The sequence below is a fragment of the Mycobacteriales bacterium genome (assembly GCA_040902655.1).
Classification (GTDB): Bacteria; Actinomycetota; Actinomycetes; order Mycobacteriales; family SCTD01; genus SCTD01.
Map to the genome: position 1 here is coordinate 20585 of JBBDWV010000037.1, position 57287 is coordinate 77871.

The following is a 57287-nucleotide window of genomic DNA, read 5'->3' on the forward strand; positions in this document are numbered from 1 at the left end:
CCCCCCCCCCCCCCCCCCCCCCCCCCCCCCCCCCCCCCCCGCGGGGGGGGGGGGGCCCCGGGCAGGCAGTGCGTCGCTCACCGGGACGGCCGCGTGTCGCTCACCGGGACGGCCGGCCGCCGGCATCTGGCGGCAGCTGGCGGCAGAGCCGAGCCAGGGTTGCCGACGCTCCAAGAGCTGTCGGCCACACCGGACAGTCACCGCGCAACGCACACACAGTGCTGTCGCGCCGCCGCAGCAGCTCTCGTCGCGCATCTTGCGCAGGCTCTTGTCGAGCGTCTTCTCGTTGACGCCGTCGAGCTTGCAGGTGCCCTCGACCGTCCTGCGCACCAGGACGCTGTAGGACAGCCAGCAGGACCGCTGGCAGCTCGCCCGCTGCGTGCCCGTACAGGGAGCGGGTCAGGGGCGGCGTTTCACGGGTACTGGCGGTCAGGACAGCGAGCGGCCCCCGAGCCTGGGTTTTCGCAGGTCAGGGGCCGTGTGCACTGGTTGTGGCGGGTGAAGGGTTCGAACCTTCGTAGGCTGAGCCGGCAGATTTACAGTCTGCTCCCTTTGACCACTCGGGCAACCCGCCCAGCGCGCTCCCCAAGGGGGAGCGCGGGAGACGATAGCAACTCGAGGAGGACATCCCGTGGCGGACCCGTCATTCGACGTCGTGAGCAAGGTCGACCGCCAGGAGGTCGACAACGCGCTGAACCAGGCCGCCAAGGAGGCGGCCACCCGCTACGACTTCAAGGGCACCGGCGCCTCGATCGAGTGGTCCGGCGAGTCCATTCTGATCAAGGCTGGCTCGGAGGAACGCTGCAACGCCCTGCTCGACGTCTTCAAGGAGAAACTGGTCAAGCGGCAGGTGTCGCTCAAGACGCTGGATGCAGGGGAGCCCGAGCAGAGCGGCAAGGAGTACCGACTGACCGCCAAGGTCGACGAGGGCATCTCGCAGGACAACGCGAAGAAGGTCAGCAAGCTGGTCCGCGACGAGGGGCCCAAGGGTGTGCAGGCGCAGATCCAGGGAGACCAGCTACGCATCTCCGCGAAGAAGAAGGACGACCTGCAGGCCGTCATCGCCCTGCTCAAGGGGGCCGACTTCGACTTCGCGCTGCAGTTCACCAACTACCGGTAGCCGGCCATCTGCTCGAGGCGGGCGACCCGCTCGGCCATCGGCGGGTGAGTGCTGAACAGCTTGCCGAGGCCGCCACCGCGGAACGGATTGGCGATCATCAGCGAGCTGGTCGGCGCCAGCGACGGATCCTCCACCAGTGGGCGCGCGGCCGTTCCGCGCTCGAGCTTGCGCAGGGCGCTGGCCAGCGCCAGCGGGTCGCCGGTGACGCCGGCGCCGGTGAGGTCGGCCTGGTACTCCCGGCTGCGGCTGATCGCCATCTGGATCACACCGGCCGCGATCGGGCCGAGGACGATCAGCAGCAGGCTGGAGAAGATGTTGCCGCCGTCACGGTCGCGACCGCCGAAGATCATGGCGAACTGCGCCATGTGGGCGACGAAGGTGATGACCGTGGCCAGGGCCGCGGCAACGGAGGCTATGAGGATGTCGCGGTTGCCGACGTGGGCCAGCTCGTGACCCAGCACGCCCCGCAGCTCACGTTCGTCGAGCAGCTCCAGGATCCCCTCGGTACAACAGACCGCGGCGTTCTGCGGGTTGCGCCCGGTGGCGAAGGCGTTCGGCGCCGCGGTCGGGCTGAGGTAGAGCCGCGGCATCGGCATCTTCATGCTGTGCGCCAGCTCGCCGACGATCGCGTACAGCCGCGGGTGCTGCACCTGGCTGACCGGATAGGCGCGCATGCTCTTGAGCGCGAGCTTGTCACTGTAGAAGTACGAGTAGCCGTTCACGCCGAGCGCGACGACCAGGGCGAGCACCAGGCCGCCCGAGCCGAACTGCGCGCCGACGAACAGGATGATGCTGGACAGCAGGCCCAGCAGCAGAGCGGTCTTGAGCCCGTTGCGGTGCGCGTGCACTGCCCCTCCTCCATGCGATGTGCGTGCGCCGGGTAGAACGCCGCCGCAGGGCTGCGCGTTCCGGGGGCGGTTCGGGCTGCGAGCCCGGCGGCTGCGAGCCCGACGGCTGGGAGCCCGACGGCTGGGAGCCCGACGGCTGGGAGCGAAGACATGCACCTCCGAAGGCTGCCTGCCGCTGCCTGCGGCCGACAGGCTCGACCGGGAGGCAGCGGGGCGAGGTGCACGTCCTGCCTCCCGGCTGCACGCCCGCATGGCGGGCTCGCAGGTCACCCATTCGGCCCGATCGACCTGGCCGGCAGCCGCTCAGCGGGCGGCGCGGGCGGCGGCGATGGCATCCAGCCGCTCGGCGGCGGTGACCTCTTCGGCCGGCTCGGCCGCCGGGTCCAGCGGCGGAGGCGGCGGCACGCCGGCGATCCAGGTGCGCAACTCCTCGCGTTCCTCGACCAGCGCCGGCCGCGATGGCTCGGCCGGGACGAGGTCCGGCGCCCAGAACAGCGCGTCGAACGGGCAGACCTCGACGCAGATGCCGCAGTACATGCACAGCGACCAGTCGACGGCGAAGCGGTCCAGGACGTTGTGCACCCGGGGCCGTCCACCGGGCCGGGCCGGCGGAGCCGACTCGGTGTGGCCCTCGATGAACAGGCACCAGTCGGGGCACTCCCGCGCGCAGAGCATGCAGACGGTGCAGTTCTCCTCGAGCAGGCCGATCGTGCCACGGCTACGCGCGGGCGGCGCGGCACCCGGCTCCACCTCCTGACCCCGCTCCACCTCGTTCACGGCAGCGGCTCGCCCGGCGGGACCGGGGGCGGGGCACCGGGCGGCAGCAGGCGGCGCCGACCGGCGGGGCGGCCCGGTCCGGCATCGGCCGGGTCGACCGCACCCGGCCACGGCTGCATCCGCGCCGCCAGGACCCGCTCCTTGCGCAGCGGATGGCCGTCGAAGCCGTCCGGCAGCAGCAGTGGCAGGTGCGCCGGACGGCCGTCGAAGGTGAGCCCGAACATCTCGGCTGCCTCCCGCTCGTGCCAGGCCGCGCCGGCGAACACCGCGGTCAGCGTGGGCACCCGCGGGTCGCTGCGCGGACAGCGGGTGCGCAGGTGGAAGCCGTGCCGCGCGCGCACCGACCACAGCCGCACGACCACGTCGAAGCCGTCGGGGTGCTCGTCCACCGCGAGCAGCACGTCGAAGAACGTCCCGTCGAGCGCGGCGTCGTCGCGGCACGCCGCCACCGCGTGCGTCCACTGCCCGCGCTCCACGTCGGCGGTGACGACGTCGTACGACGACGTGACACGGGCGTCGGGCAGCACCGCCGACAACCGTGCCACCAGGTCGATCCCGGCGGGACCGGTCGACGGGCTCACGGCAGCGACCGGCCGAGGGCATCGAGCGCGTCGAGCAACGCCTGGGGCCGGGGTGGGCAGCCGGGGACGTAGTGGTCGACCGGCACGAGCAGGTCGACGCCGGCGGTGACGCAGTAGGAGTCCCAGTACGGCCCACCGCTGCTGGCACAGGCGCCGAACGCGATGACCCGCACGGGCTGCGGCAGCTCGGCGTGCAGGCGCTGCACGAGCGGGGCGAGCTTGCTGGTGACGGTCCCCGAGACCACCATGACCTGCACCTCTCGCTCGTCCCCGGCGTAGGGGACGCGGCCCTGTCCCTGCGCGAGCGCGGCGACCATCGCCTCGACGGCGCAGCAGGCGAGTCCCACGTTGAGGACGGTCAAGGTGTAGCGCCTGCCCCGGTCGAGGACCAGGGTGGCGGGTGCGGACGACAGGGCGGGCACCGGTCAGCCGGTGCGGGCCAGGACGAAGTCGGTGAGCGCGTCGAGCGCCTGGCGTACGGGCCCCGACGGCAGGTCCGCCGCCACCGCACGGGCCTGCTCGACGCACGCGGCGAGCCGCTCGCGGGCCAGGTCCATCGCGGGGTGCGCACGCAGTAGCCCCAGCGCCTCGTCCAGCCGGCCGTCGTCGGCGAGGTCGCCCTCGAGCAACTCGCGCAGCCGGGCGCTGTCACCGTCCCGGTCGGCGAGCACCAACAGCACCGGGAGCGTCCGGATGCCCTCGCGCAGATCGGTGCCGGGTGTCTTGCCGGACTGGCCGGTTTCGGAGAGCACGTCGATGAGGTCGTCGGAGAGTTGGAACGCGGCGCCGAAGACCTCGCCGAAGCGGGCGACCGTCTCGACGTCGGCCGGCGGGGCTCCGGCCATCAGCGCGCCGAGCCGGGCGGAGGTGCCCAGCAGCGAGCCGGTCTTGTCGGCCACCACCTGCAGGTGGTGCTCCACCGGATCCTGCCCCGCAGCCGGGCCGGCCGTCTCGGAGATCTGTCCCTCGACCAGCCGGGCGAACGTGCGCGCCTGGATGTGCGTGGCCTCGGTACCCAGGCCGGCGGTGAGATCGGACGCGCGGGCGAACAGGAAGTCGCCGGTGAGGATCGCGACGGTGTTGGTCCAGCGGGCGTTCGCGGAGGCGGCGCCCCGCCGCACCTCGGCCTCGTCCATGACGTCGTCGTGGTAGAGCGTGGCCAGGTGGGTGAGCTCGACGACGACGGCGGCGTCGATCACGCCGGGCGCGGCCGGCTCACCCAGGCGCGCGGCCAACAGGGCGAGCAGCGGGCGCACCCGCTTACCTCCTGCGTGGACGAGGTGCCGGCCGGCCTCGTCGAGCATCGGATGCGCACTCCTCACGACCTCGCGCAGCCGCTCCTCGACGACCTCCAGGTCGTCCTGCACCGCCGCAGCCAGCGCCGGATCGGCGGCCTCGAGGACGGCGCCCCCGCCTACGCCCATCAGTAGACGAACTGTGAGGCGCGGGCCGCCAGGTCCAGGACCGGCTGGGGCAGGATGCCGAGCACGACGGTGACGGCCAGACCGAGCGCGACGGCGCCAGCGGTGTAGGCGCTGGGAACCGACACGGTCGGCCCGTCGAGCGCCGGCTCGCTGAAGAACATCAGCACGACCACCCGGGCGTAGAAGAACGCCGTCACCGCGCTGGTCACGACACCGACGACGACCAGCCCGATGGCGCCGCTGTCGACCGCCGCGGTGAACACCGCGAACTTGGCCATGAAGCCGCTGGTGAGGGGGATGCCGGCCAGCGCGAACAGCAGGAACGCGAAGGTCGCCGCCACCAGCGGGCTCTTGCGTCCCAGGCCGGCCCACTGCGCCAGATGGGTCGCCTCACCGCTGCTGTCCCGCACCAGCGTGACGATGGCGAAGGCGGCCAGCGTGGTGAAGCCGTAGGCCAGCAGGTAGAACAGCGTGCCCGAGAGCCCCTCGGGGCTGAGGGCGACCACGCCGACCAGGATGAAGCCGGTGTGCGCGACCGCGGAGTAGGCCAGCATCCGCTTGACGTCGGTCTGGGTCACGGCCAGGAGTGCGCCGATCACCATGGTCAGGATCGCGATGCCCCACATCATCGGGCGCCAGTCCCACTCGGTGCGCCCGAAGCCGACGTAGAAGACGCGCAGCAGCGCGCCGAAGGCGGCGATCTTGGTGCAGGAGGCCATCAGCGCGGTGACCGGTGTCGGCGCTCCCTGGTAGACGTCGGGCGTCCAGGCCTGGAACGGCACGGCCCCGACCTTGAACAGCAGACCGACCGCGAGCATCGCGAGGCCGACGAACAGCAGCGCCTCGTTGGACTGCGCCAGGCCGGTCGCAGCGAAGATGTCACCGAGGTCGACGCTGCCGGCGTAGCCGTACAGCAGTGCGACGCCGTAGAGGAAGAAGGCGGAGGCGAAGGCGCCGAGCAGGAAGTACTTTACGGCGGCCTCCTGCGAGAGCAGGCGGCGCCGGCGGGCGAGCCCGGCCATGAGGTACAGCGGCAGGGACAGCACCTCGAGTGCGATGAACATCAGGATGAGGTTGTTCGACGCCGGGAACAGCATCATTCCGCCGAGGCTGAACATCGCCAGCGGGTAGATCTCGGTCTGCACGTCGGTCGCCTCGGCCAGCGCGACGTCCTCGCGCGAGCCGGGCAGGACGGAGGCCCGGGCGACGACGGCGCCACCGGAGGCGTCGAGTGACCGCTCGCTCAGCAGCAGGATCGCCGCCAGTCCGACCACGGCCAGCGTCCCCTGCAGGAACAGCGTCGGCCCGTCCACGGCGATCGCGTCGGCGAACACGAGCTGCTCGGTACCGGCGAGGGAGACGATCGCGACGAGCGCGCCGAGCAGGCCGAGAACGGCGGTGACGATCTGCAGGGAGCGCCGCCGGGCCGCGGGGGCGAACGCCTCCACGAGCACGCCGATCAGGGCGGCCGTGAAGACGAGGAGCATCGGGACGATCGGCCCGTAGGCCAGCTCAGGGGACTGGATGTCGGTGGGCATGTCGTCCTCAGCGGCTCGGACCGGCGGCGGAGCCGCGGCCCTGGGTCGGTGGCGGGTCGGCGGCGCCGGCGTCCTGCATGGTGGCGTTCACCGCGGGCGTGATGACGTCCGTCAGCGGCTTCGGATAGAAGCCCAGGAAGATCATCAGTGCCAGCAGCGGGGCCACGGCGAGCACCTCGCGCAGGTGCAGGTCGCGGATGGAACTGATCCCGGCCGGCAGGCGGAGCGGGCCCTGCATCGTGCGCTGGTACATCAGCAGGATGTAGAGGGCAGCCAGGATGACCCCGATCGCCGCCAGCACCGCCGCGACCGGATAGCGCGCGTAGGTGCCGAGCAGGACGAGGAACTCGCTGATGAACGTGGAGAGCCCGGGCAGCGCCAGCGAGGACAGGCCGGCGAGCAGGAAGGTTCCCGCCAGCAGTGGCGCGACGGCGGCCACGCCGGAGTAGTCGCCGGTCAGCCGGCTGCGACCGCGGGCGATGAGGAAGCCGACGACGAGGAACAGCGCGCCGGTCGACAGGCCGTGGTTGACCATGTAGAGCACCGCGCCGGTCTGCGCCTGGCTGGTGAAGGCGAAGATACCCAGGCCGATGAAGCCGAAGTGCGCGATGGAGGTGTAGGACACCAGCCGCTTGAGGTCCTTCTGGCCCATCGCCAGCAGCGCGCCGTAGAGGATTCCGATGACGCACAGGACGACGATGTACGGGCCGAGGATGCGGCTGGCCTCGGGGAACAGCGGCAGGCAGTAGCGCAGGAACCCGAAGGTGCCGACCTTGTCGAGGATGCCGACCAGCAGCACCGCTCCACCGACCGGCGCCTCGGCACCCGCGTCGGGCAGCCAGGTGTGGAACGGGAACAGCGGGGCCTTGATGGCGAAGGCGATGAAGAAGCCGCTGAACAGCGCGATCTCCACCCCGGTGCTCATCTGCAGCCCGACCAGCTGCTCGAAGGCGAAGGTGCCCTGGCCGTCCGGGTCGTTGCCGGCCGAGACGACGTAGAGGCCGATGACGGCTGCCAGCATGAGCAGCCCGCCGGCCAGGCTGAACAGCAGGAACTTCACCGCGGCGTACGACCGGCGCGGACCGCCGTAGCTGCCGATGATGAAGTACATCGGGATGAGCATCGCCTCGAAGAAGACGTAGAACAGGAAGACGTCGGTGGCGGCGAAGACACCGATCATCATCGTCTCGAGCACCAGCAGCAGCGCGAAGAAGGTGGGCACGCTGCGCTTGCGCGGGGGGTCGCCGGCGGGCGGCTCGGTGCCGGCCGGCGGGGCGGCGACCGGCGGGTCGAGAACCGCGGTGCCGCCCCCCGAGTGGGTGGCGGTCTCGGCCGCCCGGCCGGTGTCCGGTGAGACCGAGCGGATCGGCCCGGACGTGGTCGTGCGTGTCGCGGCGCCGGCCACGATCCCAGCCGGCTCGGGCACCGGGTCCGCCTCGTGCCAGCCGGCCAGCACCACGACCGGCACCAGCACCGCGACGAGAGCGATGAGCACCAGCGCGATCCCGTCGACGCCGAGGGCGTACTGCACACCGAAAGCGGGGATCCAGTCGTGCGCCTCGGTGAACTGGAAGCGGTCGCCCGTCGGGGCGAACGCCGCACTGATCGCGATCGTCAGAGCGAGCACGACGAGCGACGTGGCCAGCGCGACCTGCTTGGCCAGCAGGTCCCGGCCGCGTGGCAGCGCCGCGATGACCGACGCGCCGACGAGCGGCACGAGGCCGAGAATCGTCAGCCAGGGCAGGTCGCTCATGTCCCGAGCCTGGTCACGAGCAGGGCGCCGACCACGAGAGCAGCTCCTCCGAACATCGACAGGGCATAGGACCGTACGAAGCCGTTCTGCCAGCGGCGCAGCCGGCCGGAGCCACCGCCGATCCCCGCCGCCATGCCGTGCACGGCACCGTCGATGCCGCGGTTGTCCACGAACACCAGCGCGCGGGTGAGGTACTGGCCGGGGCGCATGAGCAGATTCTCGTTGAGCGCGTCGAAGTAGAGATTCCGGCGGGCCGCGACCGTCAGTGGGCTCACCGCGACGGGGGCGGTGGTCGGGACCGGCCGCCTCGCGTACTGCAGGTAGGCCACGAGCACGCCGAGCGCGCTGACGGCGGTCACGATCGCCGTCACGACAATCGGCTCCAGCACGTGCTGGACCTCCTCGCGGCCGAGGACCGGGGCCAGGAAGTCCGGCAGCGGCGTGACGTGCACCAACAGGTAGCCGCTGACGACCGAGCCGACGGCCAGGATGACCATGGGCACGGTCATCACCGCCGGCGACTCGTGCGGGTGGACGTCCTCGGTCCACCGCTTCGGGCCGAAGAACGTCATCACCATCATCCGGGTCATGTAGAAGGCGGTGACGCCGGCGATGACGATCGCGGTGCCGCCCATCAGCCAGCCGCGGACGCCGCCCTGGTCCAGCGCCGCCTCGACGATGAGGTCCTTGGAGAAGAAGCCGGCGAACAGCGGGAAGCCGATGATGGCCAGATAGCCCGCCGTCATGCAGGCGAAGGTCACCGGCATCTCCTTGCGCAGGCCGCCGAAGCGCCGCATGTCGACCTGGTCGTTCATGCCGTGCATGACCGACCCGGCCGACAGGAACATGCAGGCCTTGAAGAAGCCGTGCGTCAGCAGGTGCAGGATCGCGACGGCAGCCGCGCCGGGGATCGCGACGGCGAGGAACATGTAGCCGATCTGACTGACGGTGGAGTAGGCCAGCACCTTCTTGATGTCGTCGTAGACGCAGCCGATGACGGCTCCGATGACCAGCGTGACCACGCCGATGATGCCCACGACCAGCCGCGCGGTGTCGCTCACCTCGTAGAGCGGCAGCGAGCGGGCGATGAGGTAGACGCCGGCGGTGACCATCGTCGCCGCGTGGATGAGCGCGGAGACCGGCGTCGGGCCGGCCATGGCGTCCGGCAGCCAGGTGTGCAGCGGGAACTGGCCGGACTTGCCGGCCGCGCCGAGCAGCAGCAGCAGCCCGATCGCGGTGGCGGTGCCTGCAGCCAGCAGCTCGGCCGAGCCGAAGACGCCGCTGAACGACGTCGTGCCCAGTGCCGCGAACATCAGGAAGATCGCGATCAGCAGGCCGACGTCGCCGACCCGGTTCATGATGAACGCCTTCTTGGCGGCCGTCGCGTACTCCGGGACGTGGAACCAGAAGGAGATGAGCAGGTAGGACGCCAGGCCCACGCCCTCCCAGCCGAGGAACAGCGCCAGGTAGCTGTTGCCCAGCACCAGCACCAGCATCGCCGCGATGAACAGGTTCAGGTAGCCGAAGAACAGCCGGCGCCGCGGGTCGTGCGCCATGTAGCCGAGCGAGTAGACGTGGATGAGCAGGCCGACGCCGGTGATGAGCAGCACGAACGTCGCCGACAGCGGGTCCAGCAGCAGGCCGACGTCGATCTGCAGCTCGTTGACCGGCACCCAGGAGTACAGGTGCAGGTCGGCGGTGCGCTGCTCGAGCCCGAGCAGCGCAGCAAAGGCCATGAGCCCGTACAGGAAGGAGCCGGCGCATGCGGCGATGGCGAGGTACGGGCCCCAGTCGTTGGTACGCCGGCCGCCGAGCAGCAGGATCGCTGAACCGGCCAGCGGCAGCGCGACGAGCAGCCACAGCAGCTCGAGCGAGCCGGCCGCCGCCAGGTAGTCACCGGTCGGCAGCGGCTCGGCCAGCGCCTCGCTGGCCAGCGTGGTCTCTGCGTGCACGGCAGCGTGCAGGAGCAGGCTCACCGGATCGCTCCTCGTCGGGGCGTGCGCAGCACGGGCCGGACCTCGTCCTCTGTCGGGTGCGGCAGGTTCAGGTGCCGCGGATGGTCAGTACTTGAGCAGGTTGGCGTCGTCGACCGAGGCCGACCGTCGGCTGCGGAAGATGCTCATGATGATGGCCAGACCGACCACGACCTCAGCCGCGGCCACCACCATGACGAAGAAGGCCATCACCTGGCCGTCGAGGGTGCCGGTGGTGCGGCTGAAGGTGACCAGCGTGAGGTTGACCGAGTTGAGCATCAGCTCCACGCTCATGAACACCAGGATGGCGTTGCGGCGCAGCAGCACCCCGAGGCCACCGATGGTGAACAGCAGCGCCGCGAGGATGAGGTAGTAGGACTCGTTCACGACTGCCGAACCGTCTCGTTGGTCTCGCCGCCGGCGGTCGACTCGAGGATCGGGCTCACGCTGTCCTCGGACTGGGAGCCGTCGGGCAGCAGCGCCGGGGTGGCCGTCGAGTTGTGCCCGGCGTAGACACCGGGGCCGGGCAGCGCGAAGGGGTTGCCGCCGGCGAAACGCTGCCGGGCGAGCTCGCGCTGCGTCGTCCTCGGTGTGGCGCGCTCCTTGTGCGCGAGCACCATCGCACCCAGCGCCGCGGTGATGAGCAGCGCGCTGGTCAGCTCGAACGCGAACAGGTAGTCGGTGAACAACAGCCGGGCGATGCCGACGACGTTGCCTTCTTCGTTCGCGGCGTCGAGCCCGACTGCGGCGACGGTGCCGTCGTCGCCCACCATCGCGCTGGCCAGGGTCCCCGTCAGCAGCGCAGCGAAGCCGAGGCCCACGACGAAAGCAGCGATGCGGTGGCCGCGCAGCGTCTCGATCAGCGAGTCGCTCGAGTCGACGCCGACGAGCATGAGGACGAACAGGAACAGCATGAGGATGGCGCCGGTGTAGACGATGATCTGCACGGCCGCGAGGAACGGCGCGTCCTGCACGGCGTAGAGCCCGGCCAGGCTCAGCATCACCCCGGCCAGGAACAGCGCGGCGTGCACGGCGTTGCGCGCCAGCACCATCATCACCGCAGCGACGGTCGCGATCGGTCCGAGGATCCAGAACGTGACGGCCTCGCCGGTGCTGGTCGCGGCGAGCAGCAGCTGCGGGTCGCTCATCGCTCCGCCTGCCCGGCGCCGCCGCTGTCGTCGGGGTCCAGCCGGCCCTCGACCGACGGGTCGCCGCCGACCGGCGAGACCTTCTGGACGGCGCCGACGTAGTAGTCGGCGTCACTGTCGCCCAGCCGCATCGGGTGCGGCGGCTCCTCCATGCCCGGGAGCATCGGGGCCAGCAGCTGGGTCTTGGTGAAGATGAGGTCCTCGCGGCTGTCGTCGGCCAACTCGTACTCGTTGGTCATCGTCAGCGACCGGGTCGGGCAGGCCTCGATGCACAGCCCGCAGAAGATGCAGCGCAGGTAGTTGATCTGATAGATCGACGCGTAGCGCTCACCGGGCGAGTAGCGCGCCTCCTCGGTGTTGTCGGCGCCCTCGACGTAGATGGCGTCGGCCGGGCACGCCCAGGCGCACAGCTCGCAGCCGATGCACTTCTCCAGGCCGTCCGGGTGCCGGTTCAGCACGTGCCGGCCGTGATAGCGCGGCGCCGTCGGAGTGACCTGCTCAGGGTACTGCTCGGTGGTCACCTTCTTGAACATCTGGCTGAAGGTGAGCCCGAATCCGCGTACGGGATCAAGAATGCCGGCCATGTCAGGCCTCGCTCTCGGGGTTCTCGGGGGCGGCGCCGACACCGGACAGCGCGCTGTGCCGCAGCGACCGCGGCGTCGGCGGGACGACCAGGTCCATCGGCGGGGCCGGGTAGCCGCCCTCGGACAGGGGGGTCAGATCGGTGCCGGGACCCTCGCCCACTCCTGAGCCGGCACCGGTCAGCTGTTCGTCCGTGGAAGGAGCGGGGATCAGCCAGAAGACCGCGAGCACGACGACGAAGATCACACCGACACCGAACAGCAGCGTGCGGCGGTCGTCGATCTCGAGCGTCGCGGTGCGGATCGCCGCGACCAGCATGATCCACAACAGGCCGACCGGCACGAGCACCTTCCAGCCGAAGCGCATGAAGGTGTCGTAGCGCATCCGCGGCAGCACCCCGCGCAGCCAGATGAAGCAGAAGATGAACGCCGCGGTCTTGGACAGGAACCACACGATCGGGAAGAAGCCGGTCGAGAGGAACTCCACCTGCGAGAACGGCCAGATCGGCATCCAGCCGCCGAGGAACAGCGTCGTCGCGAGCGCCGAGACAGTGATGATGTTGATGTACTCGGCGAGGAAGAACATCGCGAACTTCAGCGAGCTGTACTCGGTGTGGAAGCCGCCGACCAGCTCGCTCTCGGCCTCGGGGAGGTCGAACGGCGCCCGGTTCGTCTCGCCCGTGATGGCGATGACGTAGATGAAGAAGCTGACCGGCAGGGTGAGCACGAACCAGCGGCTCTCCTGCGCGGCGACGATCTCGCTGGTGGACAGCGAGCCGGCGTAGAGGAAGACGGCGACCAGCGACAGCGCCATCGCGATCTCGTACGAGATCACCTGCGCGGCCGACCGAAGCCCGCCGAGCAGCGGGTAGGTCGAGCCGCTGGACCAGCCGGCGAGCACGATGCCGTAGACGCCGACGCTTGCCGCCGCCAAGACGAACAGCGCCCCGACCGGCAGGTCGGTCAGCTGCAGCGCCGTCTCGTGGCCGGCGATCGTCACCTTCGGGCCGAACGGGATGACGCTGAAGGCGAGGAAGGCGGGAATCGCGGACAGCAGCGGCGCGAGGATGTAGACCGGCTTGTCGGCCATGGCCGGGATGATGTCTTCCTTCAGCGCCAGCTTGATCCCGTCGGCCAGGCCCTGGCCGACGCCGAACGGCCCCACCCGGTTGGGGCCGGAGCGCTGCTGCATGCGGGCGACGACGCGGCGCTCGCCCCAGATGGTCAGCAGGGTCATGGTGACGAGCAGGGCGAAGACGAACAGCACCTTGGCGATCGTCAGCCAGAGGGGCTCGTTGCCGAAGCTGGTCAGGGGCAGGTGGTTGTCCCGGCCACCCTCCTGCGCGAGCCACGTCATGCGGCACCTCCTGTCCGGCCGGCCGTTGCGTCCGCGACCGACAGTCGCACGACGGCGCCCGGGACGACCGCGAGGTCGCGGCGCACGGCGGCGTCCGGCGTGCGCATCGGCACCCAGACGACCCGGTCGGGCAGGTCGGCGACCACCAGCGGGAGGGTCAGGCTGCCACGATCGGAGGAGACGGTCACCAGTTCGCCGTCGGCGGCCCCCAGATCGGCGGCCGTGCCGGCCGACAGGTGCAGCCGCGGCTTCCTGGCGGTGCCGGCCAGGAACGGCTCGCCGTCGCTCAGCGAGCCGTCGTCCAGCAGCCAGTGCCAGGACGCGAGAACCGCCTCGCCGGCCTGCGGCGACGCGACCGGCTCGGGGTCGTACGAGGGGGCCGTGGCGGTGCCGGGCGCGGCGCCGAGGCGGGCGATCTCGGCGCGCGCCGAGGCGACGTCGGGCAGCGCGATCGGCACGTCCATCTCGTCGGCGAGGACGTGCAGGACGCGGCCGTCGGGCAGCCCGCCGCTCTTGTCGAGCACCCGCTCGAACGGGCGGGCCCGGCCCTCCCAGTCGAGGTAGGTGCCGGCCTTCTCCACGGCGGCCGCCACCGGCAGCACCACGTCGGCGCGGTCGGTGACTGCCGAGCGGCGCAGCTCGAGGCTGACCAGGAACGGCACGGCGTCCAGGGCGTCGAGGGCGAGCTCCGGGTCGGGGCAGTCGGCCGGGTCGACGGCACCGACCAGCAGGGCCGAGAGTCCGCCGTCGCGGGCGGCGGTGAGGATGCCGTCGAGGCCGCGGCCGGGCGTCGCGGGCAGCTCCCCCCACACGGCGGCGACGTCGGCCGCGTCGGCACCGCCGTCAGAGGTCACGAGCCGGCCGCCGGGCAGCAGGCCGGGCAGCGTGCCGGTGTCGATCGCGCCACGCTCACCGGCCCGGCGGGGGATCCAGGCCAGCCGCGCCCCGGTGGCCGTTGCCAGCCGCGAGGCGGCGGAGAGCGCGCCGGAAGTCGCGGCCAGCCGCTCGCCGACCAGGATCACGGCGCCGGGCTCGCGCAGCGCGGCCGAGGCCTCGGCTGCAGTCGACTGACCCTCACCGTCGGTCCCACCGACAAGGCCTGTGAGCACTGCGGTTTCACCACCCGGAGCGGTCTGCAGCAGGCGCGCGGCGGTCTTGATCGAGCCGGGCGACCGGAACGGCGCGACCGTGAAGACCCGTGTCCCGGTGCTGCGGACCGCCTTGCGCAGCCGCAGGAACAGGATCGGCGACTCCTCCTCCGGCTCGAAGCCGGCGAGCAGCACCGTACGTGCCTGCTCGAGCTCTGCGTAGGTCAGCACGCCGTCCTGGCCGGCGTAGCGGCCGGCGACGTGCGCGGCGAGGAAGGCCTGCTCCTCGGCCGAGTGCGGGCGCACCCGCGAGTCGATGTCGTTGGTGCCGAGGACGACGCGGGCGAACTTCGCGTACGCGTACGCGTCCTCGACGGTGAGCCGGCCACCCGGCAGCACACCCACGCCGTTCTCGGCGCGCGCGAGACGCAGCCCCTCGGCGGCCCGGTCGAGCGCCTCGGTCCACGACGCCGGGCGGAGCTGGCCGGTCCCGTAGTCGCGCACCAGCGGCGAGGCGAGGCGGTCACCCTGCTGGGCGTAGGTGAACGCCCAGCGGCCCTTGTCGCAGTTCCACTCCTCGTTGACCGCGGGGTCGTCGCCGGCCAGCCGGCGGAGCACCTTGCCGCGCCGGTGGTCGGTGCGCAGCGCGCAGCCCGAGGCGCAGTGCTCGCACACCATCGGCGTGGAGACCAGGTCGAACGGCCGCGCACGGAAGCGGTAGGCCGCGCCGGTCAGCGCACCGACCGGGCAGATCTGCACCGTGTTGCCGGAGAAGTAGCTCTCGAACGGCTGGTCGGAGTAGATCGCGACCTGCTGCAGCGCACCCCGCTCGAACATCTCGATGAACGGGTCGCCGGCCACCTGCTGGGAGAAGCGGGTGCAGCGGGCGCAGAGCACGCAGCGCTCGCGGTCGAGCAGCACCTGGCTGCTGATCGCGATCGGCTTGGGAAAGGTCCGCTTGACGTCGTGGAAGCGCGACTCGGCGTTGCCGTTGCTCATCGTCTGGTTCTGCAGCGGGCACTCGCCGCCCTTGTCGCAGACCGGGCAGTCCAGCGGGTGGTTGATCAGGAGCAGCTCGAGAGTGCCCTCCTGCGCCTTCTTGGCCACCGGGCTGGTGAGCTGGGTCTGCACCACCATGCCCTCGGTCACCGTCGTCGTGCAGGCGGTCAGCGGCTTGCGCTGGCCCTCCACCTCCACGATGCACTGCCGGCAGGCACCGACCGGGTCGAGCAGCGGGTGGTCGCAGAAGCGCGGGATCTGGATGCCCAGCAGCTCGGCAGCGCGGATGACCAGCGTGCCCTTGGGAACCGCGACCTCGAAGCCGTCGATGGTGAGGGTGACCAGGTCGGTGGGCACCACGTCGGTGGTGCCGGGCGAGGTGACGGTCATGCGGGCATCCCTGCGGTGTCCATGGCGAACACGGTGCTGGCGTGCGGGTCGAACGGGCAGCCCGCGTCGGTGATGTGGGCGAGGAACTCCTCGCGGAAGTACTGCACGCCGGACACGATCGGGCTGGTCGCCCCGTCCCCGAGCGCGCAGAACGACCGGCCGAAGATGTTGTCGCAGGTGTCCAGGAGCGTCGCGATGTCGGCCTCGGTGCCGGTTCCGGCCTCGAGCCGCTGCAGGATCTGCACCATCCAGTAGGTGCCCTCCCGGCACGGTGTGCACTTCCCGCACGACTCGTGCGCGTAGAACTCGGTCCACCGAAGGATGGCGCGCACGACGCACGTCGTCTCGTCGAAGCACTGCAGCGCCTTGGTGCCGAGCATCGAGCCGGCGGCGGCGACGCCCTCGTAGTCGAGCGGGACGTCGAGGTGCTCGGCGGTGAGCAGTGGCGTGGAGGACCCGCCGGGGGTCCAGAACTTCAGCGTGTGGCCCTCGCGCATACCCCCCGACAGATCGAGCAGCTGGCGCAGGGTGATGCCCAGCGGGGCTTCGTACTGCCCCGGGCTCTGCACGTGCCCGGACAGAGAGTAGAGCGTGAAGCCCTTGCTCTTCTCGGTGCCCATGCTCGAGAACCACTCCGCGCCGCCGAGCACGATGCTCGGCACCGACGCGATGGACTCGACGTTGTTGACGACCGTCGGGCTGGCGTAGAGACCGTGCGTGGCCGGGAACGGCGGGCGCAGCCGGGGCTGGCCGCGGTAGCCCTCGAGCGAGTCGAGCAGCGCCGTCTCCTCGCCGCAGATGTAGGCGCCGGAGCCGGCGTGCACGACCACGTCGAGGTCGAAGCCGGTACCGCCGATGTCCCTGCCGAGATGGCCGGCGGTGTAGGCGTCGGCGACCGCCTGCTGCAGGCGGCGCAGGACGTGGACCACCTCGCCACGGACGTAGATGACCGCGAAGCCGGCCCGGATGGCGTAGGACGTGATGGCCACGCCCTCGACCAGCGCGTGCGGGTTCGCCATCAGGAACGGGATGTCCTTGCAGGTGCCGGGTTCGCTCTCGTCGGCGTTGACGACGAGGTAATGCGGCTTGGCCGCCTGACCCTCCGTGCCTTGCGGGATGAAGCCCCACTTCATGCCGGTCGGGAAGCCGGCGCCGCCGCGACCCCGCAGGCCGGACTCCTTGACCAGCGCGATGACCGCGTCGGGCTCCATCGCCAGCGCCTTGCGCAGCGCGGTGTAGCCGTCGTGCCGGGTGTAGCCGTCGATCGTGAAGCAGTCCGCTTCGTCCCAGTGGCGGGACAGGACGGGAGTGAAGACCATCAGGCGTCCTTGCTCTGCGACGCCGCGGCGGCGCTGTCGGGGTAGGCCGGTGCCGCGTCACCGCGCGCCCTGGCCAGCTCGAGGCCGACCAGGGTCGCCGGCCCGGCCTGCACGCCCTCGTGGGCGCGGCCGTCCGGGAAGCCGGCCAGCACCCGCGAAGCCTGCTTGAAGGTGCACAGGCTGTCCGGCCCACGGGTCGGCGCCGGCGGACTGCCGTCGCGGCAGGCGTCGACCAGCTCGCGCGCCGAGGACGGTGTCTGGTTGTCGTAGAACTCCCAGTTGACCATCATCACCGGCGCGTAGTCACAGGCCGCGTTGCACTCGATGTGCTCCAGGCTGATCCGGCCGTCCTCGGTGGTCTCGTTGTGGCCGATGCCGAGGTGCTCCTTGAGCCCGTCGAGGATCACGTCGCCGCCGAGCACCGCGCACAGGGTGTTCGTGCAGACACCGACGTGGTAGTCCCCCGCCGGCTTGCGGCGGTACATCGTGTAAAAGGTCGCCACCGCACCGACCTCGGCCTTGGTCAGCCCCAGCTCCTCCGCGCACAGCGCGATGCCCTCGGGGCTGACGTAGCCCTGCTCGGACTGCACCAGGTGCAGCATCGGCAGCAGCGCCGAGCGGGACTGCGGATACCGCGCGATGATCTCGCGCGCCTCGAGCCGGGTCTGCTCGGACAGCACGGACGGGCCGTCTCCTTCTGCGACCGTCATCGGTCGACACCTCCCATGACAGGGTCGATCGAGGCCACCGCGGCGATGGCGTCCGACAGCATGCCGCCCTCACACATCGCTGCGGTCGCCTGCAGGTTCGTGAACGACGGGTCGCGGACGTGGACGCGGTACGGCCGGGTGCCGCCGTCGCTCACCACGTGCATGCCGAGCTCCCCGCGGGGCGACTCGACGGCGGTGTAGACCTGGCCCGGCGGGACCCGGAAGCCCTCGGTCACCAGCTTGAAGTGGTGGATGAGCGCCTCCATCGAGGTACCCATGATCTTCTTCACGTGGTCGAGCGACTGGCCGAGGCCGTCGCTCCCGAGCGCCAGCTGCGCCGGCCAGGCGATCTTGGTGTCCGCCACCATGACCGGGCCCGGCTCGAGCTTGTCGAGTGCCTGTTCGATGATCTTCAACGATTCGTACATCTCCTGCTTGCGGACCAGGAAGCGGCCCCAGCAGTCGGCGTCGGTGTGCGTGGCGACGTCGAACTCGTAGTCCTCGTAGCCGCAGTACGGGTCGGTCTTGCGCAGGTCCCAGGCCAGGCCGGCCGAGCGCAGGATCGGGCCGGTGACGCCGAGCGCCAGGCAGCCCTGCACGTCCAGGTGGGCGATCTTCTGCGTGCGGGCCCGCCAGATGGGATTGCCGGTGAGCATCTTGTCGATGCCCGCGAAGCGCCCGGGCAGGATCGTGAGCAGCTCGCGGATCTTCTCGACGGCGCCGGGCGGCAGGTCCTGGGCCAGCCCGCCGGGCCGCACGTACGCATGGTTCATCCGCAGGCCGGTGATCATCTCGAGTACGTCGAGGACCAGCTCGCGCTCGCGGAAGGCGTTGGTCATGGCGGTCAGCGCGCCCAGCTCGAGCCCCCCGGTCGCGAAGGCGACGAGGTGGCTGGCGATGCGGTTGAGCTCCATGCACAGCACGCGGATCGTGGTCGCGCGCGGCGGCGCCTCGATACCGAGCAGCTTCTCGACGGCCAGGCTGTAGGCCGTCTCGTTGAAGATCGGCGCGAGGTAGTCCATCCGGGTCACGAAGGTGACGCCCTGCACCCAGTTGCGGTACTCGAGGTTCTTCTCGATCCCGGTGTGCAGGTAGCCGATGACGGTGCGGGCGCTGGTGACGGTCTCACCCTCGAGCTCCATCACCAGACGCAGCACGCCGTGCGTGGACGGGTGCTGCGGGCCCATGTTGACGACGATCCGCTCGTCCTCGACGCCGGCGCCGAGCACGCTGTCCCAGTCGCCGCCGGTGACCGTGTAGACGGTGCCCTCGGTGGTCTCCCGGGCGCTGGCGGCGTACGGGTCGGCGCCTGGCGCCTCGGTGGTGGTGTCGTCGTAGGTGGTCACGCGTAGGACCTCCGCTCGTCCGGCGGCGGGATCTGCGCGCCCTTGTACTCCACCGGCACGCCCCCCAGCGGGTAGTCCTTGCGCTGCGGGAAGCCCGACCAGTCATCGGGCATGAGGATCCGGGTCAACGCCGGGTGGCCGTCGAACTGCACACCGAACATGTCCCACGTCTCGCGCTCGTGGAAGTCGGCGGTCGGATAGACCCCGGTGACGCTGGCGACGTGCGGGGCAGCCCCGGACACGGCGGTCTCGAGCCGCAGCCGCCGCCGGTAGGTCATCGACAGCAGGTGGTAGACGACCGCGAAGCGCTCCGGCCGGGTCGGGTAGTCGACGCCGGAGACGCCGAGCAGCAGCTCGTAGCGGTGCTCCTGGTCGTCGCGCAGGTGCTGGCAGAGGTCAGCGACCTTGTCCGGCCGCACGTGCAGCGTCAGCTCACCCCGGTCCGCCACCACCCGGGTGACGGACTCGCCGTAGCCGGGAAAGGCCTCCTCGAGCGCGTCGACGGCCTCGTCGAACCAGCCGCCGAACGGCCGCGGCGAGGAGGCGTCGGTCGAGGTGCGGCGGACCAGGCCGCCGAAGCCGCTGGTGTCGCCGCCGGCGCTCGCGCCGAACATGTCGCTGCCCGCGCGGGCCGCCGTGCCGGTGGGGGCGACGGCCGATCCGGTCCCCTCGACCGCGCCGGGTCGTGGGCCGGAGCCGGTCACCCGCTCCGGACTGGTGCCGCCGCTCATCGCATGAGCTCCGTGTGCAGCGCCGTGCGGTGGTCCTTCTTGCCCTCGGGGGTGTAGCGCTCGCTGCTCGCCACCAGCTCGCGCGGCGCGTAACCCGGCAGCTCGCGGCGGCGCGAGTTGCTGCCGAGCGGCTCGTCCATGATCTTGTCGTGCAGCTTGAGGATCGCGTCGAGCAGCATCTCGGGACGGGGCGGGCACCCCGGGAGGTACATGTCGACCGGCACGATGTGGTCCACGCCCTGGACGATGGCGTAGTTGTTGAACATCCCGCCGCTGCTGGAGCAGACACCCATCGCGATGACCCACTTGGGCTCGGGCATCTGGTCGTAGATCTGCCGCACGACGGGCGCCATCTTCTGACTCACCCGGCCGGCGACGATCATCAGGTCGGCCTGCCGGGGAGAGGCGCGGAAGACCTCCATGCCGAAGCGGGCCAGGTCGTAGCGCCCGGCGCCGGTGGCCATCATCTCGATGGCGCAGCAGGCCAGCCCGAAGGTGGCCGGCCACATCGAACTCTTACGCGACCAGTTGACGACCTTCTCCACGCTGGTCAGCACGATCCCGCTCGGGATCTTCTCCTCGAGCCCCATGAACTAGTCCCACTCCAGACCGCCGCGACGCCACACATAGGCGTACGCGACGAAGACGGTGCCGAGGAAGATCGCCATTTCGACGAGGCCGAACAGGCCGAGCTGGTCGAAGGCGACCGCCCACGGGATGAGGAAGATCATCTCGATGTCGAAAACGATGAAGAGCATCGCGGTCAGATAGAACTTGACCGGGAAGCGACCGCCGCCCATGGGCTGCGGCGTCGGCTCGATGCCGCACTCGTAGGCGTCCAGCTTGGCCCGGTTGTAGCGCTTCGGGCCGAGCACTGCTGCGGCGCCGACCGAGCCGGCCGCGAAGGCCGTGGCGAGGACGAACAGCACCAGGATCGGCACGTAGTTGTCGAGCACGCGCGCTGTCCTCCTCCTCGTGTCGTACGCCGGGACGTGGAGCCGCCGGTCAGCCTAGGGGCTCTCCAGGGATGCTCAGGCCGCGGGGGCCACCCGGGACAGGCCGTTGACGACGCGGTCCAGGGCGTCGCCTCCGCGCGGGTCGGTGAGGTTCGCGAGCAGCTTCAGGGTGAACTTCATCAGCAGCGGCCGCGGCAGCCCGTGCCGGGTCGCCAGCGCCATGACCTGCGGGTGACCGATGAGGTGCACGAAGATCCGCCCGAGCGTGAAGTAGCCGCCGTAGACCGCCTTGAGCTGGTCCGGGTAGGCCTGCAGCGCGCGCTCCCGGCCGGCGCCCTCGGGCCGGGCGAGGGCCTGGACCGCCACCTCGGCGGCGAGCAGCCCGGACTCCATGGCGTAGGCGATGCCCTCGCCGTTGAAGGGGTTGACCGCGCCGCCGGCGTCGCCCACGAGCAGGACGCCGCGGCTGTAGTGGGGGGTGCGGTTGAAGCCCATGGGGAGCGCTCCGCCGCGGACCGGGCCGACCGCGTGCTCCTCGTCGAACTGCCACGTCCCGGGCATGCCGCCGGTCCAGCGGGCCAGCAGCTCCTTGTAGTCGGTCTTCTGCCAGGCGTTGGTGGTGTTGAGAATGCCGAGCCCGACGTTGCTCGTGCCGTCGCCGACGCCGAAGACCCAGCCGTAGCCGGGCAGCAGGCTGCCGTCCTCGCCGCGCAGCTCGAGCCAGGACTCGAGCATGTCGTCGTCGTGCCGCGGGCTGGAGAAGTAGCGGCGCACCGCCACCCCCATCGGCCGGTCGTCACGCTTGGCGATGCCGAGGGAGAGCGCGAGCCGCGCGCTGCTGCCGTCTGCGGCGATCACCAGGGGTGCCCGGACCTCCTGCTCCAGCTTCTCGGGACCGACCTTTGCCCGCACACCCACCACCCGGTCGGCGGCGTCCAGCACGGGGCCGGTGACGGTGGTCTGCTCCTGCAGTCGCGCGCCGACCTTCTGTGCCGTGCGGGCGAGCAGCTCGTCGAAGTCCAGCCGCGGACGCACCAGGCCGTAGTCGGGGAAGCTGGCCAGCTCCGGCCACGGCAGCTCGAGGCGCATGCCGCCACCGATGATGCGCAGGCCGCGGTTGCGCAGGAAGCCGTTGCTCTCCCCGGTGTCGATGCCCAGCTGCACCAGGCTCTTGACGGCACGCGGGGTGAGGCCGTCGCCGCAGACCTTCTCCCGCGGGAAGCTGGTCTTCTCGAGCAGCAGCACGTCCAGCCCGGCCTGCGCGAGCGCGTGAGCGGCGGCGCTGCCACCGGGACCGGCCCCGACGACGATGACGTCGGCGTCCTGCCGGACTCCCGTCTGCGTGCCCACCGCAGCCCCTCCCGGACTCGTGAAAACTTTCACATGAAGTGCGGAGTCTACGGCGTCCGGCACCTCTGCCGCCTGCCAGCGGTTTCAGGCGGGCCGACTGGCCCGGTGCAGCGCGACGATGCCGCCGGTGAGGTCGCGCCAGGCGACACTCGCCCAGCCGGCCCCCTGCAGCCGCCTGGCCAGCGCAGCCTGCGCAGGCCAGGCGCGGATGGATTCGGCGAGGTAGACGTAGGCCTCGGGATCGCTGCTCACCCGGCGCGCCACGGCCGGGAGCGCCCTCATGAGGTACTCGACGTAGACGGTGCGCAGCGGTGGCCACGTCGGGTGGCTGAACTCACAGACCACCAGCCGGCCCCCGGGCCGCGTGACCCGCCGCAGCTCGGCGAGAGCGAGGTCGATGTCACGGGTGTTGCGCAGCCCGAAGGCGATCGTCACGGCGTCGAAGGACGCGTCCGCGAACGGCAGTGCGAGCGCGTCACCGGCCACCAGCTCGACGCCGTCGTGCGCGGCCCGCTTGCCGACCCGGAGCATGCCGAGTGAGAAGTCGCAGCCCACCACGCGAGCGCCGCTCCGGGCCAGCGCCGCGCTGCTGGTGGCCGTCCCGGCGGCCAGGTCGAGCACCCGCTGACCCGGGGTCAGGTCGAGTGCCTGCGCAACCGCCCGGCGCCAACCGCGGTCCTGCCCGAGCGAGAGCACCGAGTTGGTGAGGTCGTAGCGGGCCGCCACCTGGTCGAACATGGCGGCCACCTCGGCCGGGTCCTTCTCGAGCGTCGCACGGGTCACGCCGACCATTCTCGCAGGCGCGGCCGGGGCATGATCCGGCCTTCGCCGGGGAGGGGAGCCGCAGAGGGCGCGGGACCCCGCGTCGAACCCCCGTACTCCTGGAGGTCCGTCTTGACCACGCTTCGTGATGAGGACATCACCACCACCGTCACCAACGCCCTCCCCGGCGGCGACGCCGACCAGAGCGACAGTCCGGGAGCCGACCCGGCGGGTGTCGACCCGGCCGGCACCGACTCGGCCGGTGGGGACGCCGACCAGAGCGACAGGGGCGACGCCGACCAGAGCGACAAGGGCGACGCGGACTCCTCCGACAGCTGAGGTCGGTGTCCGCGCCGGGGTCGGCTCTGGCCCGCTGCACCTGCGTCGGGGCCGACGTCTTCGCGACCGAGCACTGGTCGCGTGCGCCGCTGTTGACGCGCGCGAAGCAGCTACCACGGAACTTCGACGACCTGCTCTCGGCTGACGACGTCGACGAACTGGTCGCGGAGCGCGCGCTGCGCTCGCCGTTCTTCCGTACCGTGCGCGAGGGTGCCGGCCTGCCGGCACCCACCCGCACGGTGACCGCCGGGGCCCGACGCCTCGGCGACCTGGTCGATCCCGAGGCGCTGGCCGCGCAGTACGCCGACGGCGCGACCCTGGTGCTCCAGGCGGTACATCGCCTGCACCCGCCGGTCGCGCGGTTCTGCCGTGACCTGGCCGGCGAGCTCGGCCATCCGACGCAGTGCAACGCCTACCTCACGCCCGGGGGGCAGCACCAGGGCTTCGACTTCCACCACGACACCCACGACGTGTTCGTCCTGCAGGTCAGCGGTCGCAAGCGCTGGGTGGTGCACGAACCGGTCGTCCGGCTGCCGCTGTCCTCACAACCGCAGGCGGGCGCGCACCTCGTCCCCGAGGGCGCCGAGCCGCTGCTGGACGTCGAGCTGGAGGCCGGCGACGCCCTGTACCTGCCCCGCGGCTACGTCCATGCGGCGCTGACGACCGACGTCGACTCGGTGCACCTGACCGTCGGCGTGCTGTCCACGACCTGGTACGACGTCCTGACCGACGCCGTCGCGCTCGCCGGCCGTGAGCAGACCTTCCGCGAGGCGCTGCCGGTGCAGCCGGCCGCGCAGGTCGGCGAGCTGCTGCCGGCCTTCCTGCGCCGGGCCGCGCAGTGGCTGGAGCAGCTGCCGGTCGAGGAGGTCGGGCAGGCGGTCGCCGACCGGCTGGCCCGCTCGGTGCCGGTGGAGCCGGTCAGCCTGCTGGCGACCGCCGCGGCCGAGCGCGCCCTGGAGCCGCCCACCCCGCAGCGGCCCCCGGCGGGGCACGCGCCGGCGCTGCGCGTCGCGGACGGGTCGGCGGTGCTGACGGCGCCCGGGCGGACGCTGACGCTGCCCGCCTTCACCCTGCCGGCGCTGCGCCGGCTGTTGGCGCGGCCGTCGACGCCGGCGGAGCTGCCGGGGCTCGATGCGGACAGCGCGCTGGTCCTCTGTCGCCGGATGCTGCGCGAGGGGATCGTCCGGCCGGGCTGAGTGGGTGGCGGGGGCGCGGAGCCGGAGCTGGCCTCGGAGCCGGAGCTGGCGACCGGTCCGGGCGGCCATAGTCGTTGGGCCCGCCGCGGTGACTGTCCGGCCGTGCCGGCCGTGCCGGCCACCGGGGGCTCCGGGGGCTCCGGGGGCTCCGGGGGCTCCGGGGAAAGTCGTTGGGCCCGCCGCGGTGACTGTCCGGCCGTGCCGGCCACCCGGCGCGTACCGACACGCGGGTGTCTGGCGGCGTGCCTACCCTTGTCCACAGCAGCATCGCAAGCACGGACGGACCAGCCCGATCCGCGGCAGGCTCATGGCCATGCGCATTCCCGACCTTCTCCGCGATGCTCGACGACGTCACGGATTGTCCATCCGGGCGGCGGCTCTGCGGTGCCAGGTGCCGCGCAGTACGTGGGCCGGCTGGGAGAGCGGCCGTTCCGCCCTGGGCGCCGACCGTCTGGACGAGGTGCTGTCCGAGCTGGCGTTCGACCTACGCCTGATCGACCGCGTACCGGAGCCACCGGGAGAGCAAGCAGTGCGTCGTCATCTGCATCAGAGCCTGACGCAACGGGCATGTGCCGCGCTCGGGGAGCAGGTGCCGGTCACGCTCGCGGCGTGCCGAGAGGCACCTCGTCTCCTGACGGGCGCGGCGGCCGTGGGCGTTTGGGTGCCGTACGCCGTGACGCGGGGTCCCCTCCCCCTGCCGCGGGTGCCCGTGGCGCCCGACGTCCGTGGCCAGGTGAAAGCCTCCGGGCTGGTCGCAGTGTGCCTGGCGCTTGCGACGATCCGGTCGCGGGCGGCACAAGCCTTCGTGCCCACGCCGGCCGCCCTCGTGTCCGACGGTCACGCCGAGCGCTGGCCGCAGTTGCTGACCAGCGTCCGGCTGCTGGCCCACGAGGGGCCGCGCGACGCGGGCGGACGCCGGCTGCCTGCACACCGCGACCCGGACGAGGACCGGGAGGTGCGAGATCTGGCGATGACCCTGACCTGGGGCGGTCGTGGTGCGGCACTGGTCGCGTCGGAGGACAGTCGAGGCTGGCGTCTGGGAGCCCCCGCCACCCTGGACGAGGCGCTGCTCCGGCAGGGTCTTCCCGCGCGCAATGCCTCCCGACGCCCCGGGCGGCCGCGCTACTGAGCCGCCCGGCCGGACGCTCGGGCCCAGCCGTTCGGCTCGGCCCCTACGGCCGGCCGCGTCCGACTCGCGGGCAGGCACAGGTCCAAGCAGGCGATGCCAGACCAGGTTGTCGACCAGGCCGGACAGTCACCGCGACGCGCACATCGAATATGTGCCGCCCGCGCCGGGACATCCCATGCTGCCGCACATTCCCCCTCAGTGCCTCAGTGCCTCAGTGCCTCAGTGCCTCAGCGTCCGACGGTGGGCGCGAGGGCAAGTCCGATCGCCAGGAGCGCGGCGTAGGCCAGTTGGAGCCGCCCCGTGCCGGCGAGGACCGGGACGAGGTCGCGGCCGGTGACGCCGTCGCGTACCCGCCGGACTGGGCTGACCGCCAGCGGCAGCGCCAGCAACGCGAGCAGCGCCCAGGGCGTCACCAGCGCCAGTGCCGGCAGTACGGCGAAGGCGAGGACCACCAGCGCGAGGTAGAGCAGGCGGGTCCGGCGGTCGCCGAGCCGTACCGCGAGGGTGCGCTTGCCGGCGGCCGCGTCGGTCGGGATGTCACGCAGGTTGTTGGTCACGAGGATCGCGCAGGCCAGCGCCCCACAGGCGACGCCACCCAGCAGCGACGCGAGGATGAACCGTTCCGCCTGCACGAAGGTCGTGCCGAGCACGGCCACCAGCCCGAAGAAGACAAAGACCGACACCTCGCCGAAGCCGTGGTAGCCGTACGGCGAGGCCGTGCCGGTGTAGCCCCAGGCCGCGGCGATCATCAACAGGCCGAGCGGCAACAGCCACAGCGTCGTGAGGAACGCCAAGACCAGCCCGGCGGTGGCCGCGACCGCGAAGCAGGCGACCGCCACTGCCTTGACCGCCTGCGGTGGCGCGACGCCGGAGCCCACCAGCCGGAGCGGCCCCACCCGGTCGTCGTCGGTGCCGCGGACCCCGTCGCTGTAGTCGTTCGCGTAGTTCACCGCCACCTGCAACGCGAGCGCGACGACGAGAGCGAGTAGCGCCCGCACCGGACGGAAGGACCCGGCCAGATCGGCGGCCCCGGAGCCGACGAGCACCGGCGCGAGGGCGGCCGGGAGAGTACGGGGCCGCGCGCCCTGCAGCCAGTGCGCAGCGGATGTCACCGAGCCAGCCTCCCCGCCACCAGCACGGGCGACGTCACCGGGCCAACCTGCTCCGGTCGATCTTGCCGGAGGGCAGCAGCGGCAGCACGTCCACCACCCGCAACCGGCGCGGAGCGGCCACCCGCGACAGTCGCGTCGCGACGTGATCGCGGGCCTGCTCGAGCGTCAGCGAGGCCCCCGGACGAAGCACGACGGCCGCGAGTATGTGCGCGCCCCACTCGGGGTCCGGACAGCCGATCACAGCAACCTCGGCCACCGCCGGGTGCTCGGCCAGCGCCGCCTCGACAGTGGCCGGGGCCACCTTCTCCCCGCCGGTGACGATGACGTCGTCGGCCCGGCCGAGCACGAACAGCCGCCCGTCGGAGGCCAGCTCGCCGACGTCGGCCGTCGTGAACGTGTCGCCGGTGAAGGCCGCTGCCGTCAGGTCGGGACGCAGCCGGTAGCCGCGGGCGACGACCGGTCCGGACAGTCGGATCCGGTCGGCGACCGGTCCGGACGGTCGGATCCCGCCGATCTCGACCGTCACCCCCGGCAGCGGCACTCCGTCGTAGACACAGCCGCCGCTGGTCTCGGACATGCCGTACGTCGTCACGACCCGCACGCCGGCCGCCCTCGCCCGGTCCAGCAGTGCGGGCGGGACCGCGGCACCGCCGAGCAGCACCGCGTCGTAGTCCCGCAGTGCCGGGCTGTCGACGAGCCGGGACAGCTGGGTCGGGACCAGGGAGACGTAACGCCGGTGACCGGTCAGGCGGGCGGTCGCTGTCTCGAACGACGGGACCGTGGTCGGTCCGTCCAGGATCACGGGCGTGGTGCCGGCGAGCAGCGAGCGGACCAGTACCTGCAGTCCGCCGACATGCGTCGTCGGGAGGGCGAGCAGCCAGCAGCCAGGTCCGCCGAGGTGCTCGGCCGTCGCCGCGGCCGAGGCGGCCAGGTTGTCCGTGGTGAGCAGGACGCCCTTCGGCTCGCCCGTCGAGCCCGAGGTCGGCACCACCAGCGCGACGTCGTCGTGCTCGAGCGGCTCGTCCGGCCGGAGCGTGGCGAGCACCCGCGGGTCGGTCGACGGCAGCAGCGCGGGGCCGGTGCCGTCGAGGGCGGCCGCCAGCCGCTGGAGGGTGGCCGGCGCAGCAAGCAGCCGGCGCACTAGGCGCCCTCCGCCAGGAGCATCCGCGGGAGGCCCCGCAGGAGGACCCACGGGAGCAACCACGGGAGCAACCACGGGAGCAGCCGCATCAGAAGTAGTACGGGTAGGGGGCCCAGTCGGGGTCGCGCTTGTCGAGGAAGGCGTCGCGCCCCTCCACGGCCTCGTCGGTCATGTAGGCCAGTCGGGTGGCTTCGCCGGCGAAGACCTGCTGGCCGGCCATGCCGTCGTCCACCGCGTTGAAGGCGAACTTCAACATCCGCTGCGACGTCGGGCTCTTGCGGCAGATCTGCTGGGCCCACTCGACCGCCGTGCGCTCGAGCTCGGCGTGCGGCACGACCTGGTTGACCATGCCCATCCGGTGGGCGTCCTGCGCGCTGTGCTCTCCACCGAGGAAGAAGATCTCCCGGGCGAACTTCTGGCCGACCTGCCGGGCGAGGTAGGCCGAGCCGTAGCCGGCGTCGAAGCTGCCCACGTCGGCATCCGTCTGCTTGAAGCAGGCGTGCTCGGCGCTGGCCAGAGTCAGGTCGCAGACGACGTGCAGGCTGTGCCCGCCACCGGCCGCCCAACCGGGGACGACGCAGAGAACGACCTTCGGCATGGTGCGGATCAGCCGCTGCACTTCGAGGATGTGCAACCGCCCGGCCCGGGCCGCGTCCACGGTGTCGGCCGTGTCGCCGCTGGCGTACTGGTAGCCCGAGCGCCCACGGATCCGCTGGTCCCCGCCGGAGCAGAACGACCAGACGCCGTCCTTCGGTGACGGCCCGTTCCCCGTCAGCAGGATGCAGCCGACGTCGGCCGACATCCGGGCGTGGTCGAGAGTGCGGTAGAGCTCGTCGACGGTGCGGGGCCGGAACGCGTTGCGCACCTCGGGCCGGTCGAAGGCGATCCGGACGATCATGCCGTCGCGGCCGGGCGCGGTGTGCCGGTGGTAGGTGACGTCCTCCAGGTCGAACCCGGGCACCTCCCGCCATGCACCGGGATCGAACAGCTCTGAAACAGTGGCGGTCACGCGCCGAGACTAGGACGTCGACGAGGGGAGGCCGGTTGCTCGCCCCGACGGAGGTCCACGTCGTCTCGATCCCCCTGCGCGTCCCCTTCCGCGGCGTCCTGCACCGCGAGGCGCTGCTGCTGCGCGGCGCGGCCGGGTGGGGCGAGTTCTCGCCCTTCCTCGAGTACGACGACGCGGAGGCGGCCCGGTGGCTGGCCGCGGCCGTGGAGGCGGCGGAGCGGGGCTGGCCTGCGCCCCTGCGGTCGGCCGTGGCGGTCAATGCGACGGTGCCGGCCGTCCCGGCCGCCGAGGTGGGCGCGGTGCTGGCCCGCTTCCCCGGCTGCACGACCGCCAAGGTGAAGGTTGCGCAGCCGGGTCAGTCGCTGCGCGACGACGTCGACCGGGTGGCTGCGGTGCGGGAGGCCCTGGGGCCTGCGGGCCGGCTCCGCGTCGATGCCAACGGCGCCTGGTCGCTGACGGACGCACGCTGGGCCGTGGCCGCGCTCGCACCGTACGACCTCGAGTACGTCGAGCAGCCCTGCGCAACGGTCGAGGACCTCGCCCTGCTGCGGGTCGCCCTCGCCCGGGCGGGCGTCGACGTGCTGGTCGCCGCCGACGAGAGCGTGCGCAAGGCGCAGGACCCCCTCCGCGTCGCCCGCCTCGAAGCCGCCGACGTGATCGTCCTGAAGGTCGCCCCGCTCGGGGGCGTGCGGCCCGCGCTGCGTATCGCCCAGGAGTGCGGCCTGCCGGTGGTGGTCTCCAGCGCCCTCGACACCTCGATCGGCATCGCCGCCGGCGTGGCGCTGGCCGCCGCGCTGCCGGACCTGCCGTACGCCTGCGGCCTCGCCACGACCAGCCTGCTGGCCGGCGACGTCGTCCGCGACTCCCTCGACGGGCGCGCCGGCGCGATCACCGTCGGGACCGTGGCGCCGGATCCCGCGCTGCTGCAGCGGCACGCCGCGCCTCCCGAGCGGCAGCAGCTGTGGCAGGGCCGGCTCACGCGCTGCGCGCGACTGCTGGCGACGGGCACCGCGCGGGGAGCAGCGGACGAGGCTCGGGGACAGTGGGCGGGATGAATCCCTCGACCGCCCTCGCGAGGGTGCTCGTCGACGAGCTGGTGCGGGGCGGAGTGCGGGAGGCGGTGCTGTCGCCCGGCTCGCGCAGCGCCCCGCTGGCCTTCGCCCTGCACGACGCCGACCGCGCCGGCCGGCTGCGGCTGCACGTACGGATCGACGAACGCTCCGCGGGCTTCCTCGCGCTGGGGCTGGCCAAGGCCTCGGGGCGCCCGGTGCCGGTGGCGACCACCAGCGGAACGGCCACGGCGAACCTGCACCCGGCCGTGCTGGAGGCCGCGCACGCCGAGGTGCCGCTGCTGGTGCTGACCGCCGATCGACCGCCGGAGCTGCGCGGGACCGGAGCGAACCAGACGGTCGACCAGATCGGGCTGTACGGCGGGGCGGTGCGGCTGTTCGCGGACGTCGGCACGCCGGAGTCGCGCGCCGGTCAGAACGCCTACTGGCGGGCGCTGGCCTGCCGTGCGCTGGCCGCCGCGTGCGGCGACCTGGGCACCGCAGCCGGCCCGGTGCACCTGAACCTCGGGCTGCGCGAGCCGCTCGTCCCCGAGAACGGTGACTGGGTGGAGCCGCTGGACGGCCGGCCGGACGGCGCCGCGTGGACCGCGCGGGTGCCGGCGCAGGTGCTCCCACCCGCCGACGACCTCCCGCCCCGGACCGTCGTGGTGCTCGGCGACTGCAGCCGCGAACTCACGGCGGCGGCCCTGCGGCTGGCCGCCGCCCGCGGCTTCCCGGTCGTGGCCGAGCCGTCCAGCGGTGCCGTGTCCGACGAGGTGGTGCCGGCCGCCGAGCTGGTGCTGGCCGCCGACGGGTGGCTGGCCGCGCACCCGCCCGACCGGGTGCTCGTCGTCGGCCGGCCGACGCTGAGCCGGGTGGTCGCCCGGCTGACCGGCGCCGCACCGGCCGACGTCGTCGGCGCGCACGGCCAGTGGTCCGACCCGGCCCGTCGCGCCGCTCGCGTGTTGCCTGCGGTCCCGGCGCCGGACGGGGCCGTCGAGGACGGCTGGCTGCAGCAGTGGCGGGCGGCGGGGCGGGCGGCCCGCCGAGCCGTCGATGAGGTCCTCGCGGGCCTGGAGCTCTCGGAGCCGGGCGTGGCGGCCGAGGTCGTCGCCGCAGCGGGCGGGCTCCTGGTCGTCGGGTCCTCCAAGCCGGTGCGCGACCTGTTCCTGGCCGGCGGGCGCGAGGGGCTGCGGGTGCTGGCCAACCGCGGCGCCGCGGGAATCGACGGCACCGTCTCGACCGCCGTCGGCGCAGCACTCGCACACGGCGGCCGGACGCTGGCACTGTTCGGCGACCTGACCTTCCTGCACGACGCGAACGGCCTGGTGCTCGGGCCGGCCGAGCCGCGGCCGGACCTGACGATCGTGGTGGTGAACAACGACGGCGGCGCCATCTTCGGCCTGCTCGAGCAGGGCACCCCCGAGCACGCGGCCGCGTTCGAACGCGTCTTCGGCACCCCGCACGGGGTCGACCTGCAGGCGCTGTGTGCCGCGACCCGTACGCCGTACTCCCTCGCCTCGACCCGGACGCAGCTGCGCGCGGCGCTGACCGCCGGTGGGCTCAGGGTCGTCGAGGTACGGACCGACCGCACCGCAGCCGTCGCGCTGGACCGGGCCCTGCGGGCCGCGGTGGCGGCCGCCCTCTAATCCTGCAGCGCGTCGCGCATGGGGACCAGCTTGGCGTTGCTCTCGGCCAGCTCGTGCAGCGGCTGCGACCCGGCGACGATCCCGCAGCCGGCGAACAGCCGCAGCCGTCGCGGGTCCTGCCGGTCGACCTCGGCGCAGCGCAGGGCCAGGCCCCACTCCCCGTCGCCGCCGGCGTCCAGCCAGCCCACCGGCCCGGCGTAACGGCCGCGATCCAGCTCCTCGGCGGCACGGATGAGCTCGAGCGCGACCTCCGTGGGGCTGCCGCAGACGGCCGCACTGGGGTGCAGCGACGCGACCAGTTGGAGCGCGGTGGCGCCGTCGGACACCACCCCCCGCACGTCGGTGGCCAGGTGCATGACATTGCGCAGCTCGAGCACGAACGGTGCCGGCGGCACCTGCACGCTCGCGCAGTGCAGCGCGAGCGCGTCGACCACCGAGCGCACGCCGTAGCCGTGCTCCTCGACGTCCTTGATCGAGCGGCCCAGCGCGGCGCCGCGCCGGCTGTCCTCGTTGGCGTCGCCGGTGCGGCGCAGCGTCCCGGCCAGGACCCGCGAGGTCGCGACGCCGTCGCGGAGCCGGACCAGCATCTCCGGGGTGGCCCCGAGCAGCCCGTCGACGGCGAACGCCCAGCAGCTGGGGTAGTCCCGGGCGAGCTGCCGCAGCGGCCAGCGCAGGTCCACCGGCTCGTCCGCGCGAGCCTCGAGGTCGCGGGCCAGCACCACCTTGTCCAGCTCGCCGGCCACGATCCGGCCGACGGCCTGCTCGACCGTCGCCATCCACTGAGTCCCGGTGACCGTGCCGTCGGCAAAGACCACCGACGACGGCGGGCGGGCGGCGCTGCGGGCCGGCAGCTCGGGTCGGGCGCCGCCGATCGTGGTGAGCCACCAGGTGCCGTCCCGGTGGCCGACCACGACCTCCGGCACCACGAGGACGGAGGAGCCCGCAGCAGGGTCGAAGGCGAACGATCCGAAGGCGACCAGGCCGGTGCCGGGCAGGCCCACCTCATCGGTGACCGCCGTTCGCGCGACCAGGGCGTCCCACCAGGCCTGCGCCCGGCCGAACCGGTCGGCGCCGGCCAGCTCGTGACGCGCGGTCTCGCCCCAGCCCACCAGCCCCTCGCCCTCCTGGACCCAGGCCAGCGCGCCGTGTTCGGGCAGCAGGTCGAGCAGCCCGCCGTCACCCTCCGACGGCGCGTCGATGCGCACGGTGCAGACCGTGAGCAGGGACAGCGTCGACGCGGTGAGCACACTCCAGGGTAGGCACCCCCCGTACCGCTCGCATCTGCACCGGACAGGTGGGATCCCGGCAGCGGTCGCGGAAGCCGTACGGTGCAGCGGATGACGCAGTGGTGCTCGGCCGACTCGCGGGCGCGCGAGGAGCCACTGACGGCGACCGCCAGCCGGGTCGAGCGCTGGCTGCTCGTGGAGCACCGCGGGGCGTGGGGGCCGCAGCCGGTTCCGAGCAGCCGGCTGCCCGCCGCCGTGGCCCGCTCCCTGGCACGAGCCGCCGCGGCTGCCGACGCCCGGCTGCTGATGCTCCGCCGGCCGTCCGGGATCGCCGCCGGTCCCGGCCGCCGGGCCTTCGCCGTCGACAGCCGGCCCGGCCACGAGCAGGTGCTCGCGCGCACCGTCCACGATGACGACGAGCTGCTGCGCCTGGGGTGGGACGGGGACCCGCAGTGGCGTCCGTACGACGGGCCGCTCTACCTGGTGTGCACGCACGGGCGGCATGACCGCTGCTGCGCCCTGCGCGGCCGGCCGGTCGCGCAGGCGCTCTCGCGGCGGCACCCCGACCGCACCTGGGAGTGCTCCCACGTCGGCGGTGACCGCTTCGCGGCCAACCTCCTGGTGCTGCCCGAAGGGCTCTACCTCGGCCGGCTGGCCGCAGCCGACGTCGTACGCGTGGTCGAGGACCTGGCGGCCGGCCTGCTGCCCCCGGGACAGGTGCGGGGACGCGCCAGCCTGCCGCTGCCGGTGCAGGCGGCGCAGGCCTTTGCCCGGGAGGCGCTGGGACGGTGGGGAACCGCAGACCTGAGGCCGGTCGAGCAGGTCGCGGTGGGCGCGGAGGTGTGGCGGGTGCGACTGGCCCCGCCCGGCGTCGAGGTGCCCGGCGTCGAGGTGGTGGTCCGCTATGACCGACGCGGCGACGGGGCGCGGCACCTGCTCACCTGCGACGCGGAGCAGGCCAAGATCGTGCCGCTGTTCCGCCTGGTGTCGCTGTCATAGTGGGCAGCATGTCGCGCCGGGCCCGTGCCGTCCTCACCGCCGCTCTGCTGACCGCCGTTCTGCTGACCGCCGGCTGCGGGACGGCACCGGACACGGTGTCGGTCGAGCGGGCGGCCGCGGCCACCCTGGAGAGCAGCCGGCCGGTGCTGCCGCAGCGCGGCCCGTTCCGGCACACCGGGCGGGGCGAGTTCCGCTGGAGCGTCGCGCCGGTGACCGCAGCGCGGCTCGGCAGCTCGCATCGCGCCGGCTGCCCGGTCGCCGTCACCGACCTGCGGCTGGTCGAGGTGACCCACCTGGGCTTCGACGGCCGGCCGCACCTCGGGGAGCTGGTGGTGCACCGCACGCAGGCGACGGCCGTCGTCGAGATCTTCCGGCAGATGTACGACGCGCACTTCCCGGTGCAGCAGATGGTGACGGTCGAGCAGTACGACGGGGACGACGCCCGGTCGATGGACGCCAACAACACCTCGGCCTACAACTGCCGGACCACCACCGGCGGGGGCGGCTTCTCCGAGCACGCCTACGGCACGGCGCTGGACGTCAACCCGGTCCAGAACCCCTACGTGCGCGGCACCACCGTCGAGCCCGAGGCGGGCCGCGCCTACCTCGACCGCAGCCGGGTGCGGCCGGGGATGGTCGTGGCCGACGACGTCGTGGTGCGCGCCTTCGCCGCAGCCGGCTGGGCGTGGGGTGGGGACTTCCGGACACTGAAGGACTACCAGCACTTCTCGCTGTCCGGCCGGTAGATCGCTGTCCCCGCGCATCGACATGTGCTGCGCAGCAGAGGTACAGCACAGGTCATGATCTCCAGATTCTTGACCTGTGGTGCACACCCCCCGACAGCACACACGTCTCCGGAGCGGGAGAGGCGCGGGTCCCCCGCTACGTGACGTCGGGCTACCCGGGCGGCCCGGGCTACTCGGGCGACCCGGCCCCGGGTTCCTCGAGCCGCGCCCGGCGGGCCGCCTTGACCTCCCGGCGCTGCTCCGCGCGGGCCAGCGATGCCATGGTGAACGCCTGGCGCTGCGGGCGCAGCAGCACCAGGCTGAGCAGCGCCGAGAGCAGGACGGCCGCCCCTGCCACGAGCAGGTCGTTGCCGTCCCCGACGATCAGCCGCAGCACGACGAACACGACGACGAGCAGCGCCAGCCGCAGCACGGAGTAGACGGCGAAGGCGCGGCCGGGGCGGGGGGCGGACGGCGTCTCGGACATGGGCTCCAGGCTACGGCCGATGGGGTTGTACTCGAGGCGACGACCCGGGTGCACCCGCGCACGGCGACGGCGCCGCCGCAACCGGCCGAGGGGCAGGTGCGACGGCGCCGTGGCCGGGTGGGGCGGGTCAGTCGACGAGCTCGCCGGCACGCCGGCGGCGAACGGCGTACGCCGCGCCGAGCAGGACGGTGCCGAGGACCGCGAGCGCCTGGCTGACGCCGGTACGCGGCAGCTGGGGGCCGGCCACCGGGGTGCCGGCCACCGGGGTGCCGGCGGCCGGGGTGCCGGCGGCCGTGACGGCCGGGGCGAAGCGGGCGTTGCTGGTCAGGGTTGCCAGGTCGATCTGCACCGGGGCGCTCGTCAGCAGCCCGGCAACCTGCGCGATCCCCTGCAGAGCAGGCAGCTCGGCCGCGTCGGGCAGGGCGAGGGCGGTCGGGATCCGCACCGACGGGAGCGCGATCGACAGACCCCGGACGGTGGTCGCGGCGGTGCCGAAGCCGTCGCTGACGCCGGTGCCGGTGGAGCTGGTGAGCAGGGCGACCTGTGGAGCCGGGATCGACAGGGTCGGGAACTGCGGCACCGTCGACAGGACGCCGGACAGCGTGCCGGTCAGGTCACCGATCAGGTCGTTGATCGCCTCCAGCTGGGTGCCGGTCAGGTCGAGCAGGTCGACCGAGCCGGTGTTCAGGACGTCGTCCAGGACATCGGTGCCCAGCACCCGCAGGCCGGCCAGCTCGCCACCGATCACCTGGGCGGACTGGCCGCCCTCCTTGTTGGAGGTGGCGGTCGCCTGGGTGAGGACCGAGAGGCTGTCGAAGCTGACGAGCGGCGTGCCGTCGAGCACCGCCAGGACGGCGGCGAGCAGCGCGTCGATCTCGGACTGAACATCCTTGAGCAGCTCCCGCAGGGCGGCGATGGCGTCGTCGAGGACCTTCTGCAGCCGGTCGATCGTGGCCTGGAGGGTGGCGATGGCTGCCTCGAGCAGATCGACCGCGGCCTGAGCCGCGTCGACGAGCGACTGAGCCGCAGCCAGGTCGCTGGTGGCCTTGGCAACAGCGGCATCGGCCGAGGTGACGGCGGCGTCGGCGGCGTCGAGCGAGCTGGACGCGGCGGCGAGCGCCTGCACGATGTCGAGGGTGCTGTTGGCGGCGACGAAGTCGCTGACGCTCAGACCCAGCAGGTCCGCGGCAGCCTTCACCGTTGCGTAGGCGCTGTCGTAGTCGGCCTTCGCCTCCGCCTGCACGGCCTGCGCCTCGGCGAGCCGCCCCTGCTCGGCAGTCAGTGTGTCCTCGAGCGGCTGCAGGTCAGCCGTCCGGGTCGCCAGCTCCTGCTCCGCTGCCGCGAGTTCGCTGTTCTTGCCCGCCAGCTTGTCGGTCTCGGCGGCCAACGCGGCGGCCGCCTTGTCGACCTCGGCCTGCGCGGCGTCGATCTGCGCCTGGATCTCGGCGGTCGCCTCACGCAGCGCCTTGTCCGCGGCCTCGACGGCGGGGGTCACCAGGTCGAGCTCGGTGAGCAGCTCGGTCAGCACGCCGATCGGCAGCGCCTTCAGGTCCAGGCCGAGGGCGGCGAGCAGGTCGGCGATGCTGGGCAGCGCAAGGTCTTTCACCACGACCGTCTTCTCGCCGGCCGCGCCGCCGAGCTTGGTGACGGCGGAGCCGACCTGCAGCTCGCCGTCGAGGGCGACGGGCAGGCCGAGGATCTCCAGGCCGCCGAGCGAGGAGGCACCGGCCGAGGTACTGGGCTCGCCGTCGGCGTCCGCGGCGGAGGCCTGCAGGACCGGGCTGCTCAGGCCGATCACGCCGGACAGGGCAGGCGCGACGGTGCTGGTGCCGACCGACGGGCTGCTCTGCGGCGACTCGGCCGGCGTGACGGTCTGCTGACCGTACGTCGTGCCGTCCACGCTCAGCGGGGTGAGCAGGATCTTCGCGGCGCTCCGGCTGCCGAGCATGTCGCTCAGCAGCTCGAGCCCGCCGGCGCTGACGGTGTGCCCGCCGGCGGCGACCGAGAGCAGCGTGACCGATGAGCTGGCGATGCCTCTGGCAGGCGAGGGGGACGTGGCTGCGGTCGCCGGTCCGGCGACGGCGGCGAACAGAGCCGCGACAGCGGCGGCGGACAGTAGCGGTGACGGACGCACGGGGATCTCCAGGAGCCGACGGGGGTGGACCGGCGGGGCCACCGGTGACTAGTTCGAGCATCGGGCAGGCACGGCGGCGTGACCATGGCCTATAAGAACCATCTGTGCACTACCCGTCACGATGCGTGACGGGTAGTGCAGTGCTGCCCGATTCCTGACGGTGCGTCACCGGTGCCTGCTTCCGTCGTTGGAGGACTCGAGCGCCGTGGGACCACCCACGGTGGAGGGGAGCGCAATGGACGAGAGCACGCAGGCCGGGCGGGGACGGCTCCTGACCCCGGGCGAGGTGGCGACGCTGTTCCGGGTCGACCCCAAGACGGTGACGCGCTGGGCCGCCGCCGGCCGGATCAGCAGCATCCGCACGCCCGGTGGCCACCGCCGCTTCCGTGAGGCCGAGGTCCGCGCTCTCCTGGAAGGCGGTCGGGGGCTGGCCGAGGAGATCCCGGCCCAGTCCCCGACGGACCGCACCGCCGCGTCGCTGTAGCGGTAACCTCCCCGCTCGACCCGGAGGGGGCGACGACATGCTGTACGGCGGCGGGCTGGCATCCCTGATCGCGTTGTGCCTGGTGGTCTACTGCGCGATCAACGTCATCACGAGCCCCGACGACCAGGTCCGCAACCTGCCCAAGCTGCTGTGGCTGCTGCTCGTCCTGCTGTTCCCGGTCGTCGGCGGCGTCGCCTGGCTGGTCGCCGGGCGACCGCAGGGCCCGCCCCGGACGCTGCCGTACCAGAGCAACACCGGCATCCCGCCGGAGTACGACCGGCCGGGCCGCGCCACCGCGCGCTCCCCGGACGACGACGAGGCGTTCCTACGCAGGCTGCGTGAGCGGGCGGAGGAGCAGCGGCGCAAGGCCGAGCAGGAGCGTCGGGAGCGGGAGAACGGCGCCGAGACCTGAGCCCGGGATCGTCCGGGCCGGCTGAGGCGTTGTCCAGATGTGCTCTTCGTGTACGCATTGGTCACCCTGGCGCTGCTCGTCTACTGCGCCGTCGACGTCGTGAGCACGCCGGCTGAAGCGGTGCGCACACTGCCGAAGCCGCTGTGGCTGCTGGTGGTGGTGCTCCTGCCGCTCGTCGGTTCGGCGGCGTGGCTGCTCGCCGGCCGGCCGCCGCGGGGGACGCCGGCCACCCCTGCGGAGCCCGCCCGGCGTGCGCCGGACGACGATGAGAACTTCCTGCGCGAGCTGCGGCGACGCGCCGAGGACCAACGTCGCCGGGCCCGGGACCCGCGGGACGACTAGGCACCGGCGCCGGGGCGACGACCGGCGGCGCCGGCCGGCTCGCTGTAGGTGACCGTCACGATCCGGTCGTCCTCCCAGGTGATGCTGGTCAGCGAGGCGAGCCCGCACTGCCGGCGGTCCGGGCGGTGCCAGAGCCGGCGCCCCTCGACGTACCGGCGGAGGGTCCAGATCGGCAGCTGGTGGCTGACGCAGACAGCCTCGGAGCCCAGCGCCGCGTCGCGCGCGGCCTCGGCGGCGGCCAGCATCCGCCTGGCGATGACGTTGTACGCCTCGCCCCAGCTGGGGGTGAACGGGTTGCGCAGGTGCGGCCAGTGCTCGGGCCGCCGCAAGGCGCCGTCCCCGACACCGAAGGGCTTGCCCTCGAAGACGTTCTCGCTCTCGATCAGCCGTCCGTCGGTGCCGATCGGCAGCCCGTGCGCGGCAGCGATGGGGCCCGCCGTCTCCTGCGCGCGCTGCAGCGGCGAGGCGAGCACGACGGTGATGTCGCGGTCCTGCAGCGCCTCGGCCGCGTCCCGTGCCATCTGCAGGCCGTCCTCGGACAGCCGGAATCCGGGGAGCCGGCCGTACAGCACCGCATCTGGGTTGTACACCTCGCCGTGCCGGAGCAGGTGGACGGTGGTGCGGAGAGCTGTGGTCATGCGCGGTCCTCCGCCTGGGGGGGTGCGAGGAGGTCGGGAGTGGAGAGCGCCGCGGCGGCCCGAGCGGCGTGCGGCAACGCCGCGGCGACCCGTGAGAGCGCGGCGTCGTCGTGGGCCGCGCTGACGAACCACGCCTCGTACGCGCTGGGTGGCAGGTAGACGCCGCGGCTCAGCATCTCGTGGAAGAAGGCCTTGTACCGCAGCACGTTCTGCCGCGTGGCGGTCGCGTAGTCCACCACCGCGTGATCACAGAAGAAGATGCTGAACAGGCTACCGGCGCGGTTGAGGCGGTGCGCGACGCCGGCGGAGGTCAGCGCCTCGGAGGCGAGCCGGCCGACGGTCTCGGCGGTGGCGTCCAGGTGCGCGTAGACCTGCTCGGTGCAGTGCTCCAGCGTGGTGCGGCCCGCCGCGACCGCGAGCGGGTTCCCCGACAGGGTGCCGGCCTGGTAGACCGGGCCCGCGGGTGCGAGCCGGCCCATGACGTCGGCGCGGCCGCCGAAGGCCGCTGCCGGCAGGCCACCGCCCATCACCTTGCCGAAGGTGAACAGGTCCGGCGCGACGCCCTCGAGCCCGAAGTGACCGGCCCTCGAGACCCGGAAGCCGGTCATCACCTCGTCGAGGACGAGCAGGGCGCCGTACTGCGCGCACAGCGCCTTCAGTCCCGCGTTGAAGCCGGGCAGCGGCGGAACGACGCCCATGTTGGCGGCCGCGGCCTCGGTGATGACGACCGCGATCTGCTCGCCGTGCTGCTCGAACGCCGTCTGCGCGGCCGACAGGTCGTTGTAGGGCAGCACGATGGTCTCGGCGGTCATGGCTCCGGTGACGCCGGGGGTGTCCGGCAGGCCGAAGGTGGCCAGGCCACTGCCCGCGCTCGCGAGCAGCGCGTCGACGTGCCCGTGGTAGCAGCCGGCGAACTTCACGACCTTGCTGCGGCCGGTGAACCCACGGGCCAGCCGGATCGCGCTCATGGTCGCCTCGGTGCCGGAGCTGACCAGTCGCACCTGCTCGACCGGCCCGACCCGCTCGACGATCAGCTCGGCCAGCCGGACCTCGCCCTCGGTGGGGGTGCCGAAGCTGGTGCCGCCCGCCGCGGCGAGCTGGAGCGCCTCGACGACCGCGGGGTGCGCGTGGCCGAGAATCATCGGCCCCCAACTACCGACGAGGTCGACGTAGTCACGGCCGTCCGCATCGGTGAGGTAGGCACCGTGGCCGCTGGTCATGAAGCGCGGCGTGCCGCCGACGGCCTGGAAGGCGCGAACCGGGCTGTTGACGCCGCCCGGGATGACGGCGGAGGCCCGCTGGAACAGGGTCTCGCTCAGCGGCGCGTCGTACGGATAGGTCATGCTCGGCATCCTGCCCTGCGCCGCCCGCCGCCCGCCGTACAGGGTGCCGGTGCCGCGGTGACAGTCCGGGTCGCCCCGCCCCGCGGCTCAGCCGAGCTCGAGGCAGGCGGTCAGGGCGCGGACCATGAGTGGGACGTCCTGCGCCGAGCCCAGCTCGCGGCAGGAGTGCATGCCCAGCAGCGGAGCGCCGACGTCCAGCGTCGACAGGCCCAGTCGGGTCGCCGTGAGCGGGCCGATCGTCGAGCCGCAGGGCAGGTCGTTGCGGCTGACGAAGTGCTGCAGTGGCACCCCGGCGTCGGCGCAGCGGGCGGCGAACCAGCCGCCGCTACGGGCATCGGTCGCGTAGGACTGGTTGGCGTTGAGCTTGAGCACCGGGCCGCCGCCGAGCACCGGTGTGTGCGCAGGCTCGTGCCGCTCGGCGTGGTTCGGGTGCTGCGCGTGCGCCATGTCCGCGCTGACCAGGCGCGAGCGGGCGAGGGTGACCTGCAGGTCCTGCGGGTCGTACGGCCGGCGTCCCTCAGGGACGCGGTCGCTGGTGGCGGCGACGACCCGGGCCACGACGTCCTCGAGGAACGGGCCGCGGGCGCCTTCGGCGGACCCGCTGCCGACCTCCTCGTGGTCGTTCGCGACGACCAGCTGGGTGTGGGCGGCCGGCGCCGCGGCCAGCAGCGCGAGCACGGCGCTGTGGCAGGAGCCCAGGTTGTCCAGTCGCGGCGCCGCGATCCAGGAGCCGTCGGCGCCGGTGCTCGCCGACGGCTGCGTGTCGGCCAGCACCAGGTCGTGGCCGAGCACGTCCGCGGCGTCGATCCCCGCGCTGTCCGCCAGCGCCTCGACAAGCCCCGGTTCGCCGCCGCGGTCGGCTCCCCAGATCGGCACGAGCTGGTTCTGCGGGTCCAGCTGGAGCCCCTCGCGGACCGCCCGGTCCAGATGGATGGCCAGGCTCGGCAGCCGCACCGGCCCGTTCGGCAGCACCACCCGGTGCATCTCGACGCCCCCCTCGACACCGCGTACCGCGATCCGGCCGGCGACAGTCAGCTCGCGGTCCAGCCAGGTGTGCGCGAGCAGCCCGCCGTAGGTCTCCACGCCGAGAAGGCGGAAGCCGGCCCGGCGTACCTCGTACCGCGGGCGGAGCTTGAAGGTGGGCGAGTCGGTGTGCGTGCCGACCAGTCGGATGCCCGCCTCCGCGGTGGGGGCCGAGCCGACGCGGAAGGCGATCAGGCTGCCGCCGTCGCGCACGACGTAGCGGGCGTCGCCGGAGGCGAGGGTCCAGCGGTCGCGCTCGGACAGTTCGGTGAAGCCGGCCTGCTCCAGGCGCCGGGTCATCTCGGCCACGGCGTGGAACGGCGAGGGCGAGGCATCGACGAAGGCGCGCAGATCCGCGCCGGCCTGCTCTGCGGTGAGGCTCATCCTGCGACCGTACGTGCGGCGGGAACCGACGACGGCGCGGGCCGCTCTGCCGGCGCCGCGCGGGTGGCCGACCGGTGCTGTTGTGGATCATCTCCCGTTGTGGATCATCTGGGGACTGGATCGGCAGCAGACACGCCGGCGTGTCTGCTGCCGATCCAGTCCAGAGAAGATCACCGATGGGCGGGCGGTGCTCGGCCGCCGAAGATCTTGCTCTGTCAGCGGGTCGCTCGGAGCCTCAGCAGCCCGAGCACCGGCAGCACGAGGGGGACGAAGCCGTAGCCGATGCCGTACGCCGACCACACCGTCTCGTCCGGGAAGGCGTCGGGCAGCACCAGTGAGAGCGTGCCGACGACCAGCACCCCGACCAGCTCGAACAGCACCGCGGCCCATGCCAGCCGGCGCATCCCGCGCCCCAGCGCCAGCGCCGCCACGACGTAGACGCCGGCGGCGACGGCCGAGAGCAGGTACGCCACCGGCGCCTCGTCGAAGCGGGTCACCAGCTGCAGGCCGGCCCGGGAGGAGGCGGCCAGCGCGAAGATCGCGTAGACGGCGACGAGCAGCCGGCCGGGACCGCGGCCGACGCCGTGCCGCTCAGCCACCGCCGACACCGGGACCCCGGCCGACGCCGTGCCGCTCAGCCACCGCCGACACCCAGCCCGGCGTGCCAGATCGTCAGCAGGCGCACCTGCACGACCGCGACGGTGAGGCAGGCCGCGGACAGGACGAGCGTGCCCCAGCGGGACCGCTCCTCCACCGCGAGCACCAGGCCGCCCGGCACCAGCAGCAGCGACACGGCCAGGTAGCCGAGGAGCTCGCCGTTCGAGCCGCCCCAACTCCCCATGCGGGCCAGCGCGAGACCTCCTTGCACCAGCAGGATCCCCTGGAGCAGGAACAGCCCCAGCAGGTGCAGCCGCGGCACCAGCCGGTCCAGCGCCGCGAAGAGCAGCGCGACCGCCCCCAACGCGAGCGCGAGCAGCGCGATGCCGGTCGCGAAACCCTCGATCAACCGGACACCCCGAGCAACCGACAGCCCCCGAGCAACCGACGGGCATCGGTCACCGGAGCCAGCCGGCAGCCTCGGTCGCCCAGTAGGTCAGGATCATCCCGGCGCCGGCCCGCCGGATCCCGGTGAGCTGTTCGAGGATGATCCGCTCCCGGTCGATCCAGCCCTGCGCCGCCGCAGCCTCCACCATCGCGTACTCGCCGGAGACCTGGTAGGCCGCGACCGGCACGTCGACCGCGTCGGCGACGGCGCGCACCACGTCGAGGTAGGCACCGGCCGGCTTCACCATCACCGCGTCGGCGCCCTCCGCGACGTCCAGCAACGCCTCGCGGACACCCTCCTGAGCCGAGCGCCCGGCGTCCTGCTGGTAGCCGGCCCGGTCGCCGAACCGCGGGGCGCACTCGGCAGCGTCGCGGAACGGCCCGTAGTAGGCGGAGGCGTACTTCGCGCTGTAGGCCAGGATCGGCACCTCGCCGAAGCCGTCCCCGTCGAGGGCTGCCCGGATCGCCGCGACCTGGCCGTCCATCATCCCGCTCGGCGCGACGACCTGCGAGCCGGCACGCGCCTGCGCCAGAGCCGCCGAGGCGTACCGCGCGAGGGTGGCGTCGTTGTCGACCTCACCGCTGTCGGTGAGCAGGCCGCAGTGGCCGTGGTCGGTGTACTCGTCCAGGCACAGGTCGGTCATCACGACCAGGTCGTTCCCGACCTCGGCCGCCAGGTCGCCCAGCGCCAGCTGCACGATGCCCTGCGGATCGTCGGCGCCCGAGCCGCGGGCGTCCTTGACCGCCGGGATGCCGAACAGGACCAGCCCGCCGACACCGGCGGAGGCCGCTTGCGCAGCAGCCTTCTTCAGCGACTCCCGGGTGTGCTGCACGACGCCCGGCATCGAGCCGATCGGGGCCGGCGCCGCGATGCCCTCCTTGACGAAGACCGGCAGCACCAGGTCCGCCGGCCGCACCTGCACGTCCGCCACCAGTCGGCGCAGTGCGGCGGTCCGCCGCAGCCGGCGCGGGCGGGCGGCGGGAAAGGCGGTCACCGTCCAGCGGCCGCCGCACGCGCCTTCTTACGGCGGTGCGCAGCGCTCGGCAGCGGGGCGATCTCGGGAAGGGCCGCCTCCCGCCGCTCGACGGCGAAGACCGCCAGCGCCTCGACCAGGGCCGCCACGTCGGGCCTGGGTGAGAGCACGTCGACACGCAGCCCCAACTCCCGCGCGGTCGCGGCGGTCTGCGGGCCGATGCAGGCCAGGATCGTGCTGTCGTGCGGCTTACCGGCGATACCGACGAGGTTGCGCACGGTCGAGGACGAGGTGAACAGCACCGCGTCGTAGCCGCCGCCCTTGAGCGCCTCGCGGGTCTCCGCGGGCGGCGGGGCGGCGCGCACCGTGCGGTAGGCGGTGATGTCGTCGACCTGCCAGCCCAGCTCCTGCAGCCCGGCAATCAGCGTGTCGGTCGCGATGTCCGCCCGCGGCAGGAAGACCCGGTCGATCGGGTCGAAGACCTCGTCGTACGGCGCCCAGTCCGCGAGCAGGCCCTCGCTGGACTGCTGGCCGCTCGGCACCAGGTCCGGGCGGATGCCGAAGTCGACGATCGCCTGCGCGGTGGCGTCGCCGACGGCGGCCACCCGCACACCGGACAGCGCGCGGGCGTCCAGGCCGTACTCCTCGAGCTTCTCGCGAACCGCCTTGACGGCGTTGACGGAGGTGAAGGCGATCCAGGCGTACTTCCCGTCGTGCAGGCCCTTGACCGCGCGCTCCATCGGCGCGGGTGTGCGTGGCGGCTCGACGGCGATGGTGGGCACCTCGACCGGCACGGCGCCGTACGAGCGCAGCACCGCCGACAGCGCGCCGGCCTGGTCGCGGGTGCGCGGGACGAGCACTCGCCAGCCGTACAGCGCGCGGCTCTCGAACCAGGCCAGCCGGTCGGCCTTCTTGACCACGTCGCCGACCACCACGACCGCCTCGCCGGCCAGCTCGGCGCTGCCGGCCACGGCCTCCACAGTGTCCAGCGTCGCGGTGACGGTCCGCTGCTCCGCAGTGGTGCCGCGCACGGTGACCGCGACCTGCTCCCCGCCCCGGCGGCCGTGCTCGACCAGCGCGGCGGCGCTCTTGGCGACGTCGGCGGCGCAGGTCAGCAGCACGAGGGTCCCGGGCGCGGTCGCGAGCTGCCGCCACGGGGTCCGGTCGTCGACCCGGGCGACCGTGCGGGGCAGGCCGCCCGCGATGCCGGCGTAGCCGGGGACGAGCGACTCGTCGCTCAGGCCGGGGACGACCTCCAGGCGCTGCCTGGCCTTGAGGACCGTCTCGGCCTCCTTGACCCCCTCGGGGGTCGCATAGGGGTCACCGGGGAGCAGCCGGACGGCGAGCCGGCCGTCCCTGCTCGCCGCGACCAGCGGGGCGCCCTGCGCCTGGCCCGGCTCGGTGCGCACGACCTCGGCGTCGACGCGGGCGTCGGCGAGCAGCGCCTCGCCGACGCGGGCGTCGGCAAGGATGAGGTCGGCGGTCGCCAGCAGCTGCGCCGCCCGCACCGTGAGCAGTCCGGGATCGCCGCTGCCGGCGCCGACGAGGGCGACCTGGCCGGCCGTCTTCTTCGTGGCCGGGGGCCGGGGCTTGCTGGAGCTCATGCGGGTTCTCCCATCAGATCCGCGGCACCGAGGTCGAGCAGCTCGCGCGCGAGCCGGCGTCCCACCTCCGCTGCCTCGGACGTCGAGCCGGTCGCCGAGAGGCGGACGGCGTCTGTTCCGTCGACGGCGGCCACCAGGCCGCGCAGGTAGATCTCGGGGCCGCCCCCGGTGTCAGGGTCGCCCTCGGCCACCTGGGCCAGAGCGCCGACCGGCGCCGTACAGCCGGCCTCCAGCGCGGCGAGCAGCGCACGCTCGGCGGCCACCGACGCACGGGTGTCGCCGTCGTCGAGGGCGGCGAGCAGCCCGCGCAGCTCCTCGTCGCCGGTGCGGCACTCGAGCGCCAGCGCCCCCTGGGCCGGGGCCGGCAGCATGGTGATCGGGTCGATCACCTCGGTGGCGTCACCGAGCCGGTCCAGCCTGGCCAGGCCGGCCCGGGCGAGCACCACCGCGTCGAGCTCGCCGGAGCGCACCTTGGCGATCCGGGTGTCGACGTTGCCGCGGATCGGGACGACCTCGTAACCCAGGCCCAGGCCGCGCAGCTGCGCCGTGCGGCGCGGCGAGCCGGTGCCGATGCAGGCACCGCCCGGCAGCTCGCCGAGGGTGAGCCCGTCGCGGGCCACGAGCGCGTCGCGGGGATCCGCACGCACCGGCACCGCGGCGACGACCAGGCCTGGGGCGGCCGCCGTCGGCAGGTCCTTGTAGGAGTGCACCGCCAGGTCGACCTCGCCGGCCAGCAGCGCGTCGCGCAGGGCCGTCACGAAGACGCCGGTGCCGCCGATCTGCGCGATCGCGGCGCTGTTCACGTCACCCTCGGTCTGCACGGTCACCAGCTCGACCCGGCAGCCCGACTCGCCGAGGGCCGTGGCGACGGCGCGGGACTGGGCCAGCGCAAGGGCGCTGCCCCGGGTGCCCAGCCGCAGCAGGCGGCCACTCACCGCTCGGCCTGCGGGTCGCCCACCACGGTGGACAGTGGCGTCGCGATGACCGCCGCCGGGGCGGCCCGGTCGAGCCCGAACAGCTCACGCAGCGCCTCGGCGTACGACAACCCCTCGGGAGCCTCGTGCAGCTCCTTCACCCGGACCGTCGGGGTGTGCAGCAGCTTGTCGACCACCCGGCGGACGGTGGCCTGCACCTCGGCGTTCGCGGCGTCGTCGAGCGACGGCAGCCGGGCGGTCAGCCGGGTCAGCTCGGCGTCGACCACCTCGTCCGCGCGGCTGCGCAGCGCCACCACGGTGGGAGCAATCTTCGCCGCACGCTGCCAGGCCAGGAACTCCCCGACCTCCTGCGTGACGATGCCGCGGGCGGCCTCGACGTCGGCGCCGGCCTCGGTGCCGGCCAGCACCTCCTGGAGCGAGGCGAGGTCGACCAGCGTGATGCCCGGCAGGTCGCGGACCGCGGGGTCGATGTCGCGCGGCAGGGCCAGGTCGAGGATCGCCAGCGGCCGGCCGGCCCGCTTGTCGAGGGCCCGCTCGACCTGCTCGCGTGAGACCACCAGCCCGGTGGCACCGGTCGAGGAGACCACCACGTCGGCGTCGACCAGGGCGAGGTCGAGCTCGTCGAGGCCGATGCCCCGGCCGTCCAGGCTCACGGCCAGCCGCTGGGCGCGCTCCAGCGTGCGGTTGGCGACGACGACGTCGCCGGCACCCACACGGCGCAGCGTGGCGCCGGCGAGGGCGCCCATCGAGCCGGCGCCGACGACCAGCACGCTGCGGCCGGCCAGCGGGCCGACGGCCTCCACCGCCCGCTCCAGGCCGACCGTCACCAGCGAGCGGCCCGCCTCGTCGATGCCGGTCTCGCTGTGGGCGCGCTTGCCGACCTTGAGCGCCTTCTGGAACAGCTCGTGCAGCGTCGGCCCGGCGCCGCCGTCCCGCGCGCTGGCGTAGGCCCGGCGCAGCTGGCCGAGGATCTGCGACTCACCGACCACCATCGAGTCCAGGCCGCAGGCGACCTCGAACAGGTGCAGGACCGCCTGACCCTCCCAGTGGACGTAGAGGTGGCGCTTGAGGTCGTCGAGCGGGACGCCGGAGAGCCGGGCGAGCAGGTCACTGACGGCGTCGACGCCGGCGTGGAAGCCCTCGGTGTCGGCGTAGATCTCCACCCGGTTGCAGGTCGACAGCACGACCGCCTCGGCGACGGGGCCGCTGGACCGCAGCTCCTGCAGCACGTCGGAGTTGTCGCCGACGCCGACGGTGACCTGCTCGAGCAGGCGGACCGGCGCGCTGCGGTGCGAGATGCCGACGATCAGAACGCTCATGCCGGCACCTCGGCGGGCATCGTCGCCGTGGCCTTGCGGTGCTCGTGGAAGGACAGGATCTGCAGCTCGTTCGACAGGTCGACGCGGCGCACGTCGACCCCTTCGGGCACCTGCAGCACGGCGGGAGCGAAGTTCAGGATGCTGCGCACGCCGGCCGCGACCAACCGGTCGCAGACATCCTGCGCGGCCGTCGCGGGCGTGGCGATGACACCGATCGACACCCGCTGCTCACGCACGATGTCGGGCAGCTCGTCCAGCGACCGGACGGGCAGCCCGGCCACCACCTCACCGGTCCGTGCGTCGTCCGCGTCGACCAGTGCGGCGATGCAGAAGCCGCGGCCGTCGAACCCGCCGTAGCCGGCGAGGGCCGACCCGAGGTTGCCCACACCGACCAGCACGACCGCCCAGCGCCGGCCCAGCCCGAGCGCGGCACTGATGTGGAAGACCAGCTCCTGCACGTCGTAGCCGACCCCGCGGGTGCCGTAGGAGCCCAGGTGCGACAGATCTTTGCGGAGCTTGGCCGAGCCGACACCGGAGGCGGCCGCCAGCGCCTCGCTGCTGACGGTCCTGCGACCCGCGTCACCGAGCGCACGCAGCGCGCGCAGGTAGACCGGCAGCCGGGCGACGGTGGCCTCGGGGACCCCGACCCGCGCCGCGCCCCCACCCCGGGCGGCACGTCCCGCGCGCGGAGGCAGCACCCGGGCAGCGGCGGTCAGCTGGCGGCCTGCGGGAACGGCCTGCGTGGTCACGGACTACTCCTGCCCTGCTCCGCAGGGGCGGCTGGACGGGGGGCACGCTGCCGCGGGGCCCCGGGTGCACCGGTCAGGCTACGCGCTTGTGAATGCATGCACAAAGTCGGTGAGGTGGCTCACAACCCGCCGCGGCGGCGTTCCGGAGTCCGATCACGACGGGTGTGGCCGAGCGGCGGTCCCACCTCCTCGACCCACGCCGACGGCCGGCCGCGCAGCGCCCGCCGCAGCGCCTGGGGGTCGACGAACCAGTAGGACAGCGGCCGGCCCTCGAGCAGCACCACCGGGACGTGATCGCTCCAACGGGCCCGGTCACCGGCGTCGGCGTCCACGTCGCGCAGCTCGACCGGGACGCCGGCGTCCGCGGCCAGCCGCTGCACGATCGGGAGCGCCTCCTCGCAGAGAGCGCAGCCGGTGCGGGTGACGAAGGTGAGCAGCTGCGGACGGCGGCGCCGCAGCCTCACGTCGCCGGCCTCACGCCGAGAGCTCGCGCAGCCTGCCCTTGCTGACCTTTCCGGTGGCGCTGTGCGGCAGCTGGGTCACGAGCTCGACCGCGGTCGGGCACTTGAAACGGGCCAGCGACTGCGCGCAGTGCGCGATGAGATCGTCGGCCGAGGGGGTCGCGCCCGGCACCGGCACGACCAGCGCCTTCACGGACTCGCCGGTGTAGGGGTGCGGAATTCCCAGAACGGCGGCCTCCTCGACGTCCGGGTGCGTGACCAGGACGTCCTCGACCTCGCGCGGGTAGACGTTGAAGCCGCTGACCAGGACCAGCTCCTGGCGCCGATCCACCAAGTGCAGGTCACCGTCCTGGTCGAGGTAGGCGACGTCGCCGGTGGCGAACCAGCCGTCCGCGTCCGGCCCGCCCGCCCCGTCCGGCCAGTAGCCGGTGAACAGATTGGCACCTCGTACGACGATCTCGCCCGGGTCACCGTCCTCGACATCGCCACCGGCCCCGTCGACCAGTCGCAGCTCGACACCCGGCACCGGCCGACCGATCGACGCGGGTTTGGCCACCTCGCTCATGAGCGTGCTGGCCAGCACGGGGGCGGTCTCGGTCAGGCCGTAGCCCTCGAAGACGTGGTGCCCCGTCAGGTCGAGCAGCCGGGACTGGACCTGTTCGGGCAGCGGGGCGGCCCCGGACAGGGCCAGGCGAACGGAGGCGAAGGCATCACCGATGTCGGGCAGCATCGACCACGCGACGTACATCGGAGGGGCACCGACGACGCTGGTCACGGCACAGCGGCGGATCTCGGCCAGCGTCTCGACCGGCTCGAAGCGTTCGCACAGCACGCCGGTCGCCGCCTCGCGGGCGACGGCGCCGAGCACGGCGTTCAGCCCGTAGACGTGGAACAGCGGCAGCACGAGCAGCACCACGTCGTCGGGCGTGATCACCGGCGGCTCGATCCGCGCGCCCTGCTCGAGGTTCGCGAGCAGGGCCCGGTGCGGCAGCATCGCGCCCTTGGGTCGGCCGCTGGTGCCCGAGGTGTAGAGCAGGACGGCGAGATCCTCGCCGCCGCCGATGCTGTCGACGGCGCCGGCCGCGGCGCCCTGCTCGAGCAACTCGGCCCAGCTCGCGCCACCGGACGGCAGGTTGTCACCACCGGCGAGGAGGACGTGCTCGAGGTCGTCCAGTGCGGCCGCCGCCCGCAGCACCGCGGGGGCCGTCTCGGTGCCGCCGATCACGGCTCGCGCGCCACTGTCGCCGAGCGCGTAGCGCAGCTCGTCGGCGGTGTAGCCGGGATTCAGCGGCACCGCGACCAGGCCGGCCCGCAGCACCCCGAAGTACGCGACCGGGAAGTCGGGGGTGTTGCCGAGGCAGATGCCGGCCCGGTCACCGGGCTGCAGCCCCCTCGCGCGCAGACCGGCTGCAGCGGCGTCGACGGCGGCATCGACCTGCGCCCACGTCATCGCCGTACCGTGGTGCTGGAAGGCCGGATGCGGCCCCCGTCGCTGCGCCGCAGCGCGCACCAGATCGGCGAGGTTCCCGGCGGGAGCAGTGGGCGTCACGGGCATCGGCCTCCGGTTCCGGCCGGCGTTCGCAACCGGCCGTCGGCGCAGTGTCGCACGGTCACCGGCATCGTCGATCCGGCGATCAGCGTGCTGCAGCGACCGGTGTGGGCAGGAGCGGGGGCGGCCGGCTCCGCGACGGCTCCGGCGCGGGCTCCGGTGGCGGCTGCTGCGGGGGCTCCTGCGCAGGTGGCTGCGTGGGCTGCTCGGCCGGCTCCTGCGGGGCCGGCGCCCGGGGCCCGTCAACGTCCTGCGGACCCGGATCCCGGGGGGTCTGCCGGTCCTGGGGGCTGGAGCGCACGGTCGCCTCGGGGCTGGGCGTCACAGCCGGCGTGGCAGCCGGCAACTGGCCCGCCGCCGTCCGGGCCCGGTCGACCTGGATCTCGCGCAGGATCTCGAAGGTCCGCGCGAAGATCTTCGCGGGCAGCGTGCCGCCGTAGACCTGCTTCACGCCCTGGATGTTCTTCATCTCACCGCAGGCGCGGCTCTGGATGCCCTCACAGGTCTGGTCGTCGTAGCCCAGCCAGGTCGCGATGCAGAGGTTCTGCGGGGACCGGGCGCAGCCGACGAACCAGGCGTCGATGCTGCCGTTGGTGGTGCCGGTCTTGCCGTAGACCAGGAAGCCCTGCTTCGCGGCGCGGGCGGTGCCGCCCGGCTCGGTGACGCCGGACATCGCCTCGACGACGAGGTCGGCGACCTCTGCCGGCATCGCCCGACCGGCGGGCTCGGGCTTGCCCGGCTCCTCCGTGACCACCTCACGGTCGGCCGTGCGGGTCTCCTGCAGATAGCGCGGCTCCATGTGCACGCCGTGGTTCATCAGGGTGCCGAACGCGTTGGCCAGCGACAGCGGCGTCACCTCCGCCGTCGTGCCCAGACCGAAGGACTTCGGCGAGGTGGCGAACGGGTTCGGGTTCGCCGCACTCGGCGGAGCGACCTTCACCCCGGCCGCCAGCATCGTGTCCTTGATGTCGTCCCGACCCACCTCGATGGCCAGCGGGACGTAGACGGTGTTGACGGAGGCCTGCAGCGCCTTGCGCAGGGTCAGGCTGCCCCGGCTGCCGCTGCCCTCACCGGCCGCGTTGCAGTAACGGTAGACCCCGCCCTTGGAGAACTTGTCCGGCATCGAGTCGCAGCCCGGGGCCGGCCGGCGGGTCTCGAGGGTCAGCCCCTTCTCGAGCGCCACGGCCAGCGTGAACGGCTTGATCGTCGAGCCGGTCGAGCGGTAGGCCCTGGTGGCCAGGTTGTAGCCGAACCGCTGGTAGTCCTGCACGGCCGGACGGTCGCCCTTGGCGGGGTAGCGCCGCAGCGTCGTCATGGCCTTGACGTCGCCGTTGGTGATGTCGATCGCCACGACGGCGGCCTGCGGGTCCTCCGGGTCGGGCAGCACCTCCCGGGCGGCGCGGCTCACCGCCTCCTGCAGGTCCATGTCCAGCGTCGTGGTCACCCGGAGCCCACTGCGGTAGAGCGCGTCCTCGTCGTCCTTGTACTGCGCCCGCAACAACTCGGTGACCGTGTCGGCGAACTCCGGCGCAGTGCTCGGCGGCTCCGGCGGACCCTCCTGGAGCGGGATCACCGCGTCCCGGCGCTTGAAGGCGTCGCTGGCCTGCTCGCTGGTGATGTGCTGGTTGATCACCATCTGGTTGAGCGTGTACTTCTGCCGGTGCCGGGCGGTGGCGAAGTCCTTGACCGGGTTCCACGCCGAGGGCGCCGGCGCGATACCGGCCAGCATCGACGCCCGGGCCAGGGCGAGACCCGGGTCGCGCCGGTTGCCGCGCCCGGGCGTCTCGTCGAGGTCGAGGTCGGCGATGTCGACACCGAAGTAGTACTTCGCCGCCGCCTGCACCCCGTAGACGTTGTTGCCCAGGTAGAGCACGTTGAGGTAGTCGGTGAGGATGTCCTCCTTGCTCTTGCGGTTCTCCAGGCGGACCGCGAGCCCGGCCTCCTTGATCTTGCGAAGCAAGGTCCGGTCGTTGCCCACGTAGACGTTCTTGACGTACTGCTGGGTGATGGTCGAACCGCCCTGGGTGCGGCCGCCCGACACGTCGCGGTAGGCGGCCCGCATGGTCGCGATGACGTCCACGCCCTTGTGGTCGAGGAAGCGGGCGTCCTCCGCGGACATGATCGCCTTGCGCATGATGTCGGGAATGTCCTGGGGCCGGATCACCTCGCGCCGGTACGGCGGCCGCATCTGCCCGAACTGCGTACCGTCCGCGGCGAGCAGCAGCACCGACTTGGGAGCCGGTGGGACTGCCCGGACGTCGAAAGGCGCGGCGAGCAGGCCCTTCACGAACGTGGTCGCACCGACCGCCACGGTGAGGACCAGAACCAGGAGCAGTCGCGCGACGAAGCGGCCCAGCCGGCGCCGGCGCGCGTGTGACATGGATCGCGGCGTCCTTCCGCCGGCACGCACGGCTCCCGCTCCGGGGCGTCCGGGGTAGGGGCCGACGGTCGACGACATGCGCAGAGCCTACGTCTGCAGCCGCAGCCGCGCAGGGCGCTCAGGGTGCGGCCACTACCTGCCGAACACAGATAGAGGCGGGTCTTGCCCGACCCCCTAGCATGAGGCGTCACGCGTGTCTCCGGGACCTCCGGCCCCGGCGGCGGGCGGCCCTCCGGCGCCGACAGGAGACCCCGTGACCCGCGCCCCGCGAGCCACCTCAGGGTCCTCGCGCGCCCGCGGCCGGTGCACGTGACCAGGGTCGGCGCCGCCACGGTCGGCCACCGGGTCCGCCCCGTCACCGTCCCCGCACCCACCTCTGCCGGCGACGTCCGACCGGCGGCCGTGCACGCCCCGGCCGAGGGCGACGCCGCCCTCACCCTTGCCATGGTCCAGCGCGCGCAGGCCGGTGATGCCGAGGCCTTCGGCGAGCTCTACGACTGCTACGTCGAGATGGTCTACCGCTACGTCTACTACCGGGTCGGCTCCCCTCAGGTCGCCGAGGATCTCACCAGCGAGACCTTCCTGCGAGCGCTGCGACGGCTGTCGTCGTTCACCTGGCAGGGCCGCGACGTCGGGGCCTGGTTCGTCACGATTGCCCGCAACCTGATCGCCGACCATTACAAGAGCAGTCGCTACCGGCTGGAGATGACGACGGACGACGTGTCCGGGTCCGGAGCCTCGACGACGCTGGACGGGCCGGAGAGCGCCGTCCTCGAGACGATGCAGAACAAGGTTCTGCTCGAGTCGGTCAAGAAGCTCAACGCCGAGCAGCAGGAGTGCATCGTGCTGCGCTTCCTGCAAGGTCTGTCGGTCGCCGAGACGGCGCACGTGATGGGCAAGAACGACGGCGCCATCAAGGCGCTGCAGTACCGCGCGATCCGCGCGCTGGGACGGCTGCTGCCCGAGGGGGTGGAGCTGTGAGCAGCCCCACTGTGCACCCGGTCACATCGGTGCATTTGGGGGCAGGCCCCGTCACCGCTGGCCGTCCCGCGTCGTTGGACGCGACGGCAGGCGCCGCCGGCCACGCCAACACAGGCAACGGACGGGACGGACGGGAGGTGCAGCGGTGAACCTGGTCGGCTCCCGCGGCGCGGCTGCACAGCTCGCCCGCCTGCTCGACCGTGGTCCCTCCAGCGGCTCCGGGGCGCTGGCGCGCGCTGCCGCACTCGCCGTTCGGCTGCGCCTGGTCGGCACGGCGCTGGACACCGACGTGATCCCGCGTGCGGAGTTCCGTGACGCGCTGCGGATGCGTCTGGTCGCGGTCGCGACCGTGCAGGCCCCCGCTGCCCGACCCTTTGGCGCCAGATCCTCCGACGCGTGGTCCGCCGCCGTCTCCTGGCGCGCCTCCTCCCGTGCCAGCTCCGTCCTCGCCGGTGCCCTCGCCTCTGTCGTCGCGGTCTCGGGAGTGGCCGTCGCGGGCAGCCAGTCGCTGCCCGGCGACCCGTTCTACGGCGTGAAGCGGACCGTGGAGGCGCTCCAGCTGCGGTCAGCCGACGGCGACATCGAGAAGGGCACCCGGCACCTCGACCTGGCCGCCACCCGACTGCGCGAGGTGCGGGGCCTCGCCCTCGGTCGCGACGCGGTACACGCCGGGCCGCAGCTCGGGCCGTCGGCGGTGTCGGCCGGCATCCTGCTCCGCAGCAGCGTGCAGCCGCTCGCGGCCGACGACGCCCTGAACGCACCGGTCGCCGACCGGGTACGCGACACGCTCGCGGCGATGGACGTCGAGACCCGCGACGGCACCACCCTGCTGACCGGCGCCTACCGCTCGTCGCGCGCCCCGGAGCCGCTGCGGGCGCTGACCCGCTTCGCGGTCCGGCAGTCCGAGGGCCTGTCGCAGCTGATCCCGGCGCTCCCGCCGGTCACCCAGGAGCGGGCCCGCGTCTCGCTGGCCCTGCTGAGTGGGGTGACCGAGGGCGCCAACGAACTGCTCGGCATCGGCAGCTGCGGGACGGTCTGCGCGCCGCCGCAGGTGGTGCCGAACCTGCCGCCCGGGTCCATGAAGCCGGCAGATCCGCCCTGCGGCTGCGAGCAGCCGGCGCCGGTGCCGCAGACCAGCGCCTCGCCGCCGTCCGAGGCGCCCGAGCCGGCCCCGCAGCCCCGGCCCCGGCCGACCCGCAGCGCGTCGCCGGAGCCCTCGCCGAAGCCCTCGCCGGCTCCCTCGAGCCGGCCACTGCTGCCACCGCTTCCCCCGCTGCCGGCGCCCGTCCCCTCCCTACCGCTGCCGACGCCGCTGCCGACGCTCACCGCGCCGCCGCTGCCGGTCGTCCCGCCCACCGTCGAGTCCGTCCTGCCGGGTCTGTCCGTGCTGCCGGGCATGACGGCGGGCCGCGCTCCGTCGACTCCTGAGCCGGAGCCGCTGCCGCAGCCACAGCCCGGCACTTCGCGCCCGTAGCGCCGGGTGCGGCGCGTGCCGCCCGGCGCGCTCGTAGGTGGCACGCCCCGGCGTCCCCGTGCGGCCGCGCGGACGACGTCGATGGCGACGTCGATGGCAAGGTCGATCCTCGACGTCCGTTGTGTCCGCCGGCGGCCCAGATGGGCGGGTCTCAAACCTCTTGCACCCAAGAAGTTCTAGGGCCCCCGTCACCGCCTCCAGAAGGCGTCGTTGACCGGGGACAAGACGGTCACGCGACGGGGTGGGCCTCACCTCCAGCGTCAGCGAGTCGTCCGGAACACCTCGTCTCTGCGGGCCCTCCGCAGATCTCCGGAAGGAAACGTTCATGGCACAAGGACACCTCGCTCGCCTGACGGCGCTGGCTGCGGCCACCGGGACCCTCGTCGCGGTCGCTGCCGCCCCAGCGGGTGCTGCCGTCGACCAGACGTCGCAACTGACCGCTACCGGTACCGGCTCAGCCCTCACGATCACCATCAATCTGCCGGCCGCCCTCGCCGGGACGCCGCTCGGGTCCCAGATCGTCCAGACGATCTCGCTCACCGACGGCAGCATCAGCACCGTCTCCGGCCCGCTGGCCAGCACCACCGCCATCCTGGGCAAGGGCAGCACGCCGGTGCTGTCCGACCTGCTGAACCGTTCCACCACCGCCATCCTCAGCGGCCAGCGCGAGCAGAGTTCCTCCGCACAGACGATCGACCAGAGCGGCGTCAAGCTCGCCCTCCTCCCGCTGTCCTCCAAGGTCGCGGACCCGCTGGCCGACGGTGTGCTGGCGCAGAGCAGCAGCGGCGTCGCCCGGCTCGCCCTGGGCGGGTTGGCCCTGCCGGAGCTGGCCGCGGTCACCGCTCCCGTCGCGGACGTCATCCAGACGGCGGTCGGGACCACCGGCGAGACCGCTGAAGGTGCCGCGGGGACCGTCGGCGAGACGGTCAACTCCGCCATCGACACCCTGAACGCGGCCACCAACGACGCCGCCGCTCCGGTGACCGCTCCGGTGCAGGCCGAGATCGACAAGGCAGTCGCCGGGCTGACCGAGACCCTCGCCGAGCTGACCGACACGGTGGGTTCGGTCACCGCCGCGACCGACCTGATCACCCTGGACTCGGTCACCAGTGACCAGCTGATCAGCCGCTCGGGCAGCGAAGTGACCTCCACCGTCAACAACGCGGTCAAGAACATCAACGTTCTCAACGGCCTGGTCAAGATCGCCGCTGTCACGTCGAGCGCCACCGCCGTCGCCGGCGGCAAGCCCGGCACCGGCTCGGCCAGCACCACGGCTCCGGTCCTGGACATCAGCTTGGCCAACGGTGCGCTGACCGCCATCCTCGACGAGGCCGGCCTGAACGTCGGCGGCACCCTCGGCGAGAACCTGCCGGCCGAGCTCGAGGGCACCGTCAACGGCGCCGTCAACACGGTCAACGGCCTGCTGGCCGAGGCGGTGGGTCTGGACGTCGCCGTCGGCAAGGGCGCGACCAGCGTGTCCCCTGACGGGACCTCCGCCGCCGCCGCCGTCAGCGCCACCACGGTGACGATCAACCCGCCGGTGATCGCCGAGCTGCTCGTCGGCAAGCAGGACTTCATCAAGCTGGAGCTCGTCACGGCGAACGCCGCTGTCGGCAGCCAGCTGGTCGCCGCTCCCGAGATGGCCGCCGCCGCCCCGGCCAGCCTGCCGCGTACCGGCGGGGAGCTCCCGCTCTCCGCCGCCGTAGCCACGCTGCTGGTCGGTGCCGCCCTGCTGGCCCGCCGCCGCCGCGCGACGGTCTAGCTCCTCCCTACGACCCGAAGGGCCCCCGCTCGACAGCGGGGGCCCTTCGGCGTTCCGGTCGCAGGCTCGGCACGGCGGACTAGGCTCGGCAGGTCCGGTCAGCCCAGCCACAGGAGGAGAGTCGCGTGCCGCGCACCCTGCGCCTGCCAGGCCGCTCCCGCCGCGGCGACGTGGCGGTGCGGGCGGTGCTGGCCGGTGCCGCCTCGGCTGCGGCCGCAGAGGTCGAGGACAGCCTGGGCGTCCCCCCGGACCCCACGGCGGCGGCCTTCTTCGACGTCGACAACACGATGATCCGCGGCGCGTCGATCTACTTCTTCGGCAAGGGCATGGCCGGCCGGGGAATGATCACGACCGGGGACATCCTGCGCTTCGGCTGGCAGCAGCTGCGCTTCCGGGTGCGCGGCAAGGAGGATCTCGGTGCCGTCGCGGAGGCGCGCGACAAGGCGCTCGGTCTGGTGGCCGGCAAGTCGGTCGCCGAGATCG

At 73.0% G+C, this 57287-nt stretch carries 55 protein-coding genes and 1 tRNA gene (1 of these 56 cut by a window edge); 15 read left to right on the forward strand and 41 right to left on the reverse strand.

Translation table 11 applies throughout. The annotated features are described in order from the left end of the window. Positions 1-492: 492 nt before the first annotated feature. Positions 493-574 (reverse strand) — tRNA-Tyr (locus tag WD794_10425). Between the two features lie 57 nt (positions 575-631). Between WD794_10425 and WD794_10430 the strand changes: the two genes are divergently transcribed. After that, entirely contained in the window at positions 632-1120 is a 489-nt protein-coding gene (locus WD794_10430) for a YajQ family cyclic di-GMP-binding protein (GenBank protein ID MEX2290726.1), read from the forward strand. On the opposite strand, the gene htpX is transcribed toward WD794_10430, so the two are convergent. From htpX to WD794_10535, 21 genes are all read right to left on the reverse strand, one after another. Then, positions 1111-1968, reverse strand: a complete 858-nt coding sequence (gene htpX, locus WD794_10435; protein MEX2290727.1) for a zinc metalloprotease HtpX — start codon at positions 1966-1968, stop codon at positions 1111-1113. The genes WD794_10430 and htpX overlap by 10 nt on opposite strands. A gap of 303 nt (positions 1969-2271) precedes the next feature. Continuing rightward, entirely contained in the window at positions 2272-2745 is a 474-nt protein-coding gene (locus WD794_10440; protein ID MEX2290728.1) for a 4Fe-4S binding protein, read from the reverse strand. After that, positions 2742-3326 carry an NADH-quinone oxidoreductase subunit C gene (locus tag WD794_10445; protein MEX2290729.1) on the reverse strand — a complete coding sequence of 195 codons (585 nt, stop codon included), beginning with the start codon at positions 3324-3326 and terminating at the stop codon, positions 2742-2744. The genes WD794_10440 and WD794_10445 overlap by 4 nt, the downstream gene beginning before the upstream one ends. Then, on the reverse strand, positions 3323-3748 hold the full coding sequence (gene nuoB / locus WD794_10450; GenBank protein ID MEX2290730.1) for an NADH-quinone oxidoreductase subunit NuoB: 426 nt from the start codon (positions 3746-3748) through the stop codon (positions 3323-3325). The genes WD794_10445 and nuoB overlap by 4 nt, the downstream gene beginning before the upstream one ends. 3 nt (positions 3749-3751) lie before the next feature. Continuing rightward, the gene (locus WD794_10455; GenBank protein ID MEX2290731.1) at positions 3752-4750 is read right to left on the reverse strand and encodes a polyprenyl synthetase family protein; all 999 of its coding nucleotides are present in this window, start codon (positions 4748-4750) and stop codon (positions 3752-3754) included. Beyond that, entirely contained in the window at positions 4750-6288 is a 1539-nt protein-coding gene (nuoN, locus tag WD794_10460) for an NADH-quinone oxidoreductase subunit NuoN (protein ID MEX2290732.1), read from the reverse strand. Before nuoN ends, WD794_10455 begins: the two co-directional genes overlap by 1 nt. Before the next feature lie 7 nt (positions 6289-6295). Beyond that, positions 6296-8041, reverse strand: a complete 1746-nt coding sequence (locus tag WD794_10465; GenBank protein ID MEX2290733.1) for an NADH-quinone oxidoreductase subunit M — start codon at positions 8039-8041, stop codon at positions 6296-6298. Continuing rightward, complete coding sequence (nuoL, locus tag WD794_10470; protein MEX2290734.1) at positions 8038-9930, reverse strand: NADH-quinone oxidoreductase subunit L; 1893 nt, start codon at positions 9928-9930, stop codon at positions 8038-8040. Before nuoL ends, WD794_10465 begins: the two co-directional genes overlap by 4 nt. A 171-nt stretch (positions 9931-10101) precedes the next feature. Continuing rightward, positions 10102-10401 carry an NADH-quinone oxidoreductase subunit NuoK gene (gene nuoK, locus WD794_10475; protein ID MEX2290735.1) on the reverse strand — a complete coding sequence of 100 codons (300 nt, stop codon included), beginning with the start codon at positions 10399-10401 and terminating at the stop codon, positions 10102-10104. Continuing rightward, on the reverse strand, positions 10398-11162 hold the full coding sequence (locus WD794_10480) for an NADH-quinone oxidoreductase subunit J (protein MEX2290736.1): 765 nt from the start codon (positions 11160-11162) through the stop codon (positions 10398-10400). Before WD794_10480 ends, nuoK begins: the two co-directional genes overlap by 4 nt. Further along, positions 11159-11746 (reverse strand): NADH-quinone oxidoreductase subunit NuoI, encoded by a 588-nt coding sequence (nuoI, locus tag WD794_10485; GenBank protein ID MEX2290737.1) that lies wholly within the window; start codon positions 11744-11746, stop codon positions 11159-11161. The genes WD794_10480 and nuoI overlap by 4 nt, the downstream gene beginning before the upstream one ends. Position 11747: 1 nt before the next feature. Then, positions 11748-13100 (reverse strand): NADH-quinone oxidoreductase subunit NuoH, encoded by a 1353-nt coding sequence (gene nuoH / locus WD794_10490; GenBank protein MEX2290738.1) that lies wholly within the window; start codon positions 13098-13100, stop codon positions 11748-11750. Then, a complete protein-coding gene (locus WD794_10495; protein ID MEX2290739.1) occupies positions 13097-15577 on the reverse strand; it encodes an NADH-quinone oxidoreductase subunit G in 2481 nt (826 codons plus the stop codon). Before WD794_10495 ends, nuoH begins: the two co-directional genes overlap by 4 nt. Further along, on the reverse strand, positions 15574-16896 hold the full coding sequence (gene nuoF, locus WD794_10500) for an NADH-quinone oxidoreductase subunit NuoF (protein ID MEX2290740.1): 1323 nt from the start codon (positions 16894-16896) through the stop codon (positions 15574-15576). The genes WD794_10495 and nuoF overlap by 4 nt, the downstream gene beginning before the upstream one ends. Further along, positions 16896-17606 (reverse strand): NADH-quinone oxidoreductase subunit NuoE, encoded by a 711-nt coding sequence (gene nuoE / locus WD794_10505; protein MEX2290741.1) that lies wholly within the window; start codon positions 17604-17606, stop codon positions 16896-16898. Before nuoE ends, nuoF begins: the two co-directional genes overlap by 1 nt. After that, positions 17603-18835 (reverse strand): NADH-quinone oxidoreductase subunit D, encoded by a 1233-nt coding sequence (locus tag WD794_10510; GenBank protein ID MEX2290742.1) that lies wholly within the window; start codon positions 18833-18835, stop codon positions 17603-17605. Before WD794_10510 ends, nuoE begins: the two co-directional genes overlap by 4 nt. A 113-nt stretch (positions 18836-18948) precedes the next feature. Next, positions 18949-19683, reverse strand: coding sequence for an NADH-quinone oxidoreductase subunit C (locus WD794_10515; protein ID MEX2290743.1), 735 nt, complete (start codon positions 19681-19683; stop codon positions 18949-18951). Beyond that, complete coding sequence (locus tag WD794_10520) at positions 19680-20273, reverse strand: NADH-quinone oxidoreductase subunit B family protein (protein MEX2290744.1); 594 nt, start codon at positions 20271-20273, stop codon at positions 19680-19682. The genes WD794_10515 and WD794_10520 overlap by 4 nt, the downstream gene beginning before the upstream one ends. Positions 20274-20276: 3 nt before the next feature. After that, positions 20277-20639: an NADH-quinone oxidoreductase subunit A gene (locus tag WD794_10525; protein MEX2290745.1), complete on the reverse strand. Its 363-nt coding sequence runs from the start codon at positions 20637-20639 to the stop codon at positions 20277-20279. A 75-nt stretch (positions 20640-20714) separates the two neighbouring features. Next, positions 20715-21989 carry a geranylgeranyl reductase family protein gene (locus WD794_10530; GenBank protein ID MEX2290746.1) on the reverse strand — a complete coding sequence of 425 codons (1275 nt, stop codon included), beginning with the start codon at positions 21987-21989 and terminating at the stop codon, positions 20715-20717. 84 nt (positions 21990-22073) lie between these two features. Continuing rightward, complete coding sequence (locus WD794_10535; GenBank protein ID MEX2290747.1) at positions 22074-22781, reverse strand: demethylmenaquinone methyltransferase; 708 nt, start codon at positions 22779-22781, stop codon at positions 22074-22076. A 102-nt stretch (positions 22782-22883) separates the two neighbouring features. On the opposite strand from WD794_10535, the gene WD794_10540 reads away from it, so the two are divergent. From WD794_10540 to WD794_10550, 3 genes are all read left to right on the forward strand, one after another. After that, positions 22884-23090 carry a hypothetical protein gene (locus tag WD794_10540; GenBank protein MEX2290748.1) on the forward strand — a complete coding sequence of 69 codons (207 nt, stop codon included), beginning with the start codon at positions 22884-22886 and terminating at the stop codon, positions 23088-23090. A gap of 5 nt (positions 23091-23095) precedes the next feature. Continuing rightward, a complete protein-coding gene (locus WD794_10545; protein ID MEX2290749.1) occupies positions 23096-24286 on the forward strand; it encodes a cupin domain-containing protein in 1191 nt (396 codons plus the stop codon). Between the two features lie 709 nt (positions 24287-24995). Further along, positions 24996-25415 (forward strand): hypothetical protein, encoded by a 420-nt coding sequence (locus tag WD794_10550; protein MEX2290750.1) that lies wholly within the window; start codon positions 24996-24998, stop codon positions 25413-25415. A gap of 227 nt (positions 25416-25642) precedes the next feature. On the opposite strand, the gene WD794_10555 is transcribed toward WD794_10550, so the two are convergent. The 3 genes from WD794_10555 to WD794_10565 form a co-directional block, all read right to left on the reverse strand. Continuing rightward, a complete protein-coding gene (locus tag WD794_10555) occupies positions 25643-26527 on the reverse strand; it encodes a 1,4-dihydroxy-2-naphthoate polyprenyltransferase (protein ID MEX2290751.1) in 885 nt (294 codons plus the stop codon). Between the two features lie 34 nt (positions 26528-26561). Further along, entirely contained in the window at positions 26562-27668 is a 1107-nt protein-coding gene (gene menE, locus WD794_10560; GenBank protein MEX2290752.1) for an o-succinylbenzoate--CoA ligase, read from the reverse strand. An 88-nt stretch (positions 27669-27756) separates the two neighbouring features. Next, a complete protein-coding gene (locus WD794_10565) occupies positions 27757-28677 on the reverse strand; it encodes a 1,4-dihydroxy-2-naphthoyl-CoA synthase (protein MEX2290753.1) in 921 nt (306 codons plus the stop codon). Positions 28678-28712: 35 nt separating this feature from the next. Between WD794_10565 and WD794_10570 the strand changes: the two genes are divergently transcribed. Next, positions 28713-29732, forward strand: coding sequence for an o-succinylbenzoate synthase (locus WD794_10570; protein ID MEX2290754.1), 1020 nt, complete (start codon positions 28713-28715; stop codon positions 29730-29732). Then, entirely contained in the window at positions 29729-31375 is a 1647-nt protein-coding gene (gene menD, locus WD794_10575) for a 2-succinyl-5-enolpyruvyl-6-hydroxy-3-cyclohexene-1-carboxylic-acid synthase (protein MEX2290755.1), read from the forward strand. The genes WD794_10570 and menD overlap by 4 nt, the downstream gene beginning before the upstream one ends. Here the strand turns inward: menD and WD794_10580 are convergent. After that, on the reverse strand, positions 31372-32622 hold the full coding sequence (locus WD794_10580; GenBank protein ID MEX2290756.1) for an isochorismate synthase: 1251 nt from the start codon (positions 32620-32622) through the stop codon (positions 31372-31374). The genes menD and WD794_10580 overlap by 4 nt on opposite strands. 90 nt (positions 32623-32712) lie before the next feature. Here WD794_10580 and WD794_10585 point away from each other — a divergent pair, with 90 nt between their 5' ends. After that, entirely contained in the window at positions 32713-33600 is an 888-nt protein-coding gene (locus tag WD794_10585; protein ID MEX2290757.1) for a sucrase ferredoxin, read from the forward strand. Between the two features lie 8 nt (positions 33601-33608). After that, positions 33609-34346, forward strand: coding sequence for a M15 family metallopeptidase (locus WD794_10590; protein ID MEX2290758.1), 738 nt, complete (start codon positions 33609-33611; stop codon positions 34344-34346). Between the two features lie 169 nt (positions 34347-34515). Here WD794_10590 and WD794_10595 read toward each other — a convergent pair whose 3' ends face one another. Together WD794_10595 and WD794_10600 are read right to left on the reverse strand one after the other, a co-directional pair. Then, positions 34516-34812 carry a DUF4229 domain-containing protein gene (locus WD794_10595; protein ID MEX2290759.1) on the reverse strand — a complete coding sequence of 99 codons (297 nt, stop codon included), beginning with the start codon at positions 34810-34812 and terminating at the stop codon, positions 34516-34518. Positions 34813-34939: 127 nt separating this feature from the next. Further along, positions 34940-36946: a hypothetical protein gene (locus WD794_10600; protein MEX2290760.1), complete on the reverse strand. Its 2007-nt coding sequence runs from the start codon at positions 36944-36946 to the stop codon at positions 34940-34942. A gap of 235 nt (positions 36947-37181) precedes the next feature. Between WD794_10600 and WD794_10605 the strand changes: the two genes are divergently transcribed. The 3 genes from WD794_10605 to WD794_10615 are packed head-to-tail and all read left to right on the forward strand — an operon-like array spanning position 37182 to position 38184. Then, positions 37182-37430, forward strand: coding sequence for a BldC family transcriptional regulator (locus WD794_10605; protein ID MEX2290761.1), 249 nt, complete (start codon positions 37182-37184; stop codon positions 37428-37430). 37 nt (positions 37431-37467) lie between these two features. After that, positions 37468-37842 carry a PLDc N-terminal domain-containing protein gene (locus tag WD794_10610; GenBank protein MEX2290762.1) on the forward strand — a complete coding sequence of 125 codons (375 nt, stop codon included), beginning with the start codon at positions 37468-37470 and terminating at the stop codon, positions 37840-37842. A gap of 48 nt (positions 37843-37890) precedes the next feature. Beyond that, on the forward strand, positions 37891-38184 hold the full coding sequence (locus WD794_10615; protein ID MEX2290763.1) for a PLDc N-terminal domain-containing protein: 294 nt from the start codon (positions 37891-37893) through the stop codon (positions 38182-38184). Here WD794_10615 and WD794_10620 read toward each other — a convergent pair. From WD794_10620 to WD794_10680, 13 genes are all read right to left on the reverse strand, one after another. Beyond that, the gene (locus WD794_10620) at positions 38181-38822 is read right to left on the reverse strand and encodes a histidine phosphatase family protein (GenBank protein MEX2290764.1); all 642 of its coding nucleotides are present in this window, start codon (positions 38820-38822) and stop codon (positions 38181-38183) included. The genes WD794_10615 and WD794_10620 overlap by 4 nt on opposite strands. Continuing rightward, positions 38819-40165, reverse strand: coding sequence for a glutamate-1-semialdehyde 2,1-aminomutase (hemL, locus tag WD794_10625; protein ID MEX2290765.1), 1347 nt, complete (start codon positions 40163-40165; stop codon positions 38819-38821). The genes WD794_10620 and hemL overlap by 4 nt, the downstream gene beginning before the upstream one ends. Before the next feature lie 87 nt (positions 40166-40252). Further along, positions 40253-41572 carry a M18 family aminopeptidase gene (locus tag WD794_10630; GenBank protein MEX2290766.1) on the reverse strand — a complete coding sequence of 440 codons (1320 nt, stop codon included), beginning with the start codon at positions 41570-41572 and terminating at the stop codon, positions 40253-40255. 215 nt (positions 41573-41787) lie between these two features. Further along, entirely contained in the window at positions 41788-42171 is a 384-nt protein-coding gene (locus WD794_10635; protein MEX2290767.1) for a hypothetical protein, read from the reverse strand. Between the two features lie 35 nt (positions 42172-42206). Further along, positions 42207-42578 carry a hypothetical protein gene (locus WD794_10640; protein ID MEX2290768.1) on the reverse strand — a complete coding sequence of 124 codons (372 nt, stop codon included), beginning with the start codon at positions 42576-42578 and terminating at the stop codon, positions 42207-42209. 49 nt (positions 42579-42627) lie between these two features. Then, positions 42628-43611, reverse strand: coding sequence for a porphobilinogen synthase (hemB, locus tag WD794_10645; GenBank protein MEX2290769.1), 984 nt, complete (start codon positions 43609-43611; stop codon positions 42628-42630). Further along, positions 43608-45194, reverse strand: coding sequence for a uroporphyrinogen-III synthase (locus WD794_10650; protein ID MEX2290770.1), 1587 nt, complete (start codon positions 45192-45194; stop codon positions 43608-43610). Before WD794_10650 ends, hemB begins: the two co-directional genes overlap by 4 nt. After that, the gene (gene hemC, locus WD794_10655) at positions 45191-46117 is read right to left on the reverse strand and encodes a hydroxymethylbilane synthase (GenBank protein ID MEX2290771.1); all 927 of its coding nucleotides are present in this window, start codon (positions 46115-46117) and stop codon (positions 45191-45193) included. The genes WD794_10650 and hemC overlap by 4 nt, the downstream gene beginning before the upstream one ends. Before the next feature lie 8 nt (positions 46118-46125). After that, entirely contained in the window at positions 46126-47448 is a 1323-nt protein-coding gene (locus WD794_10660; protein MEX2290772.1) for a glutamyl-tRNA reductase, read from the reverse strand. Next, positions 47445-48197 carry a redox-sensing transcriptional repressor Rex gene (locus tag WD794_10665; protein MEX2290773.1) on the reverse strand — a complete coding sequence of 251 codons (753 nt, stop codon included), beginning with the start codon at positions 48195-48197 and terminating at the stop codon, positions 47445-47447. Before WD794_10665 ends, WD794_10660 begins: the two co-directional genes overlap by 4 nt. Before the next feature lie 119 nt (positions 48198-48316). After that, positions 48317-48661 carry a glutaredoxin family protein gene (locus WD794_10670; GenBank protein ID MEX2290774.1) on the reverse strand — a complete coding sequence of 115 codons (345 nt, stop codon included), beginning with the start codon at positions 48659-48661 and terminating at the stop codon, positions 48317-48319. A 10-nt stretch (positions 48662-48671) separates the two neighbouring features. Further along, positions 48672-50213, reverse strand: coding sequence for an AMP-binding protein (locus WD794_10675; GenBank protein ID MEX2290775.1), 1542 nt, complete (start codon positions 50211-50213; stop codon positions 48672-48674). A gap of 79 nt (positions 50214-50292) precedes the next feature. Next, positions 50293-52587, reverse strand: a complete 2295-nt coding sequence (locus tag WD794_10680; protein ID MEX2290776.1) for a transglycosylase domain-containing protein — start codon at positions 52585-52587, stop codon at positions 50293-50295. Between the two features lie 309 nt (positions 52588-52896). Between WD794_10680 and WD794_10685 the strand changes: the two genes are divergently transcribed. From WD794_10685 to WD794_10700, 4 genes are all read left to right on the forward strand, one after another. After that, on the forward strand, positions 52897-53568 hold the full coding sequence (locus WD794_10685) for a sigma-70 family RNA polymerase sigma factor (GenBank protein ID MEX2290777.1): 672 nt from the start codon (positions 52897-52899) through the stop codon (positions 53566-53568). A gap of 145 nt (positions 53569-53713) precedes the next feature. Then, positions 53714-55042, forward strand: coding sequence for a DUF5667 domain-containing protein (locus WD794_10690; GenBank protein MEX2290778.1), 1329 nt, complete (start codon positions 53714-53716; stop codon positions 55040-55042). A gap of 325 nt (positions 55043-55367) precedes the next feature. Next, on the forward strand, positions 55368-56804 hold the full coding sequence (locus WD794_10695) for a hypothetical protein (GenBank protein ID MEX2290779.1): 1437 nt from the start codon (positions 55368-55370) through the stop codon (positions 56802-56804). Positions 56805-56989: 185 nt separating this feature from the next. Then, positions 56990-57287: the beginning of an HAD-IB family hydrolase gene (locus WD794_10700; GenBank protein ID MEX2290780.1), read on the forward strand. Its footprint extends 560 nt past the window's final position; only the first 298 of its 858 coding nucleotides appear in the window; its start codon is at positions 56990-56992; its stop codon lies off the right edge, out of view.

Coding starts and splice junctions, on each gene's coding strand:
- WD794_10455 (MEX2290731.1), bottom strand. CDS start 4,750: ATGGGCGTAGGCGGGGGCGCCGTCCTCGAGGCCGCCGATCCGGCGCTG.
- nuoN (MEX2290732.1), bottom strand. CDS start 6,288: ATGCCCACCGACATCCAGTCCCCTGAGCTGGCCTACGGGCCGATCGTC.
- WD794_10465 (MEX2290733.1), bottom strand. CDS start 8,041: ATGAGCGACCTGCCCTGGCTGACGATTCTCGGCCTCGTGCCGCTCGTC.
- WD794_10480 (MEX2290736.1), bottom strand. CDS start 11,162: ATGAGCGACCCGCAGCTGCTGCTCGCCGCGACCAGCACCGGCGAGGCC.
- nuoI (MEX2290737.1), bottom strand. CDS start 11,746: ATGGCCGGCATTCTTGATCCCGTACGCGGATTCGGGCTCACCTTCAGC.
- nuoH (MEX2290738.1), bottom strand. CDS start 13,100: ATGACGTGGCTCGCGCAGGAGGGTGGCCGGGACAACCACCTGCCCCTG.
- WD794_10495 (MEX2290739.1), bottom strand. CDS start 15,577: ATGACCGTCACCTCGCCCGGCACCACCGACGTGGTGCCCACCGACCTG.
- nuoF (MEX2290740.1), bottom strand. CDS start 16,896: ATGGTCTTCACTCCCGTCCTGTCCCGCCACTGGGACGAAGCGGACTGC.
- nuoE (MEX2290741.1), bottom strand. CDS start 17,606: ATGACGGTCGCAGAAGGAGACGGCCCGTCCGTGCTGTCCGAGCAGACC.
- WD794_10515 (MEX2290743.1), bottom strand. CDS start 19,683: ATGAGCGGCGGCACCAGTCCGGAGCGGGTGACCGGCTCCGGCCCACGA.
- WD794_10520 (MEX2290744.1), bottom strand. CDS start 20,273: ATGGGGCTCGAGGAGAAGATCCCGAGCGGGATCGTGCTGACCAGCGTG.
- WD794_10535 (MEX2290747.1), bottom strand. CDS start 22,781: ATGGTCGGCGTGACCCGTGCGACGCTCGAGAAGGACCCGGCCGAGGTG.
- menD (MEX2290755.1), top strand. CDS start 29,729: ATGAATCCCTCGACCGCCCTCGCGAGGGTGCTCGTCGACGAGCTGGTG.
- WD794_10585 (MEX2290757.1), top strand. CDS start 32,713: ATGACGCAGTGGTGCTCGGCCGACTCGCGGGCGCGCGAGGAGCCACTG.
- WD794_10590 (MEX2290758.1), top strand. CDS start 33,609: ATGTCGCGCCGGGCCCGTGCCGTCCTCACCGCCGCTCTGCTGACCGCC.
- WD794_10595 (MEX2290759.1), bottom strand. CDS start 34,812: ATGTCCGAGACGCCGTCCGCCCCCCGCCCCGGCCGCGCCTTCGCCGTC.
- WD794_10605 (MEX2290761.1), top strand. CDS start 37,182: ATGGACGAGAGCACGCAGGCCGGGCGGGGACGGCTCCTGACCCCGGGC.
- WD794_10610 (MEX2290762.1), top strand. CDS start 37,468: ATGCTGTACGGCGGCGGGCTGGCATCCCTGATCGCGTTGTGCCTGGTG.
- WD794_10620 (MEX2290764.1), bottom strand. CDS start 38,822: ATGACCACAGCTCTCCGCACCACCGTCCACCTGCTCCGGCACGGCGAG.
- hemL (MEX2290765.1), bottom strand. CDS start 40,165: ATGACCTATCCGTACGACGCGCCGCTGAGCGAGACCCTGTTCCAGCGG.
- WD794_10630 (MEX2290766.1), bottom strand. CDS start 41,572: ATGAGCCTCACCGCAGAGCAGGCCGGCGCGGATCTGCGCGCCTTCGTC.
- WD794_10650 (MEX2290770.1), bottom strand. CDS start 45,194: ATGAGCTCCAGCAAGCCCCGGCCCCCGGCCACGAAGAAGACGGCCGGC.
- WD794_10660 (MEX2290772.1), bottom strand. CDS start 47,448: ATGAGCGTTCTGATCGTCGGCATCTCGCACCGCAGCGCGCCGGTCCGC.
- WD794_10675 (MEX2290775.1), bottom strand. CDS start 50,213: ATGCCCGTGACGCCCACTGCTCCCGCCGGGAACCTCGCCGATCTGGTG.
- WD794_10680 (MEX2290776.1), bottom strand. CDS start 52,587: ATGTCACACGCGCGCCGGCGCCGGCTGGGCCGCTTCGTCGCGCGACTG.
- WD794_10695 (MEX2290779.1), top strand. CDS start 55,368: ATGGCACAAGGACACCTCGCTCGCCTGACGGCGCTGGCTGCGGCCACC.